At 72.7% G+C, this 57,671-nt stretch carries 55 protein-coding genes (1 of these 55 running past the window's edge); 47 read left to right on the top strand and 8 right to left on the bottom strand.

Features of this window, described 5'->3' with window-relative positions; genetic code table 11:
- The 9 genes from carA to DE149_RS06885 form a co-directional block, all read left to right on the top strand.
- Window positions 1–421, top strand: partial view of a glutamine-hydrolyzing carbamoyl-phosphate synthase small subunit gene (carA, locus tag DE149_RS06925; protein WP_113914216.1) — the 3' end only. It extends 764 nt beyond the left edge of the window; 421 of the gene's 1,185 nt are visible here — the last part of the coding sequence; its start codon lies off the left edge, out of view; the stop codon is at window positions 419–421.
- Between the two features lie 3 nt (window positions 422–424).
- Entirely contained in the window at window positions 425–3,730 is a 3,306-nt protein-coding gene (carB, locus tag DE149_RS06920) for a carbamoyl-phosphate synthase large subunit (protein WP_078025475.1), read from the top strand.
- Window positions 3,727–4,614, top strand: a complete 888-nt coding sequence (pyrF, locus tag DE149_RS06915; RefSeq protein ID WP_036336596.1) for an orotidine-5'-phosphate decarboxylase — start codon at window positions 3,727–3,729, stop codon at window positions 4,612–4,614. Before carB ends, pyrF begins: the two co-directional genes overlap by 4 nt.
- A gap of 138 nt (window positions 4,615–4,752) precedes the next feature.
- On the top strand, window positions 4,753–5,067 hold the full coding sequence (mihF, locus tag DE149_RS06910) for an integration host factor, actinobacterial type (protein ID WP_113914215.1): 315 nt from the start codon (window positions 4,753–4,755) through the stop codon (window positions 5,065–5,067).
- Between the two features lie 71 nt (window positions 5,068–5,138).
- Window positions 5,139–5,789, top strand: a complete 651-nt coding sequence (gmk, locus tag DE149_RS06905; RefSeq protein WP_010078602.1) for a guanylate kinase — start codon at window positions 5,139–5,141, stop codon at window positions 5,787–5,789.
- A 66-nt stretch (window positions 5,790–5,855) separates the two neighbouring features.
- On the top strand, window positions 5,856–6,296 hold the full coding sequence (gene rpoZ / locus DE149_RS11910; RefSeq protein WP_010078603.1) for a DNA-directed RNA polymerase subunit omega: 441 nt from the start codon (window positions 5,856–5,858) through the stop codon (window positions 6,294–6,296).
- Between the two features lie 7 nt (window positions 6,297–6,303).
- Entirely contained in the window at window positions 6,304–7,590 is a 1,287-nt protein-coding gene (coaBC, locus tag DE149_RS06895) for a bifunctional phosphopantothenoylcysteine decarboxylase/phosphopantothenate--cysteine ligase CoaBC (protein ID WP_044659810.1), read from the top strand.
- A gap of 15 nt (window positions 7,591–7,605) precedes the next feature.
- The gene (metK, locus tag DE149_RS06890; RefSeq protein WP_010078605.1) at window positions 7,606–8,868 is read left to right on the top strand and encodes a methionine adenosyltransferase; all 1,263 of its coding nucleotides are present in this window, start codon (window positions 7,606–7,608) and stop codon (window positions 8,866–8,868) included.
- Between the two features lie 13 nt (window positions 8,869–8,881).
- Window positions 8,882–11,044 carry a primosomal protein N' gene (locus DE149_RS06885; protein ID WP_370446022.1) on the top strand — a complete coding sequence of 721 codons (2,163 nt, stop codon included), beginning with the start codon at window positions 8,882–8,884 and terminating at the stop codon, window positions 11,042–11,044.
- Between the two features lie 66 nt (window positions 11,045–11,110).
- Here the strand turns inward: DE149_RS06885 and DE149_RS06880 are convergent, their stop codons facing one another.
- Window positions 11,111–12,166: an alpha/beta fold hydrolase gene (locus DE149_RS06880; protein WP_113914213.1), complete on the bottom strand. Its 1,056-nt coding sequence runs from the start codon at window positions 12,164–12,166 to the stop codon at window positions 11,111–11,113.
- Window positions 12,167–12,457: 291 nt separating this feature from the next.
- Here DE149_RS06880 and DE149_RS06875 point away from each other — a divergent pair, with 291 nt between their 5' ends.
- The 18 genes from DE149_RS06875 to DE149_RS06795 all read left to right on the top strand — a co-directional run bounded on the left by DE149_RS06875 (window position 12,458) and on the right by DE149_RS06795 (window position 28,221).
- Window positions 12,458–13,783, top strand: coding sequence for a hypothetical protein (locus DE149_RS06875; protein ID WP_113914212.1), 1,326 nt, complete (start codon window positions 12,458–12,460; stop codon window positions 13,781–13,783).
- Window positions 13,784–13,940: 157 nt separating this feature from the next.
- On the top strand, window positions 13,941–16,448 hold the full coding sequence (gene leuS / locus DE149_RS06870) for a leucine--tRNA ligase (protein ID WP_113914211.1): 2,508 nt from the start codon (window positions 13,941–13,943) through the stop codon (window positions 16,446–16,448).
- Between the two features lie 46 nt (window positions 16,449–16,494).
- Complete coding sequence (locus tag DE149_RS06865; protein ID WP_113914210.1) at window positions 16,495–17,469, top strand: DegV family protein; 975 nt, start codon at window positions 16,495–16,497, stop codon at window positions 17,467–17,469.
- A gap of 129 nt (window positions 17,470–17,598) precedes the next feature.
- Entirely contained in the window at window positions 17,599–18,456 is an 858-nt protein-coding gene (locus DE149_RS06860; RefSeq protein WP_036313756.1) for a ComEA family DNA-binding protein, read from the top strand.
- Window positions 18,453–19,346 (top strand): hypothetical protein, encoded by an 894-nt coding sequence (locus DE149_RS06855; protein WP_233490718.1) that lies wholly within the window; start codon window positions 18,453–18,455, stop codon window positions 19,344–19,346. Before DE149_RS06860 ends, DE149_RS06855 begins: the two co-directional genes overlap by 4 nt.
- Window positions 19,347–19,355: 9 nt before the next feature.
- Window positions 19,356–20,756: a recombinase family protein gene (locus DE149_RS06850; RefSeq protein ID WP_113914209.1), complete on the top strand. Its 1,401-nt coding sequence runs from the start codon at window positions 19,356–19,358 to the stop codon at window positions 20,754–20,756.
- Entirely contained in the window at window positions 20,749–21,147 is a 399-nt protein-coding gene (locus DE149_RS06845; protein ID WP_113914208.1) for a hypothetical protein, read from the top strand. Before DE149_RS06850 ends, DE149_RS06845 begins: the two co-directional genes overlap by 8 nt.
- A 103-nt stretch (window positions 21,148–21,250) precedes the next feature.
- Window positions 21,251–21,493, top strand: coding sequence for a hypothetical protein (locus DE149_RS06840; protein WP_113914207.1), 243 nt, complete (start codon window positions 21,251–21,253; stop codon window positions 21,491–21,493).
- An 83-nt stretch (window positions 21,494–21,576) separates the two neighbouring features.
- Window positions 21,577–21,798, top strand: a complete 222-nt coding sequence (locus DE149_RS06835; RefSeq protein ID WP_113914206.1) for a hypothetical protein — start codon at window positions 21,577–21,579, stop codon at window positions 21,796–21,798.
- Entirely contained in the window at window positions 21,795–22,109 is a 315-nt protein-coding gene (locus DE149_RS06830; RefSeq protein WP_113914205.1) for a hypothetical protein, read from the top strand. The genes DE149_RS06835 and DE149_RS06830 overlap by 4 nt, the downstream gene beginning before the upstream one ends.
- Window positions 22,106–24,190, top strand: coding sequence for an AAA family ATPase (locus DE149_RS06825; RefSeq protein WP_147084468.1), 2,085 nt, complete (start codon window positions 22,106–22,108; stop codon window positions 24,188–24,190). The genes DE149_RS06830 and DE149_RS06825 overlap by 4 nt, the downstream gene beginning before the upstream one ends.
- A gap of 239 nt (window positions 24,191–24,429) precedes the next feature.
- Window positions 24,430–24,624, top strand: a complete 195-nt coding sequence (locus tag DE149_RS06820) for a hypothetical protein (RefSeq protein WP_113914203.1) — start codon at window positions 24,430–24,432, stop codon at window positions 24,622–24,624.
- 213 nt (window positions 24,625–24,837) lie between these two features.
- Entirely contained in the window at window positions 24,838–25,074 is a 237-nt protein-coding gene (locus DE149_RS06815) for a hypothetical protein (protein ID WP_113914202.1), read from the top strand.
- Between the two features lie 336 nt (window positions 25,075–25,410).
- On the top strand, window positions 25,411–26,361 hold the full coding sequence (locus tag DE149_RS06810; RefSeq protein ID WP_113914201.1) for a hypothetical protein: 951 nt from the start codon (window positions 25,411–25,413) through the stop codon (window positions 26,359–26,361).
- Window positions 26,337–26,651, top strand: a complete 315-nt coding sequence (locus DE149_RS11965; protein WP_370446020.1) for an HNH endonuclease — start codon at window positions 26,337–26,339, stop codon at window positions 26,649–26,651. The genes DE149_RS06810 and DE149_RS11965 overlap by 25 nt, the downstream gene beginning before the upstream one ends.
- Window positions 26,652–26,831: 180 nt before the next feature.
- Complete coding sequence (locus DE149_RS06805; RefSeq protein WP_113914200.1) at window positions 26,832–27,182, top strand: hypothetical protein; 351 nt, start codon at window positions 26,832–26,834, stop codon at window positions 27,180–27,182.
- 172 nt (window positions 27,183–27,354) lie between these two features.
- Window positions 27,355–27,531, top strand: coding sequence for an HNH endonuclease (locus DE149_RS11960; protein WP_113914199.1), 177 nt, complete (start codon window positions 27,355–27,357; stop codon window positions 27,529–27,531).
- Between the two features lie 417 nt (window positions 27,532–27,948).
- Entirely contained in the window at window positions 27,949–28,221 is a 273-nt protein-coding gene (locus DE149_RS06795) for a hypothetical protein (protein WP_147084467.1), read from the top strand.
- 593 nt (window positions 28,222–28,814) lie between these two features.
- On the opposite strand, the gene DE149_RS06790 is transcribed toward DE149_RS06795, so the two are convergent.
- On the bottom strand, window positions 28,815–29,135 hold the full coding sequence (locus DE149_RS06790) for a hypothetical protein (RefSeq protein ID WP_147084466.1): 321 nt from the start codon (window positions 29,133–29,135) through the stop codon (window positions 28,815–28,817).
- A 217-nt stretch (window positions 29,136–29,352) separates the two neighbouring features.
- Here DE149_RS06790 and DE149_RS06785 point away from each other — a divergent pair, with 217 nt between their 5' ends.
- Window positions 29,353–31,092, top strand: coding sequence for a ComEC/Rec2 family competence protein (locus DE149_RS06785; protein WP_233490717.1), 1,740 nt, complete (start codon window positions 29,353–29,355; stop codon window positions 31,090–31,092).
- Between the two features lie 10 nt (window positions 31,093–31,102).
- Window positions 31,103–32,122: a DNA polymerase III subunit delta gene (holA, locus tag DE149_RS06780; RefSeq protein ID WP_036317182.1), complete on the top strand. Its 1,020-nt coding sequence runs from the start codon at window positions 31,103–31,105 to the stop codon at window positions 32,120–32,122.
- A gap of 101 nt (window positions 32,123–32,223) precedes the next feature.
- Here the strand turns inward: holA and rpsT are convergent, their stop codons facing one another.
- Window positions 32,224–32,490, bottom strand: coding sequence for a 30S ribosomal protein S20 (rpsT, locus tag DE149_RS06775; protein WP_002854699.1), 267 nt, complete (start codon window positions 32,488–32,490; stop codon window positions 32,224–32,226).
- A 195-nt stretch (window positions 32,491–32,685) separates the two neighbouring features.
- Window positions 32,686–33,348 carry a type II toxin-antitoxin system PemK/MazF family toxin gene (locus DE149_RS06770; RefSeq protein ID WP_036317185.1) on the bottom strand — a complete coding sequence of 221 codons (663 nt, stop codon included), beginning with the start codon at window positions 33,346–33,348 and terminating at the stop codon, window positions 32,686–32,688.
- 111 nt (window positions 33,349–33,459) lie between these two features.
- On the opposite strand from DE149_RS06770, the gene lepA reads away from it, so the two are divergent.
- On the top strand, window positions 33,460–35,319 hold the full coding sequence (gene lepA, locus DE149_RS06765; protein ID WP_036317188.1) for a translation elongation factor 4: 1,860 nt from the start codon (window positions 33,460–33,462) through the stop codon (window positions 35,317–35,319).
- The gene (hemW, locus tag DE149_RS06760) at window positions 35,320–36,600 is read left to right on the top strand and encodes a radical SAM family heme chaperone HemW (RefSeq protein ID WP_036317191.1); all 1,281 of its coding nucleotides are present in this window, start codon (window positions 35,320–35,322) and stop codon (window positions 36,598–36,600) included.
- 15 nt (window positions 36,601–36,615) lie between these two features.
- Here hemW and DE149_RS06755 read toward each other — a convergent pair whose 3' ends face one another.
- Together DE149_RS06755 and DE149_RS06750 are read right to left on the bottom strand one after the other, a co-directional pair.
- Window positions 36,616–37,035 (bottom strand): DUF4870 domain-containing protein, encoded by a 420-nt coding sequence (locus tag DE149_RS06755; protein WP_002854682.1) that lies wholly within the window; start codon window positions 37,033–37,035, stop codon window positions 36,616–36,618.
- 94 nt (window positions 37,036–37,129) lie between these two features.
- Window positions 37,130–37,990 (bottom strand): DUF3097 family protein, encoded by an 861-nt coding sequence (locus DE149_RS06750; protein ID WP_036317197.1) that lies wholly within the window; start codon window positions 37,988–37,990, stop codon window positions 37,130–37,132.
- A 170-nt stretch (window positions 37,991–38,160) separates the two neighbouring features.
- On the opposite strand from DE149_RS06750, the gene hrcA reads away from it, so the two are divergent.
- From hrcA to DE149_RS06700, 10 genes are all read left to right on the top strand, one after another.
- The gene (gene hrcA / locus DE149_RS06745; RefSeq protein WP_036317200.1) at window positions 38,161–39,174 is read left to right on the top strand and encodes a heat-inducible transcriptional repressor HrcA; all 1,014 of its coding nucleotides are present in this window, start codon (window positions 38,161–38,163) and stop codon (window positions 39,172–39,174) included.
- Between the two features lie 75 nt (window positions 39,175–39,249).
- The gene (dnaJ, locus tag DE149_RS06740) at window positions 39,250–40,383 is read left to right on the top strand and encodes a molecular chaperone DnaJ (protein ID WP_036317203.1); all 1,134 of its coding nucleotides are present in this window, start codon (window positions 39,250–39,252) and stop codon (window positions 40,381–40,383) included.
- Window positions 40,380–41,141 carry a 16S rRNA (uracil(1498)-N(3))-methyltransferase gene (locus DE149_RS06735; protein ID WP_036317210.1) on the top strand — a complete coding sequence of 254 codons (762 nt, stop codon included), beginning with the start codon at window positions 40,380–40,382 and terminating at the stop codon, window positions 41,139–41,141. The genes dnaJ and DE149_RS06735 overlap by 4 nt, the downstream gene beginning before the upstream one ends.
- Before the next feature lie 40 nt (window positions 41,142–41,181).
- The gene (locus DE149_RS06730) at window positions 41,182–42,255 is read left to right on the top strand and encodes a PhoH family protein (RefSeq protein WP_036336560.1); all 1,074 of its coding nucleotides are present in this window, start codon (window positions 41,182–41,184) and stop codon (window positions 42,253–42,255) included.
- The gene (gene ybeY / locus DE149_RS06725; RefSeq protein WP_010078622.1) at window positions 42,245–42,718 is read left to right on the top strand and encodes an rRNA maturation RNase YbeY; all 474 of its coding nucleotides are present in this window, start codon (window positions 42,245–42,247) and stop codon (window positions 42,716–42,718) included. Before DE149_RS06730 ends, ybeY begins: the two co-directional genes overlap by 11 nt.
- 11 nt (window positions 42,719–42,729) lie before the next feature.
- Window positions 42,730–44,055, top strand: a complete 1,326-nt coding sequence (locus DE149_RS06720; RefSeq protein WP_036315134.1) for a hemolysin family protein — start codon at window positions 42,730–42,732, stop codon at window positions 44,053–44,055.
- A gap of 43 nt (window positions 44,056–44,098) precedes the next feature.
- Window positions 44,099–45,064, top strand: coding sequence for a GTPase Era (era, locus tag DE149_RS06715; protein ID WP_002854662.1), 966 nt, complete (start codon window positions 44,099–44,101; stop codon window positions 45,062–45,064).
- A 337-nt stretch (window positions 45,065–45,401) separates the two neighbouring features.
- Window positions 45,402–47,135 (top strand): 2-isopropylmalate synthase, encoded by a 1,734-nt coding sequence (leuA, locus tag DE149_RS06710; protein ID WP_069941925.1) that lies wholly within the window; start codon window positions 45,402–45,404, stop codon window positions 47,133–47,135.
- Complete coding sequence (recO, locus tag DE149_RS06705; protein ID WP_069941924.1) at window positions 47,132–47,953, top strand: DNA repair protein RecO; 822 nt, start codon at window positions 47,132–47,134, stop codon at window positions 47,951–47,953. Before leuA ends, recO begins: the two co-directional genes overlap by 4 nt.
- Window positions 47,950–48,813: an isoprenyl transferase gene (locus tag DE149_RS06700; RefSeq protein WP_049161858.1), complete on the top strand. Its 864-nt coding sequence runs from the start codon at window positions 47,950–47,952 to the stop codon at window positions 48,811–48,813. Before recO ends, DE149_RS06700 begins: the two co-directional genes overlap by 4 nt.
- Here DE149_RS06700 and DE149_RS06695 read toward each other — a convergent pair.
- Entirely contained in the window at window positions 48,753–49,862 is a 1,110-nt protein-coding gene (locus DE149_RS06695) for an alpha/beta hydrolase (RefSeq protein WP_069941923.1), read from the bottom strand. The two genes, DE149_RS06700 and DE149_RS06695, sit on opposite strands and share 61 nt — an antisense overlap.
- A 55-nt stretch (window positions 49,863–49,917) precedes the next feature.
- Here DE149_RS06695 and DE149_RS06690 point away from each other — a divergent pair, with 55 nt between their 5' ends.
- Window positions 49,918–51,045, top strand: coding sequence for a quinone-dependent dihydroorotate dehydrogenase (locus DE149_RS06690; RefSeq protein WP_113914196.1), 1,128 nt, complete (start codon window positions 49,918–49,920; stop codon window positions 51,043–51,045).
- 66 nt (window positions 51,046–51,111) lie between these two features.
- Here DE149_RS06690 and DE149_RS06685 read toward each other — a convergent pair whose 3' ends face one another.
- Complete coding sequence (locus DE149_RS06685; protein ID WP_113914195.1) at window positions 51,112–51,735, bottom strand: DUF3043 domain-containing protein; 624 nt, start codon at window positions 51,733–51,735, stop codon at window positions 51,112–51,114.
- A gap of 80 nt (window positions 51,736–51,815) precedes the next feature.
- Between DE149_RS06685 and DE149_RS06680 the strand changes: the two genes are divergently transcribed.
- From DE149_RS06680 to DE149_RS06660, 5 genes are all read left to right on the top strand, one after another.
- Entirely contained in the window at window positions 51,816–53,219 is a 1,404-nt protein-coding gene (locus DE149_RS06680) for a dipeptidase (protein WP_101967659.1), read from the top strand.
- Between the two features lie 118 nt (window positions 53,220–53,337).
- Window positions 53,338–53,730: an iron-sulfur cluster insertion protein ErpA gene (gene erpA / locus DE149_RS06675; protein ID WP_002854644.1), complete on the top strand. Its 393-nt coding sequence runs from the start codon at window positions 53,338–53,340 to the stop codon at window positions 53,728–53,730.
- Between the two features lie 335 nt (window positions 53,731–54,065).
- Window positions 54,066–54,926, top strand: coding sequence for a cytochrome c oxidase subunit II (gene coxB, locus DE149_RS06670; protein WP_069941918.1), 861 nt, complete (start codon window positions 54,066–54,068; stop codon window positions 54,924–54,926).
- Window positions 54,926–56,635, top strand: coding sequence for a cytochrome c oxidase subunit I (ctaD, locus tag DE149_RS06665; protein ID WP_051050340.1), 1,710 nt, complete (start codon window positions 54,926–54,928; stop codon window positions 56,633–56,635). The genes coxB and ctaD overlap by 1 nt, the downstream gene beginning before the upstream one ends.
- Complete coding sequence (locus DE149_RS06660; RefSeq protein WP_063190179.1) at window positions 56,632–57,033, top strand: cytochrome c oxidase subunit 4; 402 nt, start codon at window positions 56,632–56,634, stop codon at window positions 57,031–57,033. The genes ctaD and DE149_RS06660 overlap by 4 nt, the downstream gene beginning before the upstream one ends.
- Window positions 57,034–57,671: the final 638 nt, after the last annotated feature.

Below are 57,671 nucleotides of genomic sequence, written 5' to 3'. Positions count from 1 at the left end.
CCTCGACGCCGGCCTGCCGTTCTTCGGCATCTGCTTCGGCAACCAGATCTTCGGCCGCGCGCTCGGCTTCGACACCTACAAGCTGAAGTTCGGCCACCGCGGCCCGAACCAGCCGGTGCTGGACAAGGCCACGGGCCGCGTGGCCATCACCTCCCAGAACCACGGCTTCGCCGTGGACGCCCCCCTCGGCGAGCCGATCGAGGCGCCGGAGTCGCGCTTCGGCCGCGTCGAGGTCTCCCACTGGTCCCTGAACGACCAGGTCGTCGAGGGCCTGCGCCTGCTCGACCGGCCCGCCTTCTCCGTGCAGTTCCACCCGGAGTCCGCGGCCGGCCCCAACGACACCCTCGACCTGTTCGACCGCTTCGTGCAGCTGCTCACCGAGCACCGCGCCGCCACCACCCCCGCCACCGAAGGAGCCTGATCCATGCCCAAGCGCACCGACCTGAAGTCCGTCCTGGTCATCGGCTCCGGCCCCATCGTGATCGGCCAGGCCGCCGAGTTCGACTACTCCGGCACCCAGGCCATCCGCGTCCTCAAGGAGGAGGGCGTCCGCGTCGTCCTCGTCAACTCCAACCCGGCCACGATCATGACCGACCCGGAGCTGGCCGACGCCACCTACGTCGAGCCCATCACCCCGGCCGTGGTCGCCAAGATCATCGAGAAGGAGCGCCCGGACGCCCTGCTGCCCACCCTGGGCGGCCAGACGGCGCTGAACACCGCCATCGCCCTCGACAAGGACGGGGTGCTCGAGCGCTTCGGCGTCGAGCTGATCGGCGCGAACATCGAGGCCATCGAGCTCGGCGAGAACCGCGAGCTGTTCAAGGGCGTCGTGGAGCGTGCCGGCGGCGAGTCCGCCCGGTCCCACATCGTGCACACGATGGAGGAGGCCCTGGCCGCCGTCGAGGACCTGAAGTACCCCGTGGTGGTGCGCCCCTCGTTCACGATGGGCGGCCTCGGCTCCGGCATGGCCTACGACGAGGCCGACCTGTACCGCATCTGCGGCGCCGGCCTGCAGTACAGCCCGACCTCCGAGGTCCTGCTCGAGGAGTCCATCCTCGGCTGGAAGGAGTACGAGCTGGAGATGATGCGGGACAAGAACGACAACGTCGTCGTCGTCTGCTCCATCGAGAACGTGGACCCCGTGGGCGTGCACACCGGCGACTCCATCACCGTGGCCCCGGCCATGACGCTGACGGACCGCGAGTACCAGAAGCTGCGGGACATCTCGATCAACGTCATCCGCGAGGTCGGCGTGGACACCGGCGGCTGCAACATCCAGTTCGCGGTGAACCCCGTGGACGGGCGCGTCGTCGTCATCGAGATGAACCCGCGCGTCTCCCGCTCCTCGGCGCTGGCCTCGAAGGCCACCGGCTTCGCGATCGCCAAGATCGCCACCAAGCTGGCCCTGGGCTACACGATGGACGAGATCCCCAACGACATCACCCAGAAGACCCCGGCGTCCTTCGAGCCGGTCCTGGACTACGTGGTCGTGAAGGTCCCGCGCTTCGCGTTCGAGAAGTTCCCGGCGGCGGATCCCACGCTGACCACCACCATGAAGTCGGTCGGCGAGGCCATGGCCATCGGCCGCAACTTCACGGAGGCCCTGCAGAAGGCCCTGCGCTCGCTCGAGCAGAAGGGCTCGGAGCTCGCGTTCCCGCAGGACGCCGACCCGCAGGCCCTGCTCGCGGCGGCGAGCACGGCCACCACCGACCGGCTCTCCCAGACCCAGCAGGCGCTCTACGCCGGCGCCACGATCGAGGAGGCCTTCGAGGCCACCGCGATCGACCCGTGGTTCCTGGACCAGTTCGTGCTCATCAACGAGGTCGCGGACGAGATCCGCGACGCCGAGGTCCTCGACGAGGCCCTGCTGCGCCGCGCCAAGCGGCACGGGTTCTCCGACGCCCAGATCGGCTCGCTGCGGCACATGGACGCCGCGGTCGTGCGCGGCGTGCGTCACGCCCTGGGCGTGCGCCCCGTCTACAAGACCGTGGACACCTGTGCCGCCGAGTTCGAGGCCTTCACCCCGTACCGGTACTCCAGCTACGACCTCGAGACCGAGGTCGCCCCGCACGAGGGCGAGTCGGTGATCATCCTCGGCTCGGGCCCGAACCGGATCGGCCAGGGCATCGAGTTCGACTACTCGTGCGTGCACGCCACCATGGCGCTGCGCGAGGCCGGCTACGAGACCGTGATGGTCAACTGCAACCCGGAGACGGTATCCACGGACTACGACATCTCCGATCGCCTCTACTTCGAGCCGCTCACGCTCGAGGACGTCCTGGAGGTCATCGCGGCAGAGGAGGCCTCCGGCGGCGTGCGCGGCGTCTTCGTGCAGCTCGGCGGCCAGACCCCGCTCAAGCTGGCCCAGCAGCTCGCCGACGCCGGCGTGCCGATCCTGGGCACCTCGCCCGCGGCCATCGACCTGGCCGAGCACCGCGGTGAGTTCGCGCTCGTGCTCGAGCGCGCGGGCCTGGTGGCGCCGAAGAACGGCACGGCCGTCTCCTTCGACGACGCCAAGCGCGTGGCGGACGAGATCGGCTACCCCGTGCTCGTGCGCCCCTCCTACGTGCTCGGCGGCCGCGGCATGGAGATCGTGTACTCCGAGGAAGCACTGGCCCACTACGTGGAGCACGCCACGGAGATCACCCCCGACCAGCCGATGCTCGTGGACCGCTTCCTCGAGGACGCGATCGAGATCGACGTCGACGCCCTCTACGACGGCACCGAGCTGTACCTCGGCGGCGTCATGGAGCACATCGAGGAGGCGGGCATCCACTCGGGTGACTCCGCGTGCGTGCTGCCTCCCGTCACCCTGGGCCCGGACGTGCTCGAGCGCGTGCACCGCGCCACCGAGCGGATAGCGGCCGGCGTCGGCGTGCGCGGCCTGATCAACATCCAGTTCGCGCTCGCCTCGGACGTGCTGTACGTGATCGAGGCGAACCCGCGCGCCTCGCGGACCGTGCCGTTCGTCTCGAAGGCCACGGGCGTCCAGCTGGCCAAGGCGGCCGCGCGGATCGGCGTCGGCGAGAGCATCGCCGACCTGCGCGCGGCGGGCATGCTGCCCACGGCGTACGACGGCGGCACCCTGCCGATCGGCGCGCCCGTGGCGGTCAAGGAGGCGGTGCTGCCGTTCACCCGCTTCCGCACCGCGGAGGGCCGCGTGGTCGACTCGCTGCTGGGCCCGGAGATGCGCTCGACGGGCGAGGTCATGGGCATCGACAAGCACTTCGACACCGCGTTCGCCAAGTCCCAGTCCGCCGCCGGCGGCCCGCTGCCCACCTCGGGGCGCGTGTTCGTGTCGGTCGCCAACCGGGACAAGCGCACCCTCGTGGGCCAGGCCAAGCGCCTCGTCGACCTCGGCTTCCAGGTGGTCTCCACCGGCGGCACCGCCGAGGTGCTGCGGCGCAACGGCATCCCCGCGGAGGTCGTGGCGAAGATCGCCGACGCCGGGCACGAGGACGGCGCGGGCACCGTGCTGGAGCAGCTGCACGCCGGCACCGTCGACCTCGTGCTGAACACGCCCTCCGGCGGCGACGCCCGCACGGACGGCTACGAGATCCGCGCGGCCGCGACGTCGCTCGGCGTGCCGGTGATCACGACCACGGCCGAATTCGGGGCGTGCCTGCAGGCCATCGAGGCCATGCGGTCCTACGAGTGGTCCGTCACCTCACTGCAGGAGCACGACGCGCGCCTGCAGCAGGCTGTCGCCGGTCCGGAGGCCGCGGCGTGACCACGACGGCGACGGGCGGCGCGGGGCCCCGCGCCCCCTTCGGGCGGCGGCTGGCCCACGCCATGGAGACGGCCGGTCCGCTGTGCCTCGGCGTGGACCCCCATCCGGGCCTGCTGCGGCAGTGGGGCCTGAGCGACACCCCGGCGGGCCTCGAGGCGTTCTCCCTGACCGCCCTCGAGGCGGCGGTGGGTCCCGAGGGGCCCCGCGTGGCGGCGATCAAGCCCCAGGTGGCGCTGTACGAGCGCCACGGATCGGCCGGCCTGGCGGCCCTGGAGCGGCTGCTCGCGGCCGCCCGGGACGCCGGGGTGCTCACGATCGCGGACGCCAAGCGCGGTGACATCGGCTCCACCATGGACGGCTACGCCGCCGCGTGGATCGCCGACGCCTCGCCCCTGGCCGCGGATGCGGTGACGCTCAGCCCGTACCTGGGTTTCGGCACCCTCGTGCCGACCATCCGCGCCGCCCACGAGGCCGGCCGCGGCGTGTTCGTCCTCGCGCTGACCTCCAATCCGGAGGGCCGCGAGGTCCAGCACGTGGGCGAGGGGTCGGCCGAGGGATCGGTCGCCCGGCGCATCGCCGCGGCGGCGGCCGCCGAGAACGCGGCCCTGCGCGGCGACGACGCGTGGGGGCCGGTGGGACTCGTCTTGGGCGCCACGGTGGCCGCCGAGGCGGACCGCCTCGGCCTGGACCTGCCGGCCCTCGGCGGGCCCCTGCTGGCGCCCGGGTTCGGTGCCCAGGGCGCCACGGCCCGGGGCATGCGGGCCGACTTCGGGACGGCCTGGCCGCAGGTCTTGGCGACCTCGTCCCGCGGCATCCTGAGCGCGGGCCCGTCGGTGGCCTCGCTGGTGGACACGATCGAGGAGAATCGCGCCGCCCTGCGGTGACGCCCGCGTCCTCCCGGCGCGCCCGTGCCGTGTGGACGGGATGGTATCTTCCCTTTCGATCGGCTGTGCTCGTCGTCCTTGACCATGGAAGGGTCACGACGGGGCCGGTGGGGAACGAGAGGCATCGAGGTCAGACCCATGGCGTTGCGGCAGCTCAGTGTGCAGGAGAGGGCGGAGGCCCGGAGGAAGGCCCTCCAGGCCCGCCAGGCGCGGGCGGAGCTCAAGGCGGCCTTCGCCGCCGGTGAGGTCGGCCTGGCCGACATTTTCGCGCGCGCGGACGCCGACGACGCCGTCGCCCGTCTGCGGACCGTGGACCTGCTGCTGGCCCTGCCGGGCGTGGGCGAGGTCCGGACCCGGGAGGCGATGGCGGGGTGCGGCATCTCGCCGCGGCGTCGGCTGGGCGGCCTGGGCCGTCGTCAGCGCGAGGCGCTGATCGCCTATATTGGCCGGTGACCCCCACATCCCGGCGGGTCGGCGCCGGCCCGGGTGACGGGTCTGCGAGGCCCGTCCCACCAGGAGGATGCGTGACCGACACGTTCGACCCCGGACCCGCCCCCGCCGTCCCGGTGGCCCGCACCGCCGTCCAGGAACGCCCCCCGGGCCCGGGCGTCACCGTCCTGGCCGGCCCCACCGCCGTCGGCAAGGGCACCGTGTCGGCCTATGTCCGCGAGCACTACCCCGAGGCCTGGCTGTCCGTCTCCGCCACCACCCGCCCGGCGCGCCCGGGCGAGGAGGACGGGGTGCACTACTACTTCACGACGCCGGAGGAGTTCGACTCCCTCGTCGAGGCGGACGAGATGCTGGAATGGGCCGTCGTGCACGGCGTCCACCGCTACGGCACGCGGCGCGACCGCGTGATGGAGGCCGTGGCGCAGGGCCGCCACGTCCTGCTGGAGATCGACCTGCAGGGAGCGCGCCAGGTCCGCCGTGCGCTGCCGGAGGCCACCTTCGTGTTCCTGGCGCCGCCGAGCTGGGAGGAACTCGTGTCCCGGCTGCTCGGCCGCGGCACCGAGAGCCCGGAGGAACAGCGCCGCCGGCTCGAAACGGCTAGACTGGAACTCGCCGCGGAACCCGAGTTCGACGCCGTCGTCGTGAACGACCGCGTGGAGCGGGCCGCCGAGGAACTGGTGAGACTCATGGGGCTGGACCCCGAGCGCCGTCCGACCGAGGCCTGAGGACCGGCCGCACCGACGCCGCACCCGGCGCCGACGTGACAGTGAGATGAAGACTTTGGAGACCCCGTGACCGAACAGTACGAAGGCATCGTCAACCCGCCCATCGACTCCCTGCTGGAGCGGGTCGACTCGAAGTACGCCCTGGTGCTCTTCGCCGCCAAGCGGGCCCGGCAGATCAACGCCTACTACTCGCAGCTGCACGAGGGGCTGTTCGAGTACGTCGGCCCGCTCGTGGACACCCAGCTGAACGAGAAGCCGCTGTCCATCGCCCTGCGCGAGATCGAGGCCGACCTGCTCGTGTCCCGCGAGGCCGTCGAGGCCACCCCGGAGGCCGACCTGGCCGCCGAGGACTTCGGCGACTTCTCCCTGCCGGGCGAGGACGACCCGTTCGCCACCCTCGAGTCGGCCGACGCCCACCAGCCGATGGGCGATCCCGCCGCCATCGAGGAGGCCGCCGAGACGGTGCGCGCCGAGGAGGGCACCTCCGAGGACGCCCCGGAGGCCTGAGCCCGTCATGGAGATCGTCCTCGGGGTCGGCGGCGGCATCGCGGCCTACAAGGCGGCGCTGCTGCTGCGCCTGATGACCGAGGCCGGCCACGGCGTGACCGTGGTGCCCACCGCCAACGCCCTCGAGTTCGTGGGCGCGGCGACGTGGGAGGCCCTCTCCGGTCGCCCGGTCCGCACGGACACGTTCGAGGCGGTCGACGAGGTGAACCACGTCCGGCTCGGCCGGCGTGCGGACCTCGTGGTGGTCGCGCCGGCCACCGCCGATCTGCTCGCGCGCACCGCCGCGGGGATGGCGCCCGACCTGCTGGGCAACGTGCTGCTCACCGCCACGTGCCCCGTCGTCCTGGCCCCCGCCATGCACACCGAGATGTGGCACCACCCCGCCACGGTCGCCAACGTCGCCCTCCTGCGCGAGCGCGGCGTCACGGTCGTGGACCCCGCCGTGGGCCGGCTCACCGGGGCCGACTCCGGCGCCGGGCGGCTGCCCGAGCCCGCCGAGATCTGGGAGCGTGCGCAGGCCGCCGCGGCCGCGGGCGCCCCGCGCCGTCCCCGGGCCTCCGGGTCCGACGCCGAGCCGACACCCGGCCCGCTGGCCGGTCGCACCGTGGTGATCACGGCCGGGGGCACCCGCGAGGCGCTGGACCCGGTCCGCTACCTGGGGAACCGCTCCTCCGGCAAGCAGGGGGCCGCCCTGGCGCGCGCCGCCCTCGAGGCCGGCGCCACCGTGCGGTTCGTCGCCGGGTCCATGTCCGTCCCGACGCCCGAGGGCGTCGAGCGCGTCGTGCCCGTGGAGTCCACGCAGGACCTGCTCGAGGCCGTGCTGGCGGAGGCCGCCGACGCCGACGTCCTCGTGATGGCGGCGGCCGTTGCGGACTTCCGACCGGCCGAGGTCTCCGACGCCAAGATGAAGAAGGGCGACGACGGCGGCGCGCCCGTCATCGTGCTCGAGCGCACCCCGGACGTGCTCGCCACGGCCGTGCGGACCCGCTCCGAGGGCGGGCCCATGGCCCCGCTCATCGTCGGCTTCGCCGCGGAGACCGGCGACGCGACGTCCTCCGTGCTCGAGTACGGCCGGGCCAAACTGGCGCGCAAGGGCTGCGAGATGCTCGTGGTCAACGAGGTCGGCACGGACAAGGTGTTCGGCCGGGACGAGACCGCCGTGACCATCCTGTTCGCCGACGGCCGCCCCGCCGTGGAGACCGTGGGCTCCAAGGACCAGGCGGCGGCCGCCGTCGTGCAGGCGATCGTGGATGACCTCGCCGGTCGCGACCCCGCCGGCGCGTCGGGCCGCTGACCTAGACTGTGCGGCATGACCGATGCCGCCTCGCTGAGCCCCGCCCGCCACGCCGACCCGTATTCGGGGGTGGGCGGCGGAGAGCTCCGCCTCTTCACCTCCGAGTCCGTCACGGCGGGCCACCCCGACAAGATCTGCGACCAGATCTCCGACGCCATCCTGGACGCGATCCTCGCCGCCGACCCGTCGGCGAAGGTGGCCGTGGAGACCCTGACCACCACCGGCCTGGTGCAGGTGGCCGGCGAGGTGAACACCTCGGCGTACGTGGAGATCCCCAAGATCGTGCGCGAGACCATCCTGGACATCGGCTACGACTCCTCGGCCAACGGCTTCGACGGCGCCCAGTGCGGCGTGAACATCTCCATCGGCCAGCAGTCCTCGGACATCTTCGCCGGCGTCTCCCGGTCCCTCGAGGCCCGCGAGTACGGCTCGGCGGACGAGGTGGACGAGCAGGGCGCGGGGGACCAGGGCATCATGTTCGGCTACGCCACGGACGAGACCCCGGCGTACATGCCCATGCCCATCTACCTCGCGCACCGGCTCTCCGAGCGGCTCACCGCGGTGCGCCGGGCGGAGAACACGCCCATGCCGTACCTGCTGCCGGACGGCAAGACGCAGGTCACCATCGGCTACGCGCCCGGCCACGTGCCCACCACGGTCGAGGCCGTGGTGGTCTCCACGCAGCATCACGAGTGGGTCACGCAGGAGCAGCTGCGGGCGGACGTGGAGGAGCACGTGATCCGGCCCGTCATCGAGCGCTCCGGCCTCGACACCTCCGGCATGCGGATCATCATCAACCCGGGCGGCAAGTTCGTCATCGGCGGCCCCGTGGGCGACGCCGGCCTCACCGGTCGCAAGATCATCGTGGACACCTACGGTGGCATGGCCCGGCACGGCGGCGGCGCCTTCTCCGGCAAGGACCCGTCCAAGGTGGACCGCTCCGCCGCCTACATGCTCCGCTGGGTCGCGAAGAACGTGGTGGCCGCCGGCCTCGCCTCGCGCGCCGAGTTCCAGGTGGCCTACGCGATCGGCTCGGCCCGGCCCGTGGGCCTGTACGTGGACACCTTCGGGACGGCCACGGTGCCGGAGGAGAAGATCATCGAGGCCGTGAACGCGGTGTTCGACCTGCGTCCGGCCGCCATCGTGAAGGAGCTGAACCTCCTGCGGCCCATCTACCGACGGACCGCCGCGAACGGCCACTTCGGCCGGGACGACGCCGACTTCACGTGGGAGCGCACGGACCGCGTCGAGCAGCTGCGCGCTGCCGCCGGCCTCTGATCCGGAGGCGGGCATCACGGACACGCTGTTCGCCCTCCCGGAGCCGGAGGACGCGCCCCGACTGCCGGAGCGGGCCGAGGGGTGGCCGGAGCGGCCGATCGCCCGCGTCCTGCTGGACTCGCCCGTGCCGCACCTGGACCGCGAGTTCGACTATCTCGTGCCCGTGGCCCTGGACGACCGGGCGGTCCCCGGCTCCCGCGTGTCCGTCCGCTTCGGCGGACGGGCCATGACGGGCTGGCTCGTCTCGCGGGAGCAGGAGCCGGCCACCGGCGCCCAGCTCACCGAGCTCACCGGCGTGCTCACCGCCATCCCGCCGCTGACGGAGGAGGTCCTGGCGACCGCTCGCGCGGTGGCCCGCCGCCAGGCCGGCGTCGTCACGGACGTGCTGCGGGCCGCGGTGCCCCCGCGCGTTGCGCAGGTCGAGAAGGCCGCCCTGGCGGAGGACGCGGAAACCGCCGCGGACCACCCCGTGACGCTGACCGGCACGGACGCCGAGCGCCCGGAGGCGCCCGCGGCGGAGGAGGGCCTCGTGCCCACGGTGTGGGAGTCCCTCGAGGGGGGCACCGCGTTCGTGTCCGCCGTGCTGGCCGGGGACGCCGCGCGGGCGGCCGCCGTCGTGCCCTCGCGCCTGTTCGAATGGGACGAGGCGGGCGCGCTGGCCGCCCTGGCGCGCACGGTGGCCGCCTCGGACGGCGGCGTCCTGCTGCTGGTGCCCGACCACCGCGACCTCGACCGGCTCTGCGCCGCCCTCGACGAGCACGTGGGGGAGGACGCCTACGCGCGGATCGGCTCCGAGGACGGCAACACGCCCCGGTACCGCGCCCACCTGGCCGCGCTGCGCGGCACCCGGCGCATCGTGGCCGGCACCCGGGCCGCCGTGTGGTCGCCCGTGCGCGACCTGCGGCTGGTGGTGCTCTGGGACGACGGCGACGACGCGTGGGCAGAACCCCGCGCGCCCTACTTCCACGCCCGAGAGGTCGTGCTGGAGCGGGCCCGCGCGACCGGCGCGGCGCTGCTCTTCGCCGGGCCCTCCCGGTCCGTCCCGGTGCAACGGCTCGTCGAGTCGGGCTGGCTGCTGCACCTGGGCCCCTCCCGCGCGACCCAGCGGGAGCTCGGGCCGCGGGTCGTCTCCACCGCCGACGCCTGGGAGACGGCGCGCGACCCGTTCGCGCAGCGGGCGCGGTTGCCGCAGGCCGCCTGGGCCGCCGCCCGCGCCGCGCTGCTCGGGCCACGGCCCGGCCCGGTGCTCGTGCAGGTGGCCCGGGCCGGCTTCATCCCCGCCCTCGTGTGCGAGCGCTGTCGCACGCCCGCCCGCTGCCGCGTCTGCGCGGGGCCGCTGGGCTTCCGTGACGCGCGGGCCGCCCGGCACGGGGAGGTGGCGTGCCGGTGGTGCGGCACCCGGGAGCGCGGCTTCCGGTGCACCGAGTGCGGCGGCACGACGCTGCGGGCCGGGGCCCGCGGCGTGGACCGCACGGCCGAGGAGCTGGGCCGGGCGTTCCCGCGCGTGCCCGTGCACGCCTCCTCGGCGCAGCACATGCTCGGCTCGGTGCCGCCCGGGCCCTCCCTGGTGGTGGCGACCGTGGGGGCCGAGCCGGCGACGCCCGACGGCTACGCGGCCGCCCTGCTGCTCGACGGGGACAGCCAGCTCCAGCGCGAGGGCCTCGACGTGCCGGGCCGCGTGCTCGCCCGCTGGCTCGCGGCCGCCTGCCTGGTCCGCCCCGCCTCCGACGGGGGCGTCGTGGTGGTCACCGCGGACGCGGGGGAGGCGGTGAACGCGCTCGTCCGACGGGACCCCGACGGCTTCGCCGCGCGCCAGGTCGCCGAGCGGCGCGAGCTGCACCTGCCTCCCGCCGGCCGCCTCGCAGAGGTCACGGGGGAGGCCGCCGCCGTCGCGGAGTACCTCGAGCTCGTGGAGGCCGCCCGCCGGGAACGGCCGGACGAGGACGTCCACGAGGATCCGCACTCGGCCCCGCTCGATGGCGGCCCGGCGCGGCTGCCCTGGATTGGGCCGGTGCCGGACCCCGCCGACGAGACCCGCTCCCGCGCCCTGCTGATCTTCCCCTACGCGGCGGCCGAGGCCACCGTCGGCGCCCTGCGCGCCGCCCGGTCCGCAGCGAGCGCTCGGCGGGAGACCGCCCCGGTGCGGGTGCGGCTCGACCCGGCCGGGGTGCTCTGAGGGGGCGGCCGGACCGACCCGCAGCCCGAGGGGCCGGAGCGCGGCGACGCCGGGGCGATGACGGCGTCAGCGGCCGGCGCGGCGGAGCCAGTCGCGGATCAACGCCGCACAGGCGGCCGGCCGCTCGTAGTGCAGCAGATGCCCGACGCCGTCGAGGACGTGCAGCTCCGCCGTGCCGCCCGCGTCGTCGATCGCCGCGGCGAGCGCCTCCTGTGCCGGCACCGAGCCCAGCGGATCCTCCCGCCCCGCGACCAGCAGCACCGGCAGGCTGAGGCGGGCGGCGACGTCGGCCACGGAGCCCGTGCTCGAGGCGCGGTACGCCTCGGAGAGCATGCGCGCGGAGGCGAAGCCCGAGAAGTGGCGCCGGTGCTGGTCATGGGTGTACGCAAGGACATCCCTGTCCCTGGTGCGGGTCATGGCGAGCGTGGTCACCCACACGACCGGCGGCGCGCCCAGCAGCAGCCGCGCCGAGCGCTCGGGCATGCGGGCGGCGACCTCGTAGTACCCCTCGGCGACGGCCGCCAGCACCCGGCTCGTCACGGACGCGGACGCCTGCAGCGCGGGTTCGGCGATGGGGTTGAGCAGGACCAGCCGTCCCCACCGGGACGGCTCCCGGGCGACCAGCTCGGCCGCCACCGTCGTCCCGTAGGAATGTGCGACCAGCACGGGGGCGGCCGGCAGCCGCAGGGCGGCGACGACGGCGGCCACCGCGTCCGCGTGATGGGCCACGGTGTGCTCGGCGTGGGGGAAGGGCTCCGAGGCCCCGAAGCCGGGCAGCTCGATCGAGTGGATCGGATGCTCCGGGAGCGCGTCGGCCAGCAGGGCGAGGCCGTGGTGGTCCCCGCGGAAGCCGTGCACGAACACGAGCGGGGCAGCGGCCGTGTCCCCCTTCAGCCCGGAGGGCGATCCCGGCGCGGCCTCCGGAACGGGGGCGTACTCCCACACGGCCACGGACGACGGGGTCCCGCTGACGGGGTCCGGCACGGCCAGGGTGCGCCGACGGGGCGTCCGGGCCGGGTGGTCCGTGAGCACGCGGGGATCGGCGGGCGCCGCGGGCGGGCGCAGCAGATCGCGCAGGCGGACGGGCGGGCCCGGGGCGGCGGGCGGCGTCGGGGCAGGCACGTCCCCACCCTAGCCAGGCCGGTCTGGAACCTCAGCGACGTCACCCACGCCTCCCGCACGCTGCTGTTGGACCTGGGCGCGGGGACGGGGTCCGCCGAGATGCTCGGCCTGATCGCGACCGCGGCGTGCCCGCGGGAGGGCGGCCCTGGGGTGGGCCTGAGGCCACGCTGCCCGGATCCCGGCGACTCCTGGTCCTGGCCACGATGGCGCGCGCGTGCCTACCGTACTCCGGCCCGTCCCCGGTCCCGGGGCCCGCACGGGCGCACCCCGTCCCCCACGAAAGGCCCATGCGTGCAGCACCCCGTCGCCCTCAGATCCCTGAAGATCGCCCTCGCCTTCGTCGGCCTGCTCGTCGGCGCCGGCTTCGCCACCGGCGCCGAGGTCATCCAGTACTTCGTGGGCTTCGGCTGGATCGGCATCGTGGGCGCGGGACTGGCCGGCCTGCTCGTCACCGCCGGCGGCGCCGTCATCCTCCAGCTGGGCAGCGTGTTCCTCGCGGCCGACCACAAGGTCGTCTTCCGCAGCGTCTCACACCCCGTGATGGCCCGCATCCTGGACGTCGTGGTCACGGTGACGCTCTTCGCGATCGGCGTCGTCATGCTCGCCGGGGCGGGCTCCACGCTCGCCCAGCAGTTCGGCTGGCCGACGTGGGCGGGCTCCACCCTGATGACCCTGCTCGTGGTCGTGACGGGCATGCTGGACGTGGAGAAGGTCTCCGCGATCATCTCCCTGATCACGCCCCTGGTGATCGTCGCGGTCGTGGCCGGGTTCGTCCACGTCCTGGTCACCCGCGACGGCGGCTTCACCGCCCACGAGTCCCTCGCCGTCCAGGCCACCACGCCGGTGGACCCGTGGTGGCTGTCCTCGGTCAACTACTTCGGCCTCGTCGTCGTGATGGCCGTGTCCATGTGCCTCGTGATCGGCGGGTCCATTACCCACCCCCGGGAGGCGTTCCTCGGCGGCCTCACCGGTGGCCTGATGTACACCGCCCTGCTCCTGATGGCCTCCACGCTGCTCTACCTCGGCTACGCCGACATCGGCCGCGCCGACGTCCCCATGCTGCGGCTGTTCGCCTCGATCGCGCCCTGGCTGGGCTGGGCGATGGTCGTGGTGATCTACCTGATGATCTTCAACACCGCGATCGGCATGTTCTACGCGCTGGGACGCCGCCTCACGGCCGACCGCCCGGGCCTCTACCGGCCCGTGTTCGCCGGCGTCACGCTGCTGGCCTTCGCGGTGAGCTTCGTCGGCTTCGGCGACCTGATGAACGTCGTCTACCCGGCGCTGGGCCACCTGGGGATCGTGCTCGCGCTCGTGCTCCTCGTCTGGTGGCTCACCCACCGCCGGCAGATCTCCGCCGAGTCGGGGCTGCGTCTGCGCCTGCTCGCGCTGCTCCGCCTGCGTGAGCATCCGGAGAAGACCTTCACGGCCCAGCACGCCGTGCAGCTGCAGGAGGCGGTCGGGGACTCCGTGGCGGCCCCAGGCGCGGTGACGGAGGCCCTCGAGGACGAGGTCGCCCAGGTGCTCGAGGAGGACGACGCGCTCACCTCCGGAGGGGCGCGCCCCGGTCCCGACGCCGGGCCCGAGCGTCCGGCAGGCGGCAGTCACTCCGCCTGAAACCGCGTGCCCGGCCGGTCACGGCGTCTCGGAGCGGCCCTGCGGCCGGGCCGGGGCGCCGTCGCCGTAGGATGGGGTGGCCGGCCGTGCCGCCGGCCCCGTCCGCGCCGCCCGAGGGCCGGCGCCCCATCCCGACTGCGTGAGGACTCGAACCGCCGTGAGCCAGACCCCCGACAGCGCCGTGCCGGCCACCCCCAGCATCCCCGCCGACGCGGAGTACTCGTTCCGTGACGTGGAGGCCCGTTGGGCCGGGTACTGGGAGAAGGCCGGGACGTTCGCCCCGCGCGAGGACGGCTCCGAGACCCGCACCGTGGTCGACATGTTCCCCTACCCCTCGGGCGACCTGCACATGGGGCACGCCGAGGCGTTCGCTATGGGCGACGTCGTCGCGCGTCACTGGATGCAGCGCGGCTTCGACGTGCTGCACCCCATCGGCTGGGACTCCTTCGGCCTGCCGGCCGAGAACGCCGCCATCAAGCGCGACGTCCACCCGGCCGAGTGGACCTACGCGAACATCGAGACGCAGAAGCGTTCCTTCCAGCGGTACGGCATCGCCGTGGACTGGTCCCGTGAGCTGCACACCTCGGACCCCGAGTACTACCGGTGGACCCAGTGGCTGTTCCAGCAGCTGTACCGCAAGGGCCTGGCGTACCGGAAGGACTCCCCGGTCAACTGGTGCCCCCAGGACCAGACGGTGCTCGCCAACGAGCAGGTCGTGGACGGCCACTGCGAGCGCTGCGGCACCGAGGTCACCAAGCGGACCCTGAACCAGTGGTACTTCCGCATCACCGACTACGCGGACGCGCTGCTGGACGACATGGACCAGCTCACCGGTCACTGGCCCGAGCGCGTGCTCGCCATGCAGCGCAACTGGATCGGCCGCTCCGAGGGCGCCCACGTCGACTTCCAGGTCGAGGACGGCCCCGTCGTCACGGTCTTCACCACCCGGCCGGACACGCTGTACGGCGCGACCTTCATGGTGGTCGCCGCCGACGCCCCGCTGGCCGCCGAGCTCGCCGGCGACGACGTGCGGGCCGAACTCGAGGCGTACCGCGAGGACCTGAAGAAGGTCTCGGACATCGACCGCCAGGCCACGGACCGCCCGAAGAGCGGCGTGTTCCTGGGCCGCTACGCCGTGCACCCGCTGACCGGTGAACGCCTGCCGATCTGGGCCTCGGACTACGTGCTGGCCGACTACGGCACGGGCGCCATCATGGCCGTGCCGGCCCACGACCAGCGCGACCTCGACTTCGCCCGCGCCATGGGCCTGCCCGTGCGCACCGTGCTGGACACCGGCGAGGAGGACCCGGCGGTCTCCGGCGTCGCGACGACCGGCGAGGGCATCCTGGTGAACTCCGGCGAGCTCGACGGCCTGGACAAGGCCGCGGCCATCGCGCGGGCCATCGAGATCATGGAGGAGCGCGGCACCGGCCGGGGCACCACCACGTACCGCCTGCGCGACTGGCTGCTCTCCCGTCAGCGCTTCTGGGGCACCCCGATCCCCGTGGTGCACTGCCCGGACTGCGGCGAGGTCCTCGTGCCGGAGGACCAGCTGCCGGTCACCCTGCCGACCGACCTGAAGGGCGAGCAGCTCGCCCCGAAGGGCCAGTCGCCCCTGGCCGCGGCGACGTCGTGGGTCGAGGTGGACTGCCCGCAGTGCGGCGGCCCCGCGCGACGGGACACCGACACCATGGACACGTTCGTGGACTCGTCCTGGTACGTGCTCCGCTACGCGTCCCCGAACGACGACGCCCGCGTCTTCGACCCCGAGGCCCTGCGCCGCTGGCTGCCCGTGGACCAGTACGTGGGCGGCGTGGAGCACGCGATCCTGCACCTGCTGTACGCCCGCTTCTTCACCAAGGCCCTGCACGACCTCGGCCTGGTGCCCTTCACCGAGCCGTTCCGCGCCCTGCTCAACCAGGGCCAGGTGCTCAACGACGGCAAGGCCATGTCCAAGTCGCTGGGCAACGGCGTGGACCTGGGCGATCAGCTGGACGAGTTCGGCGTCGACGCCGTGCGTCTGACCATGGTGTTCGCCTCGCCGCCCGAGGACGACGTGGACTGGGCCGACGTCGCCCCGGGGGCGGCCGGCAAGTTCCTGGCCCGCGCGTGGCGCCTGGCCCGCGACGTCCGCGCGACGGGCGCCCCGGCCGGCGCGGACCCGGCGGACGGGGCCGTGGCCCTGCGCCGGGTGACGCACCGGACCGTGCACGAGGCCCAGCAGCTGCTGGACGACGGCAAGTTCAACGTGGTCGTCGCCAAGACGATGGAGCTGGTCAACGCGGCCCGCAAGGAGATCGACGCGGGTGCCGGCGCGGCCGATCCCGCCGTCCGCGAGGCCGTCGAGGCCGTGGCCGTGCTGCTCTCCCTCGTGGCGCCGTACACGGCCGAGGACATGTGGGTCCTCCTGGGCCACGAGCCGTCCGTGGTCCGCGCCGGCTGGCCCGCGGTGGACGAGTCGCTGCTGGTCGAGGACACCGTCACGGCCGTCGTCCAGGTCAAGGGCAAGGTCCGCGACACCCTCGAGGTGCCTGCGGACATCACGGCCGAGGACCTCGAGGCGCGCGCCCGCGCGTCGCAGAAGGTGCGGAACTTCATCGGGGACGCCCAGATCGTCAAGGTGATCGTGCGTGAGCCCAAGCTCGTGAACCTGGTGATCCGCTGACCGCGTGAGACCGGCCCCGACCGGGCCGGGGGAGAGGAGGCAGGCCGTGGCGAGCATCGAGCAGTGGCGCGACGACGCGCTCGTCCGCCTGCGCTCCCGCCGCTCCCAGCTGGCCGGGCGGGCGCGCTACGGGCTGCGCCCGCCCCGCCGGGACCGCACGGCCGTCGTCACGGACTCGGCCGCCGCCCTGCCCGGCGCCGTCCTCGGACACGGTCTGGCCGCCGGGATCCGCCAGGTGGCGCTGCCCGTCATGGTGGGCGAGCAGATCCACACGGAGGGCACGGACGAGCTCGCGCTGGAGCTGCCGCTGGCCCTGGCCGCCGGCACCCCGGTCCGCACCTCGCGGCCCTCGCCGGGCGCGTTCCGGACGGCCTACGCCGAGCTGGCCCGCGCCGGCTACGCACGCATCCTCTCCGTCCACCTGTCCGGCGAGCTCTCCGGCACCGTGGAGGCCGCGCGCCTGGCCGCCGCGGACGCCGAGCGCCCGGTGACCGTGGTGGACTCGCGCACCGTGGGCTTCGCGCTGGGCATGGCCGTGGTGGACGCCGCCGTGGACGCGGGGGTGGGCATGCCCGTGGCCCGCATCCGCGAGCGGCTCGAGGCCACCGTGGACTCCAGCCATGTGCTGTTCACGGTGCCCAGCCTCGAGCAGCTGCGCCGGGGCGGGCGGATCGGCGGGCTGGCCTCGCTGCTGGGCACGCTGCTGCAGGTGCGCCCCGTCATGTCCGTCGACGACGGCGCGATCGGCCTGGTCGACCGCCCGCGGTCCGCGGCCCGGGCCGTCGACCGGCTCGTGGAGCTCGCGACCGAGCGGGCCGGCGAGGACCCGGTGCGGATCGCCGTGCACGAGTACGGCGACCCCGAGACGGCCGTGCAGCTCGCGGAGCGGCTCCAGCCGGTCTCCACCACCCCCGTGCCCGTCGTCGAGCTGCCCGCCGTGCTCGCCGCGCACCTGGGCCTGGGCGCCCTGGGTGTGGTGATCTGCCCGCTGGAATCGCCCACGGGGGGCTCGGGGGACTGAGGCCGCCCGTGCGGGAGCGCCGAGGAGACGGGCGCGTCCGTTCCTGCACACCACCCTGGACCGCGGAGGTCATCCCCAGGTCGGGTGCGGGACGCGCCCGACTCGGCGACGGGGCCGCAGACTGCCCGCATGAGCCCCAGCCACCGCCTCTGCGACGATCCGCCCGCCTTCGCCCCGGACCCCGCGCCCGCGGCCGCCCCCGACGTCGACACAGCCGGCCCGCACGCCGCGTCCCGGTGGGAGCGCACCCCACCTCGGGGCCCGGTGCTGCGGTGGCGGCCGGCCCTGCTGGCCGTCACCGTGCTGCTCGTCGCCGCCACGGCCTGGTGGGCGGTGGCCTGGCTGACCACCCCGGCGCCGCCCGCGGCCATCCCGGCGGCCGCGGCCGGTGCAGGCATCCCGCAGACCGACGCGCCCTCCACCGCCCCGTCGGCGGCGGGCACCGACGCGCGGACGTCCGAGGCGGGGCCGTCGGGGGAGGCGTCCGGCCCCGCCGGGTCCGGCCCGCTGCGGGTGCACGTGGTGGGCGAGGTCGCCCGGCCGGGAGTGGTCAGCCTCGCGCCGGGCTCCCGGGTGGCCGACGCCGTGGGCGCCGCCGGCGGCCCGACCCGGCACGCCCGGGCGGAGCGCATCAACCTCGCGGCCCCGTTGGACGACGGCCAACAGGTCCTCGTCCCCTCCGCCCGCACACCGCAGGACGCCCTGGACCGGGTGGCCGGGGCCGCGCAGGCGCAGCCCACGCCGACCACGGGCAGGGCCGGTGGCGGAGGCGAGCCGGGCGGCGCCGAGTCCGGCGACACCGTGGACCTGAACACCGCCGACGCCACGGAGCTGCAGACCCTGCCCGGCGTCGGCCCCGCCACGGCGGAGAAGATCATCGCCCACCGCGAGACGGTCGGCCCGTTCACCGGCCTGCAGGACCTGGACGCGGTGCCCGGCATCGGCCCGGCCACGCTCGACCGGCTGCGTGACCACGTCTCGTGGTGAGCCCGGCCCCGGGCCCGCCCAGCGATCCCGTGGACCGCCGCGCCCGCCACCGCGAGGTGCCCGGCCCGCTCGAGGCCCGGTGGGTGCCCGCCCTGCTCGTCTGCCTGACCCTCGGGATCCTCGGCGTCGCCTGGGACGCCCCGGCCCGCTCGGCGGCGGCCCTCACCGGGCTGGCCGTCGCCGCGACCACTGTCCTGGGCGCCGCCCGCTCGACCGGTCGGATACGGGGCGTGGCCACCGCGACGACGCTGGCCGGCGTGGCCGCGGCCCTGATGCTGCAGCACTCGGCCGGGCCCGCCGCCGCGGCCAGCGCCAGCGGCTGGACCGGCGCGGTGCACGCCGGCTCACCGCTGCGGCTCGAGCTGACCCTGGACGGGCCCGCCACCCGGAGCGAGGCGACCTTCGGCCCACGCTGGAGCGTGCCCGTGCGGGTCGAGACGTTCGGTCATCCGCCGCGGGCCCCCGAGGCGGCCGTGACGGCCCGACTCACGGGCGGGGGCGCACCGCCCGCGACGATCGCCGCGCCGTTGGACGGGACGGCGGCCCCCGGCGGCGGGCCGGGATCGCGGGTGTGCGTGGTGGCCCGGCCGTCGAGGTCCGGCTCCACCGTGTTCCTGGCCGCCGCGGCCGCCCCGCAGCCGGGACCCTGCCCCGGCGGGGCGGAGCCGGCAGGCGGGGCCACCGACGGCGGCCCGGGCCCGCCGCGGCGGGAGGCGCTGCGCGCCGCGTTCCGTCAGTCCGCGGAGGGCACGGTCGGCACGGCGCCGGAGCTCATCCCGGGGCTGGTGCTGGGCGACCGCTCCGCCCAGGGGGCCGCCCTCGACGACGCCATGAAGGCCTCGGGCCTGTCGCACCTGTCTGCCGTGTCCGGGGCCGAGGTTGTCAAGTAAGGTGTAAGCATGAAGGCCGTCATCTACGCCCGGGTCTCAAAGGATCGCCGACAACTGGAGCGGTCCGTTGATGAGCAGGTAGCTGAGTGCCGCGAGTTCTGCACCGCCCAGGGATGGGAAGTTGCCAGCGTCCATGTGGACAACGACCGCAGCGCGTCCCGTTACTCAACGAAGGACCGGCCCGCATGGGATGTGCTCATGGGCGAGTTGTCGCGCTATGACGTGCTCGTCACCTGGGAGGCGTCCCGTGCAACTCGCAACCTAGAGGTGTATGCCGAGTTGCGCCGCCGTTGCCGGGATGAGGGCGTGCTGTGGGCGTACTCTGGCCGCGTCTATGACCTGTCACGCTCTGACGATGCATTCATGACCGGCTTGGAGATGCTGACCGCCGAACGTTCGTCAGACGACACCGCGAAGCGCATTCAGCGCACCGTCCGGTCCCAGGCTAAAGCGGGGAAGCCGCACGGGCGCATTCCGTTCGGATACGCGCGAGAGTACGATCCGACGACCGGCGCGCTAGTTCGTCAGGTGCCCCACGAAACGGAAGCGCCACTAATCCGCGAAATGGCGCGGCGTGTGCTCGACGGCGAGAGTCTCTACTCAATCGCGAAAGACTTTTCGCAACGCGACGTTCCACGCATGCGGTTGAACCCGTGGGACACGGTGCGTATCAAGCGCGTGCTCACCAATCCCACCATCGCCGGTAAACGCGTCTACCGGGGGGAAGTCATCGGGGATGCTGATTGGGAAGGCATCATCACGCCCGAGGAGTTCGAAGCGCTGAAGGGTGTATTCTCCGCACCCCGCTATCAGGCACTCTCACATCATGGGTCGGAGCCGAGGCACCTACTTTCCGGCCTGGCCCGGTGTGGCGTATGTGGATCGAAGATGAAGCGCGTACCGGCCAGTGGCCGTAACGCGGCACGCTATGAATGCAGCGCGCACCACACGGCCATTCGGCAAACCTGGGCCGATGACCTTGTGAATGCCGTCATGGTGGCCCGTCTGCGCCAGCCGGACGCGCTGGAGGTGTCCAACCGTCCCGCCGGGGAAGGCGTCGTGGACCTCGCACGCGAGCTGCGGACGCTGGAGCAGCGGCTAGAAGGCATCTATGCCGAGGCCGCAGCCGGCGAGCTGTCCCCGCGTGGTCTCGCGACCGTCGAAGCGAGGATCATGGCGGACATTGACGAGAAGCGCGGTCAGATCGCCCGAGCCGCGACACCGGCTGTACCGACCATCGCGGACCCCGCCGCACTGGCTGACGGGTGGGCCGAGGCAGACATGCTGCTGAAACGGTCCATTGTCGCGGCCCTCGTGAACATCGAGATTGACCCTGCCCCGAAGCCTGGGAGCAAGGTGTTCGACCCGGAGCGCATACGAATCACTTGGAAGGGTGGAGACGATGAGTGAGCCGACCCCGCTGGAAGTGTATGACGCACTGAAGCAGTCAGGCCGACTGAAGGCCGCCGTTATTGCGGAATGGAGGTGCAAGAAGAAGGGATGCCTACTGGGGCAGGTGTTCCCTCATGAGGGCGAGTTGTATTTCTACGCACCCCCTTACCGCCTCTCCCCGGCCCGCCATGAAGCCGAGACGAACCCGCGCGCGCGGGAACGCAATACCTTTGACGGCGTGATCTGGAAGCCCCGCATTCAATGGCTGGAATTTTTTGAAGGTGCCGAGTCGGTGACGGGTATGGACGCCACCTGCCAGCACATGCAGAACGTACGCATCTCGGCCTGGGACATCCTGCGTGCCGCCGAAGAGGGCAGGCCTGGAAAGCCGGTGCGGACCATGTTGTGACTACAGGATTCTGTGGTACACTGTAAAAACAAGTGAAGCGCCCCACCAGCACGGGAAACGCCGGACCATTGGGCAGGTTCGGGACACGCTGAAAGGCTCTCCCGTGCCATCTTCCCGGCCCTCACTCTCCCCGGACGCCCGCGCCGCAATCGCCCGCGCAAACGTCCTCAATCGGCACCGTCCCGCCGGTCATCCCCAGCTCGTCGAAGCTCGCCGTGACGCCGCTGCGGCCACTCTCGCCGACTACGTCTCAGCCGTCGTGGCCGAGGCCCCGCCCCTGACGGACGCCCAGCGCGACCGCATCGCCGCCCTGCTGCGCCCGACCAAGGCGCGGGATGCCGCTTGAGCGCCGCCGCCACCCTCACCCGGCCCACGGTCGGAGACACTGGCCGACTCGACGTGCGGGCCGTACAGCGCATGATTCGCGCCATGTCCAAGCGGGACGCCGTGACGTTCCTCCACCGGCACATCGGTGTGACGACCTCATGGGCCGAGCGGCACCTGAAAGCGCTGGGCCAGATGCATCCCCACGAGTTCGCCCAGGCCCTCGCACTGGGCGGCGCGCCCGCTCACGTCCTCCACGGATTCGACCCCACGGGCAACACCGCCGCGCGCAACGTGGACATGGAGCGGGCGGGGGTGACCGCATGATGCTCCCGAACATGGAAGAACGCCGCCCCCACACCCTGGGAACGGCGTCCATGAATCCAACCGACCCGGCCACCACCAGAGAGCCTGAGTCTGCCGCCATTCTACCTGACGCCGCCGACCTTTTGGAAGGCGTGCATGTCCTCATCGTCGCAGTCCAAGAGCCCGAGCGCGTCCGTTACCGGCGCCGATTCATGCTCTCCCTGGACGCTGCCGAGAAGGCCGCCGCCAGGGCGACGATGCGCGGGCATCGGGCGTCCATCATCCTGGCCCGCGTGGCACCCGTGGAGACGATCGCGGGGTGGTCCGCATGAGCGCCGCGCTGATCGACACGGCCCGACAGATGCACGCTGCCGGGGTGAACGTGATCCCCGTTCGCCACGACGGCACCAAGGCGCCTGCGCTGAAGGCGTGGCAGTCACACCGGACGACCGCCGCCGACCTCGAAGCATGGTTCGGCGGGGACGATCCCCGCTACCGGGCTATCGGGGCCGCGTGCGGTGCCCTCTCCGGCGGTCTGGAGATGCTGGAAATCGAAGGCGCTCATGTCGGGCTGCTGGAGGACGTGGGACGCGCCGCCGGGGCTGCTGGGCTGCTGGAGCTCTGGGAGCGCGTGAACGGGGGATGGTGCGAACTATCCCCGTCTGGCGGAGTCCACTGGTTCTACCGCGTGGAGGGCATGGACGTGCCTGGCAACACCAAGCTTGCCGCCACCGAAGCCCGGCAGACCATCGCGGAGACGCGGGGCCAGGGTGGGCAGGTGGTCCTCGCCCCCTCCGGTGGGACCACGCACAAGACGGGCCGGGCGTGGGAGCGCCTGGACGGTGGGCCGGAGACGGTGCCGACGCTGACCGCTGCTGAGCGCGAGGCGCTGCACGGGCTGTTCAGGGCACTGGATCGCGCGCCCGAACGTGTGCCGGCCCCTGCGCCGACCTCCACGCCCCAGCGGGCCGAGGGTCCGCGCCCTGGCGACCTGTGGGCCGCCCGCACGACGTGGGCCGACCTGCTGACCCGCCACGGCTGGCAGGTCCACCACACGAGCGGGGTAGAGACGCACTGGACCCGTCCCGGCAAGTCCACGACGGAGGGGCCCAGCGCCACGACGCGCGAGGACGGCGGGCTGTACGTGTTCAGCACCTCGACCATGTTTGACGCCGAGACGCCCTACTCCAAGTTCGGGGCGTATGCGGTGCTGGAACATGGCGGGGACCATGCCGCCGCCGCCCGTGCGCTGGCCGCTGACGGGTTCACGGACCGTCCGGTGGTCCCGAGGACCGCCCCGGCCCCCGAGGCCGTCACGGAGGCGCCTGGGGCCGTGGAGCGGTACAGCCGGGATCGTGCGATCGCGGAGGCGGCCGAGCGTCTGCGAGTCACGGAGGCGGCCCGGCGCATGGTGTCCGCTGAGCGTGCAGCTCAGGCCCCGCCGCCGGTACCTGTGGACATGGGAGAGTTCATCGCCGCCCACGCAGACGATGAAGCCTCATGGCTGCTGGAGGACCTGTGGCCCCTGGGCGGCCGGGTCATGCTGACCGCCCCGGCCAAGGGGGGCAAGACGACCATGATGGGGAATCTTGTCCGCACCCTGGCCGATGGTGCCCCGTTCCTGGATCGGTTCGCCCCGGTGAACCTGTCCGAGACGGGCGGGCGCGTGGTGCTGCTGGACACGGAGATGACGGAGGGCCATCTGGCCCGATGGCTGCGGGCCGTGAAGGTGCGCCACCCGGAGCGGGTCCGCGTGGTGTCACTGCGCGGGCGGGTTCAGACGCTGGACCCCACGGAGCCGGCCAATCGTGCCCAGTGGGCGCGCATCCTCGCTGGAGCGCAGACGGTCATCCTCGATCCGGTGGGGCCGGTTCTGGCCGCGCTGGGGCTGGAGGAGAACTCATCGACGGACGTTGGCGGGTTCTTCACGGGCTGGGATGCGCTCATGGCCGAGGCGGGCGTACAGAACAGCCTGATCGTCCACCACCACGGGCACAGCGGGGAGCGGGCGCGCGGCTCGTCCAAGTTCGCGGACTCGTGCGACGCGCTGTGGACTCTCGTACGAGATGGGGACGCCACGGACGCGCCCCGATATTTCAAGGCTATGGGCCGAGACGTGGACGTATCCGAGGGCCGGCTGGAGTTCGACGCGGGTACCCGTCACCTCTCGTACACGGAGGGCAACCGCACGCAGGACCGGCAGACCGAACGGCTGGATGACCTTGTCCCCAAGGTCGTGGACTACGTCACCGCTCACCCCGGCGTCTCCGGCGCGGGGATCGAAGCGGCGTTCCCGGCTCGCGCCGCCGAGGTCCGGGCGGCACGGCAACACGCCCTCGAAACGGGGCAGATCGTGGAGCGCAGACGGGAGGGGAGGGGAGGCGGAAAGGCGTACCACCCGCCCCTGTCCTGACCTCCGAACCTCGTCCCGAACCTCGTCCCACAGACCCCTCTCGGGACGAGGTTTGGGACGAGGTTCGCCGGACGGACCTGGGACGAGGTTTGACCGCATGATGACGCGGAAAATCACAACCTCGTCCAACCTCGTCCAACCTCGTCCCGGACGAGCTAACTAACCTCGTCCCCCCCCTTTATGGGGGGGACGGGGTTAGAGCGAAGTACCACCACCCCAGAATCGACAGGAAAAAGGCCATGAGCACCACCACCCGCCACACCTGGCTCGACATCGATTTCAAGCCCGCCCCACCCGTGAGCACTCTCTCCCGGCCCACACCGAAACACGCCGCCACCACCGCACTAGAGCGCTTAGTCGCTGACCTCGCGTACCTGCGCAACGAGTGCGACAGCATCCGCTACGCCCTCGACCGATCCCGGGAGGCCGCATGACCCGCCCTAGGCACACCGATGCCGACGTGCGCCGGTTCATCGCCCTCGCACGAGGCGGGAGAGACCGACGCGCCGAGCTGCTGGACGCCATGAGGCGGCATCCGGCCGGGAAGGGGCCACGCGCACCCCGCCCGAACCATCCCCCCATGACCAACGCGGACGGCACACCCGCCGCCCCGCTGCCCACCACCGACCCCGAGAAGGAGTGACGGGATGACCCGCCGCACGTTCATCGCCAACCGCGACCGGTGGACCCGCGACCTCACCACCGCCAGCAAATCCCGGGCCAACGCAATCCTGCGCGGGCACCCGGACGGGGGCACCGTGCCGGGCGTGATGATTTTCCGCGACCGCCTCCCCGTGCTCACCCTGACCCCAGACCAGGCGCGGACGCTGGCCGACCAACTGCACGACGCCGCGGACACCTGCCAAGGGGCTGCCGATGGATGAGCACACCCGCGCCGCCCTCCTGGCTTGGCTGGCCCGTCTACGACGCGAACACATCGAGCGTATTCATGCGGCCTCCACTGAACACGAGGCCCCCCACGACTTGGCGTAAAGATCGCCGGCGGACCTGCAACACCGCGGGGCCGGAATCAAGGCGGCGAGCGAGCTAGAGGCCGTGAAAACCCGCCTGCGCCCGAGTGACCGGCAAATACCGCACGTACACATGAAAGGCAGATCACCCATCCGCCGATGCGGGCGGTCACTCAAACGGCCCGGCGTCACCACGACGCCGGGCCACCCCCTTACCTAAACCCTCTCCGTCCCGAAAGGACACCCCCCATGACTGACACCATGAACACCCCCACCGTCCACGACCTCACCGCCCAGCTCACCCGTGAGCGCGCCCGTGCCGTCGCCCTCGTGAACAAGCTGGAGAACATCGGCGTGAAGCCCTCCAAGCGGCTGACCGCCGCACGCGAGGCCCAGGCCGCACACAGCCGCCTCCTGGCCGAGAAGCGCCGCGACGCTGCCACTGTCGAACACGAGATCACCGAGGCTGCCGCCACGGCGAACGGGGACGCCCTCACGGACGCCCTGGCCCGCCGCCAGAGCCTGGCCGGTGCCGTAGACGCCCTCAATGACCCCGCCGTCATGGCGCGTCTCGTCCAGGCCGAGGTGAGCGCCGCCTACGGGGCCGCTCACGACGCCCGCGAGAGCGTCGCCGCGTACTTCAACCGGGCCTCCGAAGAGTTCGTGGACGTGCACCGCAAGCACTTCAACGCCGGGCCACTGCTGGCCCACCACGTGCTCGGCACCACCGCCGCCGACCACTGGGGCGAACTCGTGGACACCGCCGAACGCATGAGCCTGGCCGCCGCCGTCCTCGACGTTGTGGACGGCGTGGACGATGAGGCCCCCGCCCATCGGTACGGGCGGAACCTCCTGCACCCTGCCGCCGCAGACCGCAGCCCCATCGTGGGTGGCCCCTCCATGCTCCGCGCAGACGGAGACGTCGTGCGCGTCGGCGAGAACATCACCGCTTTCGCCGGTGGCTGGGAATGGTTGGGTAGCCCGGAGGTGGCCCCGCTGCGCCCCTGGATCGACCTTGCCACCGCTGACGCCCGACCCGGGGAGCGCGTGGGGATCGCCTACGACGCCGCCGCCGAGCGCGCCGACGCCGCCGCTTTCGCCGCTATGGCCGCCGACCACGGCAGCGTCCAGTCCACTCGCTACGACGTGAGCACCCGGGCCGGGTACGCCGCCGCATGGTGGGAGAAGCGCCAGGGCTGACCAGCGCGAACCGAGGCCAGGGCGGGTGGTTGTCAATGCGACGCCGCCCGCCCTGCCCCGACCGCCGCAAGGCAGTAATCCAACGGGACCGAGGGCTGTGCGTGCTATGTGGCAGCAAGGGCACCGACGTGGGCCACATAGTGCGTGGCATGGACCACTCACTAGCCAACCTAAGGCTGCTCTGTCGTTCGTGCCACATGAAGCGAACAGGTTCAGATGGTGGAAGAACAAAACGTTCACCAAAACGCAAATGGAAGCGCGAAGAACCACATCCCGGACGCCGAACCTAAAGCAATAGGGGAGGGGGATATCCTGAGCCCCAGGTTTTCCGGCCGGTACCGTTTAGCGCCTGACATTGTGAGCGACCTAAAACAATCCCTCGCGCGCGAGGGAACCCCCTTTGACCCCCAGAACCCCGCGTGTACGGCCCTGAGTGCCGTTCTCACGCACTTTGAAAGGACAGACCTGTAATGACCCGTGAACGAATCCCCGAGGGCCTTAGAGAGCGTGGAGCGCGCCTGTGGAAGGAGACAACCGATGTGCTCGATCTAGAGGCGCATGAAGAACTGACGCTGCTGGAGGCGTGCCGGACCGCTGACCGGCTCGACGCACTGGCGGACGCCCTGGAGGACGCACCGCTGACCGTTACGAATGCCCGTGGCGATGAGGTGGCGCAACCGCTGATGGTGGAGGCCCGGCAACAGTCCATCGTCCTGGCCCGTCTGATCGCGGCGTTGCGTATCCCGGACGCCGAGGACAACCGCCCCCAGCGTCGCGGGGTGCGTGGCGCGTACGGGGTGCAGATGCGGAGCGTCTCGTGAGGCGGCGGCGTCGTCCCGTGCAGATGGTCCCCGAGCATGCGGCGATTGTGGCCGAGTGGTGTGCGCTGTGGCGCTCGGGGACGCCGGAGGATTTTGACGCCTGGCACTCACGGCATAGCGCCCTCATGGATCGGATGTATGAGTCGCGCCTATCTCCAGAGACCGTTGCGGAGTGGGCTGGGCCGGACCCGAGGGCGTAAGCCTCACCGCCGACCACATCACGCCGCGCGCACTAGGAGGGAAGCTGATGGGAGAGCTGCGACCAGCGCACAGATCATGCAACTCACGACGCGGAAAGCGTATGAGCATAGAAATGATTCCGAAGCCAAAGACCACGCGCCAATGGTGAAGCACCGGCCGAACGTGAGGCAAGCACCCCGCCCCCCACCCCTGCCCGCCCCCCTTCTCAATCCTGCCGGTTTACTGATCTCTCCCTCTCGACCGTTCCTAAGGGAATCCCAGGCCCAGGGCGCCCAGCATGGCCCCTGTAGTGGCCCCTCGTGGCGCGTCTGCGCGCCGTTTCTGACCCCTCACCAGGAGGTGAACCCCTATGCCCCGATCCCTTGCACCTTGTGGCACTCACGCGGCCTATAAGCGGCATCTGCGCGCCGGAGAGAAGGCTTGTGATGCGTGCCGGGTTGCTGCCCGGGACTACACCCGCCGCCAGCGGGAGAAAGCGGCCTACGTGCCCGCTGCGAGCCGTGAGCCTGGCCCTGCTGAGGTGGCCCGGGCTGCCCGTGAGAGCACGGATGACCGGACCGCCCTCGTGTCTGTGCTCGTGGGCTACGGCAGGGAGGCCGAGGTTGAGATCCCGCTGACCGAAGATCCTGCTGCGTCGATCCGGTGGGCGCTCAGGCGGGTGCGTGCGGCGCTCATGGTTGCCACGCCCCGGGACGTGGCCGCGCTGGCGAAGGCTGACCGTGATCTCGTGGCCGATCTTGCGGAGCTGACGGCTGCCCGTGCCCCGGTGAAGGTGTCCGCGCTGGACCAGCTGGCCGAGCGTCGCGCCGCGAGGCTGGCCGGCCACGGGTCCGCGTAGCCCGGCGTATGACGGTGCCCCCGGCGTTGAAACGGGATCGCCGGGGGCACCTGACGCCGCCGGGCCAGCGGAGGGGGGTGCGGCGGGCGGCGCTGTGGACAACCTAGCGCAGCCTGACGGCGTGGGCGTGAGTTGTCCACAACGCGAATAGAAACAATGGCCCCGGCCGTCCCGTTGCGGGATGGTCGGGGCCATTCGTGTTTCCGGGGGTACGGGTGGTGTTCTACTGCGAGGGTTGGACCAGGTAGGTGGTTGCCAGGCCCCTACGGGGCTAGCGGAGCCCTGCGGGCCCAGGTCTCCCGGTCCCTCATCCCAGAAAACCCGCCGCCCTCCGCCCCCACTCTGCGACATGCGCCCAGCGGTACGGGACCCCTCGGAATCCGAGGCGTCTCGCGTGCTGGCCCTAGGACTCGCCGTCGACTGGCGTTCCCTCGTCCGGCGGTTCGGACGATTCGGGAGGGGTGTCACCGCGCCTGAGTTGATTAGCAGCTCGGCAGGCTTTCCACGCTGGAGGATCACGCTGTGACCTCGTGCCGTCCACCGGCGCTGTGACGGTGGACAGGACGCGGCCCCGCGTGCGGGGGCTGGAGGCTCTAGGGCACGCCCTGGCCGGTGAAGACGCGCCACAGGGGCACATGGGCCGTGGGGCCGTGGTGGCGCAGGTGGCGGGCCGCGTAGATGTCCCACGCGAACGCCTGGTTCAACGGCTTGTGCACGCGGTACGTGCCCCGGGCGTCCCGGATCGTGTGGGCGAGGATCGCCCCGTCCATGCCGAGGATCACCCCGGCGTGCATGTCGCCGTGGTGGGCGCGTCCAGCGTCCGCGAGGGGGCCGGGGTCCGCGTCGTGGTGCGCGCCGAGGTCTGCGAGGACACGGGCCGCGTTGTCCTGGTAGTAGTCGCCCATCGTCAGCACGCCCCCACAAGGACGGAGGGGAGCGAAAGCATGAAGAATCCCGCCACGGTGAGCGCCACAGAGACAGCGGCGCGGGCGACGGGCTGGAGAAGCTGGGGGAGGGTGCGGGTAGGCTGATTCACGGCGTCACGTCCTTGATCACGTGGTGTCCATGCCCCGGGGTGTTCCAGCACCGCCGGGGCGTTTTCGTCGGACCGATCTGGTCCAACACCTCTTAGTGAAATTGACCGGGGCCAACGTGGCCATGATCCTCGGCGCGGTCGCGATCACCCTGCGCAGCGCGCGGGTGCACCGGGCGGTGGTCCTCAGCGCCGGGCTGGCGGTCCTCGGGGTGTTCGTGGTCGTCGTGGGGCCGGAGCCGTCGGTCCTCCGGGCGGCCGTGATGGGCGCTCTCGGCGCCCTCGCGGTGTTCTTCGGCCGCGCGCGGCAGGCGTTCGGACTCCTGACGGTGGGCGGCACGGCCCTGCTCGTCGCGGTGCCGGCCCTCGCCGTGGAACCGGCCTTCCACCTCTCCCTGGCGGCGACCGCGGGCATCGTCCTGGGCGGCGCGCCCCTCGACCGTGCGCTGCACGCCGGGCTCGGCCGGGTGCTGCCCGACGTCGTGGCGCGGTGGCTCTCGGCGTCGCTCGCGGTGACCGTGGCCGCCCACCTGGCCTGCCAGCCGATCATCCTGGCCATGACCGGTGAGGTGTCGGCCTACGCGGTGCCGGCCAATCTGCTGGCCGCCCCGGCCGTGCCGCCCGTGACCGTCCTGGGCACCCTCGCCGCGGCCCTCGCCCTGCCCGCGCCGGGGATCGCCGCCGCCCTCGTCGCCGTGATCCAGTGGCCCGCGGCCTGGATCGGGTGGGTCGCCCACACCAGCGCCTCCCTGCCCGGGGCGCTGCGTCCGTGGCCGGCCGGAGCCCTCGGCGCCGGGCTGGGCGTCCTGCTGGTGGCCGCGACGCTCCTCGGATTCGCCGCCGTGCTCCTGCTCGAACGACGCCGGGCCGCCCCGGTGCGGCGTGTCGGCCGCAGCGCGCCGCGGACCCGCGAGCGCCTCCCCGCCCTGGTCGTGCTCGCCGCCGCGCTGGCCGCGGCCACCACGGGTGCGGTCGGGGCGGTCCTCGTGCCGCGGGCCTCGGGCGCGGCCCCGCCGGACTGGGCGGTGGCGTTCTGCGACGTCGGCCAGGGAGACATGGCCGTGTTCCGGTCCGGCCCGCGCGCGGGGGTCGTCGTCGATGTCGGGCCCGAGCCTGGGCTCGCTCGTCGCTGCCTCGACGACCTCGACGTCGACCGGGTGGACGCCGTGCTGCTCACCCACCTGCACGCCGACCACACCGGGGGACTGCCCGGCGTGGTCGACCGCGCCTCCCGCGGGGCGGTGCACTACGCGACCCGGGACGCGCCGGCGCAGGGCAGGGGAGGGCGCGGCGGCGAGGCGGACGGCGTCGACCGGCCCGCCGACGCGGCACGGCTCCGCACCGGCGCGACGGGCACGGCCGGGCCGGTGCGGTGGCACGTGCTGCTCGCCGACGCGCGGGCCCCCGAGGAGAACGACGCCTCCGCCCAGGTGCTGGTCACCGTCGAGAGCGAGGCCGGTCCGGTCACGACGCTGATCACCGGCGACATGGAGGAGGACGCCTCCGCGGCATGGGTCGCGGGGCACCGGTCCGATGCCGCCGCTCCGCCGCGCGTGGACGTGCTCAAGGTCGCCCACCACGGGGCCCGCAACGGTGGGACGGCCGTGCCGCGCGCGGTCGGCGCCCGCCTGCACATGGTCTCCGTGGGCGCCGACAACCCGTACGGACACCCCCACCGGGCCACGGTGGACGCGCTCGGCCGCCTCGGGCCGGTGGCCCGCACCGACCTGCACGGCACGCTGGCCCTCACGGCCGCGGACGGCCCCGACCCCGACGGCGCGCCCGAGATCACGGCTCACACCGTCCGCCCGCCCTCGAGCGTCCGCACCGGACCCTAGGATGGGACGCATGTCCGCCGCCCGCAGCCCCCGTTCCGGCCGAGCCGGCCGCACCGACCCGCTGGCCTGGCGGCGAGCCGAGCCCGCCCCGCTCATGCTCCTCAAGGGACCCGAGGACCATGCCGCCCGCTGGGTGACGGACCGCGTGACCCAGGCTCTGCGCGAGCGCCACGGCCAGCTGGAGATCCACCGGCTCCGCGCGGGGGAGTACCAGCCCGGCCAGCTGGCCACCGCGGCCAGCCCGTCCCTCTTCGCCGAGCCCACCCTCATCACGGTCGAGGGCCTCGAGGCCATGAACGACGCGTTCCTCGAGGACGCCCTGCGCCTCGTCCAGCAGGGCCCCGGCGCGGACGACGTCACGCTCGTGCTGCGCCACACCGGCGGCAACCGCGGCAAGAAGCTGCTGGACGCCGTCGCCCAGGCCGGCACGGTGGTCGAGTGCGTGCCGCTGAAGAAGGACGAGGAGCGGCTGGCCTTCGTGCAGGCCGAGTTCCGCGACCGGCGTCGGCGCATCGACGAGGAGGCGGCCCGCGCGCTCATCCGCGCCACCGGCGCCTCGCTCACGGAGCTCGCGGCCGCGTGCGCCCAGCTCGTCGACGACACCGAGGGCGTCGTCACCGTCGAGACCGTGGACACCTACTACAGCGGCCGCGTGGAGGCCACGAGCTTCGCGGTGGCCGATGCGGCGCTCGAGGGGCAGGCGGCGAGGGCCGTGTCCCTCGTGCGGCACGCGATGGCCACCGGCGTCCACCCGGTGATGATCACCGCGGCGCTCGCGCTCAAGGCGCGGCAGGTGGCGCGGATGATCGACGCCCGCCGGCCCGCCGCCGAGCTGCCGTCCCTGCTCGGGGTGGCCCCGTTCCAGGTGCGCTACATCCAGCAGGCGGCGCGGCACTGGACGGCGGCCGGCATCGCGCAGGCCGTGGAGTGGATCGCCCAGGCCGACGCCGAGGCCAAGGGCGCCTCCCGCAACCCGGAGTTCGCCGTCGAGCGCGCGGTCATCCGCGTGGCCACCGCCGTCAGCCGCTGACGGCGCCGCCGGACGGCACCCCACGGGGGCAGCCCGGACACGAAACGGCCCCCGCACCGATCGCTCGGGGCGGGGGCCGCGGTCACAGCCGGGGGCGTGGATTAGCCGAGGAGGGCCTTCACGCGGGCGGCGATGCCGGACTTGCGGTTCGCGGCCTGGTTCTTGTGGATGACGCCCTTCGAGGCGGCCTTGTCCAGCTTGCGGGAGGCGGTGCGCAGGGCGGCGGCGGCGGCCTCGGCCTCGCCGGCGGCGACGGCCTTGTCCACGGCGCGGATGGCGGTCTTCAGCTCGGACTTCACCGCGACGTTGCGCTGGCGCGCCTTCTCGTTGGTGAGGATGCGCTTCTTCTGGGACTTGATGTTAGCCAAATCGGGTCCTTCGTCGTCGGCGGCGCGGACGAGGGTCCGGGCGCCGCATGAACAGGGGGTCGTGGAGGGTGCCCGGATCCGTGGACTGAGCGGCGTGGGGAACACCGATGATGACCCGTTCCGGGGGTGCCCGTCGACCGGCGGACACAATGCGGACGATCCTACCACCCAGACCCCGCGATCCGCGCGGCCGACTCAGCGCACCCGCCTCCGGGCGCGGGCCAGCGCGGCCGTGACCCGGTCGAAGGCCGCCCGGTCCAGGACGCCGCCCTCCCGGCGCACCGCGGCCGGATCCACGCGGACCACCCGGTCCAGCTTCACCTCCGAGGCGCGGCCGGACCGGTCCCAGGCGCCTGCGCCCACGTCCACGTAGTCCTCGTCGCGGGTCAGCGCGTTGTTCCGGTCCCGGCTGGTCAGCATGAGCCCGAGCAGGAGCGCCCCGTCCCGGCCGATCAGGAGCACGGGGCGGTCCTTGCCCCGGCCGTCCATCTCCTCGTACGGCACCCAGGTCCACACGACCTCGCCCGGCCCGGCCGTCGGCCCGGGCGCGGGCGCGTATTCGACGCGGACGGTCCCGGTGAAGTCCGGCAGGGACACGTGGCGGTCGGTGTCCTGTCGCCGGGGCCGGCGCTCCTGCCCGGGCCCGGGCATCGGCCACGAGTCGGTGGGCTCCGTGGGGTCCCACGCGGGCCCGGGAGGCCCGGGCGGGCCCGGGAAGGGCGACGGGCCGCTCCGTTCGCCGGCCCGTCGACCGGCCTCAGAGGCGGCTCGACGCGGCCGGGCGTCGTCGCGGAGGGCGCCGATCAGGCGTGCCGTCCGGCGGCCGAGGGACAGGGCGCGATGCAGGTCGAAGGCCATGGGCGTGAATCTAGTGGACGCGCGGGCCCGGCGTCCGGGTCGGGTCGGCGGCGGGACATGAGAGACTAGGCGGTCAGAGTCCCGTCCCCGTCACCCGTAGAGGAAGTGCCCGTGTCGCCCCTGGCGTCGAACCCCCCGGTGCCCGCTGCCACCGACCCCTCGGTGATCCGCAACTTCTGCATCATCGCCCACATCGACCACGGCAAGTCCACGCTGGCGGACCGCATGCTGCAGGCCACCGGCGTCGTGCAGCCTCGCGACATGAAGGCCCAGTACCTGGACCGCATGGACATCGAGCGTGAGCGCGGCATCACCATCAAGTCCCAGGCCGTGCGCATGCCCTGGTCCGTGGACGGGGTGGACTACGCCCTGAACATGATCGACACCCCCGGGCACGTGGACTTCACCTATGAGGTCTCCCGCTCGCTGGCCGCATGCGAGGGCGCGATCCTGCTGGTGGACGCCGCCCAGGGCATCGAGGCCCAGACCCTGGCGAACCTCTACCTCGCCATGGAGCACGAGCTGGAGATCATCCCCGTGCTCAACAAGATCGACCTGCCCGCCGCGGATCCGGACCGCTACGCGGCCGAGCTGGCCTCCCTGATCGGCTGCGAGCCCGAGGACGTGCTGCGCGTCTCCGGCAAGACGGGCGTCGGCGTCGAGGACCTGCTGGACCGCGTGGTCCGCGCCATCCCCGGCCCGGAGGGGGACGCGGACGCCCCGGCCCGCGCGATGATCTTCGACTCCGTGTACGACACCTACCGGGGCGTCGTCACGTACGTGCGCGTCGTGGACGGCCGGCTCTCCCCGCGGGAGAAGGTCCGCATGATGTCCACGGGCACCACCTACGAGCTCCTCGAGATCGGCGTCTCCTCCCCGGAGCCCGTGCCCACGAACGGTCTGGCCGCGGGCGAGGTGGGCTACCTCATCACCGGCGTGAAGGACGTGCGTCAGTCCAAGGTGGGCGACACGGTCACCAACCACGCCCACCCGGCGGAGCAGTCCCTGGGTGGCTACGAGGACCCCAAGCCCATGGTGTTCTCGGGCCTGTATCCCATCGACGGCTCGGACTATCCCGTGCTGCGTGACGCCCTGGACAAGCTCAAGCTCAACGACGCCGCGCTCGTCTACGAGCCGGAGACCTCGGTCGCGCTGGGCTTCGGCTTCCGCGTCGGCTTCCTCGGTCTGCTGCATCTGGAGATCGTGCGCGAGCGCCTCGAGCGCGAGTTCGACCTCGATCTCATCTCCACCGCGCCCAACGTGGTCTACGAGGTCACCCGGGAGGACCGTGAGGTCGTCACCGTGACCAACCCCTCCGAGTTCCCCGAGGGCAAGATCCTCGAGGTGCGCGAGCCCATGGCCTCGGCCACGATCATCGTGCCGGCGGAGTTCATCGGCGCCGTCATGGAGCTGTGCCAGGCCAAGCGCGGCAACCTCAAGGGCATGGACTACCTCTCCGAGGAACGCGTGGAGATCCGCTACTGGATCCCCCTGGCCGAGATCGTGTTCGACTTCTTCGACCAGCTCAAGTCCCGCACCAAGGGGTACGCCTCGCTGGACTGGAAGGCCGACGGCGACCAGGTCGCCGACCTCGTCAAGGTGGACATCCTGCTCCAGGGCGAACAGGTGGACGCGTTCTCCTCCATCACCCACAGGGACAACGCCTACGCGTACGGCGTGATGATGACGGGCAAGCTCAAGGAGCTGATCCCGCGCCAGCAGTACGAGGTGCCGATCCAGGCCGCCATCGGCTCGCGCATCATCGCCCGCGAGAACATCCGCGCGATCCGCAAGGACGTGCTCTCCAAGTGCTACGGCGGAGACATCTCCCGCAAGCGCAAGCTGCTCGAGAAGCAGAAGGAGGGCAAGAAGCGCATGAAGATGGTCGGCCGGGTCGAGGTCCCGCAGGAGGCCTTCATCGCCGCCCTATCCTCGGACGGCGCCGGCGCCGACCAGGCCGCGAAGAAGTAAGTGCCCGCCCTGCCCCTCGGCGAGCCCGTCCCCGACGACGGCCGGCTGCCGGCCGACGTCGGGCAGCGGGTGCGCGCGGCCGCCCGCGACGGCGCGGCGCGCACCTTCAGCCTGTACGTCCACGTGCCGTTCTGCACGGTGCGCTGCGGCTACTGCGACTTCAACACGTACACGGCCGTCGACTTTGGCCCCGGCGCGGGTCGCGGCGACTACTGGGAGTCGGCGGTCGCGGAGCTGGACTTCGCCGCGGACGTGCTCGCGTCCTCGGACGTGCCCGCCCGCCCGCTGCACACGGTGTTCTTCGGCGGCGGCACGCCCACGCTCCTGCCGGCCGCGGACCTCGTGCGCATCCTCCAGGCGGCGGTGGACCGGTTCGGGATCGCGCCCGGCGCGGAGGTGACCACCGAGGCCAACCCGGACACGATCACCCCGGAGTACGCCCGCCAGCTCGCGGCCGGCGGCTTCACCCGCCTCTCCCTGGGCATGCAGTCCGCGATGCCGCACGTGCTCGCCACGCTCGAGCGCACCCATCGGCCCGAGTCCGTCCCCGCCGCCGTCGCCGCGGCCCGCGAGGCCGGCCTGGAGGTGTCCCTGGACCTGATCTACGGGACCGCGGGGGAGTCCCTCGCCGACTGGCGGGCCACGCTCGAGGCCGCAGTCGTCCTGGCCCCGGACCACGTGAGCGCGTACTCGCTGATCGTGGAGGAGGGCACCAAGCTCGGGGCCCAGGTGGCCCGCGGCGAGGTGGCGGACGTGGACCCCGACGACCAGGCGGACAAGTACCTGCTCGCCGAGGAGCTGCTCAGCGCCGCCGGCTACCGCTGGTACGAGGTGTCCAACTGGGCGCGGGATCCGCGGGGGTCCGGGGTCCACCGCGCGCGGCACAACGTGGCGTACTGGGAGGACCAGGACTGGTGGGGGATCGGCCCGGGCGCGCACTCGCACCTCGCCGGCGTCCGGTTCTGGAACGCCAAGCACCCCGCCGCCTACGCGCAGCGGCTGGCCACGGGGGTCACCCCCGCCGTCGGCCGCGAGCGGCCCGACGCCGACGCGCGGCGCCTCGAGCGCATCATGCTCGCGGTGCGCACGGTGGGCGGGCTCCCGACCGCGGAGCTCGTCTCGGAGACGCCGGGGGAGGCCGCGCGGATCCGCGGGGCGATCGCCGAACTCATCGCCGCGGGCCTGCTGGACGGGCGCGCCGCCGTCGACGGGCGCATCATCCCGACGCTCGAGGGGCGGCTGCGCAACGACGCGATCGTCCGGGCGCTGGCCGGCTTCTGACCGGCCGACCCCGGGTCAGCGCAGGATGCGCAGGTTGAACGGGTACCGGAACGGACGGCCCTTGGACACGTGCGAGGCGCCCATCACGCCGTAGACCGCCATGGCGGCCCACGTGAGCGCGCCGAGGATCGCGAAGATCGGGCCGACCACCGGCAACAGGGACAGGAAGAAGAACAGGAGCGTGATGAGCGTGGGCGGCCCGGAGAAGTTCAGGGCCTCCCGCGACTCCTGCGAGGTGAACGGGCCGCGGTCGCGATAGAGCAGCCACACGACCAGCGGGCCGAGCACGCCGAACGCCAGACTGAGATGGGCCAGCGCCGCGCGGTCACGGTCCTGCTTCGCCGTGAGCGGGGCGCCGCGGCCGCCGGCCGAGACGAGCCAGGCGGGCGGGCCGTGGCCGGTGCGGCCGGCGTCGGGCTGCGCGCGGGTGTTCACGAGGGGCTCCTCCTGGATCGCGGGACCCGCGCGCCGGGGACCGGGCGCAGGGCATGGGCCAGCATAGCGCGGGCGGGCGGGGGCCGCGCCGAGATCAGTGCTCGGGTGCGGCGGTGAGGAAGTCGATGAGCTCCTCCACGCGGCCCAGCAGGGACGGCTCGAGGTCCGCGTACGTGGTGACGTGGGAGAGCAGCCGCTTCCACCCCAGCCCCGTGGCCTCCTTGCTCCCGTGCGGCCAGCCCAGTCCCCGCAGGATCCCCGTCTTCCAGTCCTGCCCCTTCGGCACGACGGGCCACGCGGGGATGCCGAAGACGGAGGGCTTGATGACCTGCCAGACGTCCACGTAGGGGTGACCGAGGATGAGCACGTTGCCCGCGGCCCCCGGCACGCGCATGGCCTCGGCCGCGAGGCGCTCCTCCTTGGACCCGGTGACGAGATGGTCCACGAGGATCCCGAGCCGGCGCCGCGGACCGGGGGCGAACGCACGGATCGCCCCGGCGAGGTCGTCCACGCCGTGCAGGGGCTCCACGACGATGCCCTCGAGGCGCAGGTCCTCGCCCCACACCTTCTCCACCAGCTCGGCGTCGTGCACGCCCTCCACCCAGATGCGAGAGGCGCGGGCAGTGCGGGCCCGCGCCCCCTCGACCCGTCGCGAGCCGGAGGCGGTGCGGGCCGGCGCCGCCGGGGCCGCGGCGGTCGGGGGGACCAGGGTCACGGGCTCGCCGTCGATCCAGAAGCCGCCGCCGAGGGGGAAGCCGCGGCGCACGCCGCGGCGGTCCTCCAGGACCACCACGTGCACGCCGCCGGAGCGCTCGATGCCGCTCACGGCCCCGGTGAACCCGGAGGCCACGTCCTCGACCACCGTGCCGGGGGTGGCGGGCACATCGGGGACGGTCCGGGCGGGGCGGCGCGTCAGGTCGTCGTGGCCCGCGGGGCCCCAGCTGCTCCAGTCCATGGGAGAGCACGGTAGCAACGGGGGCGGGCGATCACCGTGAGCGAAGCCGTGCGGGCCGGTCGGGTCGTCCCCCGGGTCGGACGGTAGCATTGGCACTTGACCCGCCGGAGTGCCAGCCAGGGGCACCTCCGGGGTCGCCCCGGATCCCGACGGACCAGAGGAGGACCGAGATGTCGGAGCAGCCCCGCCGCCTGCAGGTGCTCCAGGCGATCGTGGAGGACTACGTGGCGCTGCGCGAGCCCGTGGGCTCCAAGGCGCTCGTGGAACGGCACGCCCTGGGCGTGTCCTCCGCGACCGTGCGCAACGACATGGCTGCGCTCGAGGAGGAGGGCCTCATCGTGGCCCCGCACACCTCCGCCGGGCGCGTCCCCACGGACAAGGGCTACCGCGTGTTCGTCGACCGCCTCTCCGAGGTGAAGCCGCTGTCCCCCGCCGAGCGCCGGGCCGTGCGGACCCTGCTGGACCCGGAGACGGACACCGAGCACATGATGGAGTCCACGGTGCGCCTCCTGGCCCAGCTGACCCAGCAGGTCGCCGTCGCGCAGTTCCCCCACGAGGACGGCTCCACGATCCGCCACCTCGAACTGGTCTCCCTCGCGCCCACGCGCGTGCTCGTGGTCCTCATCCTGTCCACGGGGCGGGTGGACCAGCGGCACGCCGTGCTGGACCGTCCGGTCGACGAGGCGGAGCTGTCCGTGCTCCGCGGCCTCCTGCTGGACGCCCTGCTGGGGCTCGGTCCGGTGCAGGCGGCCACCGTGGTGGACGACGTCGTCACCCGGGTCCGCCCGGAGCACCGGCAGTCCGCCGCCCTCGTGGCCGCGGCCGTCCACGACCTGCTCGAGGCCGGCCGGCAGGACCGCATCGTCCTGGCCGGCACCGCCAACCTGGCCCGCTCCCCGGGGGACTTCGGCGCGTCCATCGGGCCGATCCTGGAGGCGCTTGAGGAGCAGGTGGTGCTGCTGCGCCTGCTCACGGAGATGGAGCAGGACGCCCACGGGGTGTCCGTGCGGATCGGCTCCGAGAACGCCGGATCGCTCGCGGACACCTCGGTGGTCGCGGCCGCCTACGGCCCCGGCGCCGTGGCGAAGGTCGGCGTCATCGGTCCGACCCGGATGGACTACCCGGGCACCATGGCCGCCGTCCGGGCGATCGCCCGCTATCTCTCCCGCATCCTGACCACCTGACGCGCCTCCACGCGTCCTGGCGGGCCCCGTCCCGCATCGCCCCACGTCCCGCTCTCCCCGAGAGGAATCCCCACCGTGACCGACCACTACGAGACGCTCGGCGTCAGCCGTGACGCCAGCACCGAGGAGATCCGCCGCGCCTACCGCAAGCTCGCGCGCACCCACCACCCGGACGTCAACCCCGACCCGGAGGCGGCCGAGCAGTTCAAGCGCATCTCCCACGCCTACGAGGTGCTCTCGGACGAGGGCCGGCGCCGGGCCTACGACACGACGGGCAACGAGAACGGCCAGGCCGGCTTCCCGGGCGGCTTCGGCGGGGCGGGCGGCTTCGGGGGCTTCGCCGACATCTTCGAGACCTTCATGAACGCCGCCGGCCAGGGCGGCCGCGGCGGCCCCGCCAGCCGCGCCCGCCGCGGCCAGGACGCCCTGGTGACCGCGCGGATCGACCTGCGCGACGCCGTCTTCGGCGGCGAGCAGACGATCGAGCTGGACACGGCCGTGCGCTGCGATCGGTGCGAGGGCTCGTGCTGCGAGCCCGGCACCCAGCCGGAGACCTGCCAGACCTGCCATGGCCACGGCATGATCCAGCGCCCCGTGCGGTCGCTGCTGGGCACCGTCATGGCCACCGAGGCCTGCCCCGCCTGCCAGGGGTTCGGCACCGTCATCCCGACGCCCTGCCACGAGTGCGACGGGCAGGGCCGCGTCCGCACCCGGACGCCGCTGACCCTGCGCATCCCCGCGGGCGTGGACGACGGCACCCGCATCCACCTCGCCGGCCGCGGCGAGGCCGGCCCGGGCGGCGGCCCGAACGGCGACCTCTACGTGGAGATCGCGGTCCGCCCGGACGAGACCTTCCGCCGCGAGGGCGACCACCTGGCCACCACCGTGACCGTCCCCATGGCCGCCGCGGCCCTGGGCACCACCGTCACGCTGGACACCCTGGACGGCAAGCAGTCCCTCAGCCTGGACCCGGGCGTGCAGTCCGGCCACGTCGAGGTCCTCCACGGCCTGGGCGTCGGTCGCCTGCGCGGGCAGGGCCGTGGCGACCTCAAGGTGGACGTGGTGGTCACCACGCCCACCGACCTGGACGACGAGCAGCGCCAGCTCCTGGAGCGCCTGGCCGAGGTGCGCGGCGAGGAGGTCGTGCACGGCGCACCCCAGGCCAAGGGCATGTTCGCCCGGCTGCGGGAGAACCTGAGGAACCTGTGACCGCCCCCCTGTTCCACCTCGAGCCGGGCGCCCTGGCCGGCGCGAGCGCGGGCGCGGAGGTCGTCTTCGACGGCGCCGAGGCCCGGCACGCCGCCGCGGCCATGCGCCTGGCCCCCGGGGAGGCCGTGCTCCTGGCCGACGGGTCGGGCACGCTCGGCCACGGCACCGTGCTCGCGGCCGCCCCGGACGCGGTGTCCGTGCGGCTGGACGCGGTGGCGGAGGAGCCGGCGCCCACCCCGGCGCTCGTGCTCGTCCAGGCCCTCGCCAAGGGCGACCGGGACCTCATGGCGGTCCAGGCCGCCGTCGAGCTCGGCGTGGACGCCGTGGTGCCCTGGGAGGCGGAGCGCTCGATCGTCCGCTGGAAGGGCCCCAAGGCCGCCAAGGCCCGCCGGAAGTGGGCGGACACGGCCCGCGCGGCCGCCAAGCAGGCGCGTCGCGCCCGGGTGCCCGCGGTCCGGGACCACGTCTCCGGGACGGCGGTCGCCGGGCTGGCCTGGGACGACGACGGCGGCCGGCTCGTCCTCGTACTGCACGAGGACGCGGAGCACGGGGTGTCCGCGGTGCCGGCGGAGCGACTCTCCGCGGCCGTCGAGATCGCCGTCGTCGTGGGCCCCGAGGGCGGGATCGGCCCGGCCGAGCTCGAGGCCTGCGTGGCCGCGGGGGCCGTGCCGGTGCGGCTCGGCCCGCACGTGCTGCGCGCCTCCACGGCCGGCCCCGCCGCCCTCGCCGTGCTCCAGCACCGGCTCGGCCGCTGGTGAGCCCCGGCAGGACGGCGCGCCGACGCCTAGACTGGTCGGGATGTCCCGCCCCCGCGACCCCGAGGTGATCCGCCCCATCGTGACCGTGCCCCCCACGACCCCGACCCCGCCCGCCACCGCGCACGAGGGGGTGGCGTTCGAGTCCGCCGACCTCATGGTCCGCACGCTCGGACCGCAGGACGCCCTGCTGCGGATCCTCGGCGGCGTGTTCCCCACCGTGGACGTCACGGTCCGCGACCAGCGGCTGGACCTGGCCGGGCCGGTGGCCGAGGTGGCCACGGTGCGGCGCGTCGTCGAGGACCTGCGCTCGATCGCCCGCCGCGACCAGGCCGTCACCCCCGAGGTGATGGGCCAGGTGGTCCACCACGTCCGCGACGCCGCCACCGGGCGCGGCGCGGGTCAGCTGCACCTGGACTCGATCCTCTCGGGCCGGGGCCGCCGCATCCGCGCGAAGACCCTGCACCAGCAGGACTACGTGGAGGCGATCGACCGCTCCACCGTCGTCTTCGGCATCGGCCCGGCCGGCACCGGCAAGACCTACCTGGCGATGGCCAAGGCGGTGCAGGCGCTGCAGGCCAAGGAGGTCAACCGGATCATCCTCACCCGCCCGGCCGTCGAGGCCGGCGAACGGCTCGGCTTCCTGCCCGGCGGGCTCTCCGAGAAGATCGACCCGTACCTGCGCCCCCTGTACGACGCGCTGCACGACATGATCGAGCCCGAGTCGATCCCGCGGCTGATGGAGGCCGGGACCATCGAGGTCGCCCCGCTGGCGTACATGCGCGGCCGCACCCTGAACGACGCGTTCGTGATCCTCGACGAGGCCCAGAACACCACCGGCGAGCAGATGAAGATGTTCCTGACCCGCCTCGGCTTCGGTGCGCGCATGGTCGTCACGGGCGACACCTCGCAGGTGGACCTGCCGCGCGGCACCCAGTCCGGCCTGGCCCAAGCCGTCGAGGTGCTCGAGGGGATCGAGGGACTGGAGATGGTCCGCTTCGACTCCTCCGACGTGGTCCGGCACTCGCTGGTGAGCGCCATCGTGGACGCCTACGACGCCGCCCGCGGGCCCGCGGAGCGGTCCCAGAAGCGAGGAGGGGCCCGCCGTGGCCGTTGAGATCCTGAACGAGTCGGGGATCGAGGTCCCCGAGGACGCGCTGCTGCGCATGGCCCGGCACGTGTACGCGCGCCTGCACGTCCACGAGCGCGCCGAGACGGCCGTGACCGTCGTGGACGCCGCGCGCATGGCCGAGCTGCACGAGGAGTGGATGGACCTGCCCGGGCCCACCGACGTGATGAGCCTGCCCATGGACGAGCTGACCCCCGGCTCGCCCGAGGCGCCGGCCGAGGGCGTGCTGGGCGACGTCGTGCTCTGCCCCGAGGTCGCCGCCGAGCAGGCGGCGCGCGGCGGGCACTCCCGTGACGACGAGCTGCTCCTGCTGCTCACCCACGGCATGCTCCACCTGCTCGGGTACGACCACGTCGAGGACGCCGAGCGCGAGGAGATGTTCACGCTCCAGGATCGGCTCGTCTCCGAGGTCCTCGGCCGGCCCGCCCCGGCCCCCACCGTCGAGGATTGAGGGCACCGCCCATGCTGACACCCGCCGTCCTTTTCGCCCTCTTCCTGGTCTTCCTCGGCCTGACCTGGACGCTGTCCCTGGCCGAGTCCGCGTTCTCCTACCTCTCCCGGCGGGATGCGGAGGACATCGTCCGCGAGCAGCCCGGCTCCAAGGTCCTGGAGATCGCCCGCGAGCGGGAGAGCCACCTCGGGGCCCTGCGGGTCTGGCGCTTCGTGGCCGAGGCCCTGTCCGCCGTCTGCCTGACCGCGGCCGCCGACGCGGTGGTGGACGACACGTGGCTCGCCGTGGCGATCGCCGCGGTCGTGCTCGTGGGCGTGGCCGCCCTGCTGGGCGTCTGGAGCCCGCGGCCGATCGGCTCCCGCAACGAGGCCGCCGTCGCCCGCCGCCTGGGCGGGCTCGTGTGGGTGCTCCGCCGGGCCCTGGGCCCGCTCGCCGCCCGACTGGACCGGGACCGGCGCCGTCGCGAGGTCGAGCCGGAGGACGAGGACGACTTCCAGGAGCGCCACCTGCGTGAGTTCGTCGCCCGCGCCCACGACGCGGACGTGCTCGCGGACTCCGAGGCGGAGCTGATCCAGTCGGTGTTCTCCATGAACGACACCATCGTCCGCTCCGTCATGGTGCCGCGCACCGACGTCGTCACCATCGACGCCGACCACACGCTCGGCCAGGCGATGGCCCTGTTCCTGCGCTCCGGCAACTCCCGCATCCCGGTGATCGGCGACGACGCCGACGACATCCGGGGCATGCTGCACCTCAAGGACGTCACCCGCGCCCTGCACCACGACGGCGCTGCGACCGACACCCCCGTCACCGAGGTCATGCGCGACGTCCGCTTCGTCCCCGAGTCGAAGTCCGTGGCGACCCTCCTGCAGGAGCTGCAGCGCGAGTCCACCCACGTGGCCGTGGTGGTGGACGAGTACGGCGGCACGGCGGGGCTCGTGACCCTCGAGGACCTCATCGAGGAGATCGTCGGCGAGATCTACGACGAGGACGACCGCCCGGACCGCCCCGAGGTGGAGTTCGTCGCGCCCGGCGTCTACTCCGTCGACGCGCGCATGGGCATCCACGACTTCCGGGAGGAGTTCGAGCTGCCGGAGGAGGACGAGGACGACGACGTCGACACGGTCGGCGGCCTGCTCGCCAAGGAGCTCGGCCGCGTCCCGATCCAGGGCTCGCGCGTCGTGGTCCAGGGGATCGAGCTCGTCGCGGACACCCTCGAGCCCCGCCGCAACCGGGTCGCGCGCCTGCGCGTCTCCGAGACCCCCGACCGTCCGGTGCGGCTGCGCCGGCGCGAGGAGCAGGCCCACGGCGCCGAGCCCGCCGACCCCGTGGCCTGAGCCGGCCGCCCCACCCCACTCCCTGCCTGACAAGGATGACCCCATGACCGATCTCGTCGATCCGGCCCGCGCCGCGGACGGCTTCCGTTCCGGCTTCGTCTCGCTCGTGGGCCGGCCGAACGCTGGCAAGTCCACGCTGACCAACGCGCTGGTGGGGGAGAAGGTGGCGATCACCTCCTCCAAGCCGCAGACCACGCGCCACACCATCCGCGGAATCGTCCACCGCGAGGACTTCCAGCTCGTGCTCGTGGACACCCCGGGTCTGCACCGGCCCCGCACCCTGCTCGGCGAGCGCCTCAACGACCTCGTGGCGGAGACGCTCAACGAGGTCGACGCCGTGGGCATGTGCCTGCCGGCCGACGAGGCGATCGGCCCGGGCGACCGGTTCATCGCCCAGCAGCTCTCCTACCTGCACCGCACCCCGGTGGTCGCCGTGGTGACGAAGACGGACAAGGTGGGCCCGGAGCAGCTCATGGCGCAGCTCGTGGCCGTGACCGCGCTGGGCGACGAGGTCCTCGGGCCGGAGAACGGCGGGGAGGGCTTCGCGGCCGTCGTGCCGGTCTCGGCGGTGGCCGGCCGCCAGGTCGACGACGTCCTGGGCGTCTTCGCGGGCCTGCTGCCGGCCGGGCCGCCCCTCTATCCCGACGGCGAGCTCACGGACGAGCCGGAGGCGGTCATGGTGGCCGAGCTCATCCGGGAGGCGGCCCTGGAGGGCGTGCGCGACGAGCTGCCGCACTCGGTGGCCGTGGTGGTCGAGGAGATGTCCCTGCGCGAGGACCGCCCCGCGGATCGGCCCCTCATGGACGTGTGGGCGAACGTCTTCGTCGAGCGGGACAGCCAGAAGGGCATCATCATCGGCAAGGGCGGCTCCCGGCTGCGTGAGATCGGCGCGCAGGCGCGGGCGGGCATCGAGCGCATGCTCGGCACCAAGGTGCACCTGGACCTGCGGGTCAAGGTCGCCAAGGAGTGGCAGCGCGACCCCAAGCAGCTCGGCCGACTCGGCTTCTGAGCCGGAGGCCCCGGCCCGGTCGCGCACGCGCCGGAGCGGGCCGCCGTCGTCGTGCGTCACACGGGGGCGGCCTCCTGTGGCCCGGCCCACCTCGGTGCTAGGGTCGGGGGCATGTCCCTCCGCCTCGCGACGACAGCGCCGGCCACGGCCCGCCTGCTACTTCCCGGCCGCACGGGGTCCCCGTGCCAGGCCGTGATCCACGCCGCCTGAGCGCATGCGGAGGCAGGACGCCTCCCACCGGACCGGACACCCCGTGCGGAGCCCCTGACCTCCCGGTCCGGTCACCGACCATCCACCTTTCGCGCGGCCGCCGCGCGCACGTCGAGGGAGAACACGCATGAGCGCCCACCTGCAGAAGTCGTCGGGGATGAAGTTCCACAAGTACGTCCCGTTCCAGGACCAGATCGAGGTCGCCCTGCCGGACCGCACCTGGCCGGACAAGGTCATCACCGAGGCACCACGCTGGTGCGCCGTGGACCTGCGCGACGGCAACCAGGCCCTGATCGACCCCATGGGCCCCGAGCGCAAGCTGCGCATGTTCCAGCTGCTCGTCGGCATGGGCTTCAAGGAGATCGAGGTCGGCTTCCCGTCCGCCTCGCAGACCGACTACGACTTCGTCCGTCAGCTCATCGAGGGCGACCACATCCCGGACGACGTCACCATCCAGGTCCTCACGCAGTCCCGTGAGCACCTGATCGAGCGCACCTTCGAGGCGCTCGAGGGCGCCGACCGGGCCATCGTGCACCTGTACAACTCGACGTCGGTGCTGCAGCGCCGCGTGGTGTTCCGGCAGGACGAGGACGGGATCGTGGACATCGCGACCTCCGGCGCGCGCCTGGTGAAGAAGTTCGAAGAGCAGCTCAAGGGCACGCAGATCACCTACGAGTATTCGCCCGAGTCCTACACGGGCACCGAGCTCGAGTTCGCCCGGCGCATCTCGGACGAGGTGGCCACGGTCCTGGAGGCCTCGACCGACCGCAAGATGATCCTGAACCTGCCGGCGACGGTGGAGATGTCCACCCCGAACGTGTACGCCGACTCGATCGAGTGGATGCACCGCAACCTGGAGCACCGCGACTCGCTCATCCTCTCCCTGCACCCGCACAACGACCGCGGCACGGGCGTGGCCGCCGCCGAGCTGGGCTACCTCGCCGGGGCGGACCGCATCGAGGGATGCCTGTTCGGCAACGGCGAGCGCACCGGCAACGTCGACCTGGTGACGCTGGGCATGAACCTGTACTCGCAGGGCATCGACCCCATGATCGACTTCTCCGACATGGACCACATCAAGCGCACGGTCGAGTACTGCAACCAGCTGGCCGTGCCCGAGCGCTCGCCCTGGGGCGGCGACCTCGTCTTCACGGCCTTCTCCGGCTCACACCAGGACGCCATCAAGAAGGGCTTCGAGGCCATGGAGGTCGACGCGAAGGCGGCCGGCACGGACGTGGACGGCATCCCGTGGGCCGTGCCGTACCTGCCCATCGACCCGAAGGACATCGGCCGCTCCTATGAGGCCGTCATCCGGGTGAACTCGCAGTCCGGCAAGGGCGGCGTCGCCTACCTGCTCAAGTCCGAGCACAATCTGGACCTGCCGCGCCGCGCGCAGATCGAGTTCTCCCACGTCATCCAGGATCTGGCCGACTCCCAGGGCGGCGAGGTCTCCGGCGCCGACCTGTGGCGCGTGTTCCAGGACGAGTACCTGCCCGCCGACGCGGCGGAGGCGCAGTGGGGCCGCTACCGGCTCCGCTCGGTCTCCTCGGCCTCCGGTGAGGACGGCGCGTTCCGGATGGAGGCCGAGCTCGAGGTCGACGGCGTCACGCAGACCCGCACGGCGCAGGGCAACGGCCCGATCGACGCGTTCCTGCGCATCCTCGGCGAGGAGGGCGTGGACGTCCGCGTGCTCGACTACTCCGAGCACGCACTGTCCGAGGGCGGCGCGGCCATGGCCGCCGCCTACGTGGAGGCGGCCGTGGGCGACCGTGTCCTCTGGGGCGTCGGCCTGGACCACAACACCACCACCGCCTCGCTGAAGGCCGTGGTGTCCGCGGTGAACCGCGCCCTGCGCGCGTGAGCGGCTCCGGCTCCTCCCGGCGGGGTGCGCGGCACGGCGGCTACGCGGCGAACTCGTTCCGCACCGAGGCCATCGTGCTGCGCACCCACCGTCTGGGGGAGGCCGATCGCATCATCGAGGCGCTCACCCCCGAGCACGGCCTGGTCCGGGCCGTGGCCAAGGGGGTGCGCAAGACCTCCTCCCGGCTGGGCTCGGTGGTGGAGCCGTTCATGCACTCCACGCTCCAGCTCGCACGCGGCCGGGGGGAGCTGCACACCGTGAGCCAGGCGCAGCTGCTGCACCCGTACGCAACGATGCTGGCCGCTGACTACGACGCCTACACCGTCGCCGGCGCCCTCGCCGAGGCCGTCGAGCGGGTCCCCGCGGTCGACGACGACGGCCGGCGCGCCCAGTACCGCCTGTTCCACGGCGCGCTGGCCGCGCTGGCCCGCGGCGCGCACGACCCGCGCCTGATCCTGCACTCGTTCCTGCTGCGCGCGCTCGCCCAGGCCGGCTGGGCCCCGACCTTCGACCGGTGCGCCCGCTGCGGCGCCCCCGGCCCGCACACGGCACTGCACGTGGGCCTCGGCGGGGCCGTCTGCCCCGAGTGCAGGCCGCCCGGTGCCGCTCACCCGGCCCCGGAGACCCTCGACCTGCTCTCGGCCCTCGCGGCGGGGGACTGGGCCACCGCGGACGCCTCCGGGGCCCCCGCCCGCCGCGAGGCGGCCGGTATCGTGGCGGCGTACCTGCAGTTCCACGCCGAGCGGCGCCTGGTGTCCCTGTCCGTCCTGGACCAGGACCTCGGCCTCCCCGCCCCGCGCGTCGAGAGGAGACCATGAGCGCCGACCGAGCCCCGCAGCCCCCACCGCCGCACCCCTCGGGTGCGGTCGCCCCGCGGATCGACCCGCGTTTCGTGCCCCGGCACGTGGCGATCGTGATGGACGGCAACGGACGGTGGGCCAACCAGCGCGGCCTGCCCCGCACCGAGGGCCATCGGGCCGGCGAGGCGGCGCTGCTGGACGTCGTCGCCGGGGCGGTGGAGCTGGGGATCGGCCACGTGTCCGCGTATGCGTTCTCCACGGAGAACTGGCGGCGCTCGGCGGAGGAGGTCCGCTTCCTCATGGGCTTCTCCCGGGACGTGCTGCGCCGGCAGCGGGACACCCTGCACTCGTGGAACGTGCGGATCCGGTGGAACGGGCGGGCCCCGCGCCTCTGGACCCCCGTGATCCGGGAGCTGCAGGAGGCCGAGGAGCTCACGCGCCACAACACCGGCACCACCCTGCACATGTGCGTGAACTACGGCAGCCGCGCCGAGATCCTGGACGGCGTCCAGGCCATCGCCGAGGAGGTCCGGGCCGGCCGGATGCGGCCGGGGGAGATCAGCGAGGACGTCATCACCCGCTACCTCGACCGCGGCTTCCGCACGGGTCAGGACGTCGACGTCGTCCCGGACGTGGACCTGTTCCTGCGGACCTCGGGGGAGCAGCGCCTGTCCAACTACCTGCTGTGGCAGTCCGCCTACGCGGAGCTGCTGTTCCTGGACGTGCTGTGGCCGGACGTCGACCGGCGGACCCTGTGGGCCGCCGTCGAGACCTACGCCCGACGGGACCGCCGCTACGGCGGCGCCGTGGACACCCCTCAGCCGGCGCCGTCGTCCGGCGCGCCGGACTCGGCCTCGGACGCCGACGGCGGCGCGTAGGCCCCCAGCCACGTGAGCGTCGCGGCACCGGCCGCCTCGCGCACCGACGCGGGGGAGGCGAACACGTCGTGCAGCGCGTCGGGGAGCCGGTGGACGGTCACCCGGTCGCCGAGCCGCAGGGAGCGGCGGGCCATGGCGTCGGGGTCCAGGACGATGTCCGAGGTCAGCATCGCCTCGGCGTAGGACGTGCCCCGATGCCCGCGCGCGGAGACGAGCACGAGGATCGGCACGGTGACGTCGAGCCGCCCGGCCACGGCCCGGTGCCCCGAGAGGACCGCGCTCAGCCAGGCGGCCGGCACCTCGAACGCGTGCGGGGGACGCCAGAGCGGGTGCAGGTCCCATTCGCCCTCGGCCTGGTCCGAGAGGGTGCGCCAGTAGTGGTCGATGCGCGGCAGCGTGAGCATGGCGTAGGGCTTCATGGCGGAGACGGGCCCCACGATGGACTTCGCCAGCAGGCGCACCCCCGCGCTGCCCTGCATCTCCAGCCACGGGCTGTTGAGCACGAGCGCGGCGAGGCGGCCGGGATTCCGGTCCGCCCACAGCGCGGCGATCAGCCCGCCGGTGGAGTGTCCCATGAGGATGGGCGGCAGCGGGTGGTCCTGGGCGATGGTCTCGAACGCGGCCTCGAGGTCCGCGTCGTAGCGGGCCAGGTCGTCCGTCCAGCCGGGCGTCTGTCCCGTGCGCAGCGAGCGGCCGTAGTGGCGGAGGTCGACGGCGTGGAAGGCGTAGCCGGCGGCCTCGAACGCGCGGGCGAGCGGGGCGTTGTAGAAGTAGTCACTCCAGCCGTGCACCGAGAGGATGGGTCGCCGGGCCGGGTCACGGGCGGCGTCGGTGCGCGGACGCACCACTGTGACAAGGTTCTGTCCTTGTTCATCGGTGTCGAGGCCGAGCGTGCATCGTTCGAAGCCCGGCAGCCCGTCCGGGACCCAGCCCAGGCCCGGCGGATCGTCGAGGAACGGGCGGGTGTCCTCCTCCGTCGGTCCGCCGGCGGGTGCGCCGTGCGGGGCGGAGGGGTCCGGGGGCGGCGGCTGGAGCGGGTCACGGGCCATCCGACCACTCTAGGAGGACCCCGGGCGGGCGGGAGGCCCGTGCGAGGATGGGGGCATGCAGCTGCCTGATCCCAAGTCCGCCGTCGACGGCCTCCTGACCTCCCGCGCGCCTCGCCTGTACCCGCCCTTCTTCCGTGCCGTGTTCGGCGGCATGGACGCGGAGCGGGCGCATCATCGGGGCTTCGACGCGATCCGGCTGGCCGAGCGCACCGGGGCGTCCGCCGCCCTGCGCGCCGCCTTCCGCCCGGACCCGATGCTCGCGCGCACGGTCATGGGCCTGCGGTTCCCAACGCCCTTCGGCCTGGCCGCAGGGTTCGACAAGGACGGCCGGGGGACCGCCGCCGTGGCCGACCTCGGGTTCGGCCACATCGAGGTCGGCACGATCACGGCGCAGCCGCAGCCCGGCAACCCGCAGCCCCGACTGTTCCGTCTCGTGGACGACCGGGCGCTGGTCAACCGCATGGGCTTCAACAACGACGGCGCGGCGGCCGTCGCCCCCCGCCTGGCGCGGACCCGGCAGACGCTGGAGCGCCGCTTCGGCCCGGCCCGGCCGGTCCTGGGCGTGAACATCGGCAAGACCAAGGTGGTCCCGCTCGAGGACGCGGCGGACGACTACCGGGCCTCGACCCGCCTGCTCGCGCCCCACGCCGACTACCTGACGGTCAACGTGTCCTCCCCGAACACGCCGGGGCTGCGCCAGCTGCAGGAGATCGACGCGCTGGAGCCGATCCTCACGGCGGTGCGCGAGGAGGCCGACCGTGCGGTCCCGGGCCGTCGCGTGCCGCTGACCGTGAAGATCGCCCCGGACCTGGCGGACGACGACGTGCGCGCCGTCGGGGCGCTCGCCGAGCGCCTCGGGCTGGACGGCGTCATCGCGACCAACACGACCGTCTCCCGGGAGGGTCTGCGCACCCCGCGTGCCGACGTGGACGCCCTGGGCGCGGGCGGCCTGTCCGGCGCCCCGCTGCAGGAGCGGTCGATGCGGGTGCTGGAGGTCCTGCGGGCGGCGCTGCCGACGGGCACCGCCGTCGTCAGCGTGGGCGGCGTGACGGACGCCGACGACGTCCAGGCCCGGCTCGACGCGGGCGCGGACCTCGCCCAGGGCTACACCGCGTTCCTCTACGAGGGGCCGTTCTGGGCCGGCCGGATCACCGCCGGGCTGGCCCGGTCCCTGCGGGGCTGACGGTCTGCTCGCCGGTGCCGCGACGGCCCGTGCCCACCGGGGTCCGGGCCGTCGCGCGGTGTCGTGTCAGGCGGGGTACTCGCCCCGCTTGACCTGGGGCTTGGGCAGACGCAGGCGGCGGAACTGCAGGGCCCGCATGATGCCGTAGAAGCCGGTCCCGGGCTCCGGCGTGCCGAAGCGCTCCGTGAGGCCCTTCTTGATGTGCCGGCTGACCAGGAAGCTCTCGATGAGCACGAGGGCCACGAGGGCGTACAGGCTGATCATCAGGATCAGCTGCGCCTCGCGGCCGGGGATGAACATGAGCAGGACGTAGGCGAAGACGACGGGCATGAGCCACTCGCCGATGCCGGTCCGTGCGTCCACGTAGTCACGGACCCAGCGCTTCTGCGGTCCCTTGTCGCGTGCCGGGAGACCGCGCTCGTCTCCGGTCTCCAGCGCGGCGCGCTGGCGCATCCGCTCCTGGGCCATCGCCTGACGCTCGGCCTTACGAGCCGCCTTGCGATCCTCGGGGACCAGGGTGCGACGGCGCGCGGCCTCCTGGTCACGGCGCCGCGGAGTCGGGCCCTTCTTGCCCTGCGAGCGGTCGCGCGGCCCGGCCTCGGCCACGGCGGCGCCCTCGGCGGGAGCGGCCGAGGAGCCGTGAGTCGAGGGGGCGGGCGCGGTCTCGGGGGTCTTGTCTCGCTTGAACACCCGTCCAGTCTAGTGGTGGGGCGCGTCCGGCCCGGCCGGAGGCGCGGCCCTCGGCCCGGCCGCCGTCTACGCTGGCCGTCATGACTGACATCACCTCCCGTGCGCCGCAGGACGCGGCCCTCGTCTCCGCCGTCCGTGAGGCCGTCGAGGCCCGTTTCCCGACGACCCTCCAGACCCTCACCGACCTCGTGGCGATCCCGGGCATCGCCTGGGACTCTGCGGACCGCACCCAGCTCGAGCGGTCCGCCGAGGCCGTCGCGGGCCTGCTGCGCGAGGCGGGCCTGCAGGAGGTGGAGATCGTGACCGAGACCCGCGACGACGACCGGCCCGGCGGGCCGGCGGTGATCGGCGAGAAGCCCGGCGCCTCTGACAAGCCCACCGTCTTGTTGTATGCCCACCATGATGTGCAGCCGATCGGGGACGAGGACCTCTGGGACACCCCGCCGCTCGAGGCCACCGAGCGCGGTGGACGGCTGTACGGCCGCGGCGCCGCCGACGACAAGGCCGGCATCATGGTCCACCTCGCCGCCCTCGCCGCCCTGCGGGACGTCCTGCCCGACGCTGGCGTCGGCGTCCGCGTCTTCATCGAGGGCGAGGAGGAGGCCGGCTCGCCCACCTTCCGCACCTTCCTGGAGAAGCACCGGGCGCGCCTCGACGCCGACGCGATCGTGGTCGCGGACTCGTCCAACTGGGCCGTGGGGGAGCCCGCGCTGACCACCTCCCTGCGTGGGCTGGTGGACGGCACGGTGACCGTCCGGGTGCTCGACCACGCCGTGCACTCCGGCATGTTCGGCGGGCCGGTCCTGGACGCCGTCGTCCTGCTCTCGCGGCTGATCGCCACGCTCCACGACGCGGACGGCGCGGTCGCCGTGCCCGGCCTCGAGCCGCGGCAGACCGCGGGCCTGGACTACCCCGAGGACGTCTTCCGTGCGGACGCGGGCGTGCTGGACGGGGTGACCCTGGCCGGCCGCGGCCCGGTCGCGGACCGGCTGTGGAACGCTCCCGCGCTGAGCATCATCGGGATCGACGCGCCCTCGGTCGCGGAGTCCTCGAACACGATCCAGCCCGCGGCGCGCGCGAAGTTCTCGCTGCGCCTGGGCCCCGGCATGGAGCCCGCGGAGGCCTTCGAGGCGCTGCGCACCCACCTGGAGGCGCAGTCCGCGGCGGTGCTCGGCGCGGAGATCACGGTCACCGCGGGGGAGTTCGGTCAGCCGTTCACGACGGACACCTCGGCCCCCGCCGCGGCCGGGATGATGGCCGCCCTGGAGGACGCCTGGGGCGTCGAGCCCCGGGCGATCGGCATGGGCGGCTCCATCCCGTTCACCGCGGACCTCGCCGAGGTCTTCCCGGAGGCCACCCTCCTCATCACGGGCGTGGAGGACCCGGACACGCGGGCGCACTCGGCCAACGAGTCGCTGCACATCGACGACTTCCAGCGGGCCGTCGTGGCCGAGGCGCTCTGGCTCGCGCGGCTCTCGGCGTGAGCGCCGCCCGGCCCGTCGGTGCGGCGGGCCGGGAATGCCCCGTGGGCGGCTAGTGTTGCCCGGGAGACCACACGCGCGTGACGGCCCCGTCCGCGCCCCATGATCTGAGGAGGTCACGATGGCTCTGTCCGCAGAGGAGACCGGCGTCGAGATCGGCGCGACCCAGGACGCCGAGGGCCTGCCCCCGCACGAGGTCGAGCTGACCGACGTGGCGGCCGGCAAGGTGCGCTCGCTGCTCGAGCAGGAGGGTCGCACGGACCTGCGGCTGCGCGTGGCCGTGCAGCCGGGCGGCTGCTCGGGCCTGATCTACCAGCTCTACTTCGACGAGCGCGTCCTCGACGGCGACACCGTCCGGGACTACGACGGGGTCGAGGTGATCGTCGACAAGATGAGCGTGCCCTATCTCATGGGCGCGACCATCGACTTCGAGGACACCATCTCGAAGCAGGGCTTCACGATCGACAACCCCAACGCGGGCGGCTCGTGCGCCTGCGGCGACTCCTTCCACTGATCTGCGGGCGCCCGGAGCGCCTCGGACCGCGAACCGGCGGGTCGGCCTCGGCCGGCCCGCCGTCGTCGTGCCCGGGCACCGTGCCCAGGATGCTCGGACCCGACTCCCAGACACGATCGGCACGTGTCACGGTGCGGTGAATCCGCGTGTTTCGGCGTAGACTGGCTCTGAATCATCAGGGCATACCCGTGCTCCCTGCGAGGACGCTGCGAGAAGTCGCCGAATCGTCGGGGGAGCGGGGACGCCCCTCGCACACGAGATGAAGAGGAAGGCCGTCTGTGAGAGCACAGAATGACGCCGGACGTCGGACTCGCCGCCGCTGGAGCGCCGGTGCCGTGGGCACCACGGCGCTCCTGGTGCTGACCGGCTGCTCGGCAGAGGTCCAGCGCGGCTGGTACCCCGGCACCCGGGAGACCACCAACCACAACGCCCAGCTCACCGACCTGTGGGTGAACTCCTGGATCGCGGCCATGGCCGTCGGCCTGCTGGCCTGGGGCGCCATGATCTGGTGCATGGTGGCGTACCGCCGCCGCAAGAACGACCAGGGCTTCCCGAAGCAGACGGCCTACAACGTGCCGCTCGAGACCATGTTCACGGCCATCCCGATCCTGATGGTCTTCACCCTCTGGGGCTTCACCAACCGCGTCCAGACCGAGGTCGACCGCCCCGTGGACGACTCGCCGCTGACCGTCACCGTGTACGGCAAGCAGTGGTCCTGGGACTTCAACTACTCCTACGAGCAGGAGAACGGCGAGGTCATCGAGGCCCACTACTCCGGAATCCAGGCCCAGCTGGACGGCACCGAGGGCGTGCGTGACACCCTTCCGGTCCTGTACCTGCCGAATGACGTGCCGGTGCACTTCGAGCTGAAGTCCCGTGACGTGGCCCACTCCTTCTGGATCCCGCAGTTCCTCCAGAAGCGTGACATGGTGCCCGGCAAGACCAACCACCTGTACCTGACCCCCCAGGAGCTGGGCAGCTACGACGGCAAGTGCGCCGAGCTGTGCGGCGAGTCCCACTCCGAGATGCTCTTCAACGTGGAGGTCGTCGACGAGGCGGAGTTCGTCCAGCGCCTCGAGGAGATGGAGCCGGGTCAGGTGGGCGACGAGTACAGCCGCAATCCCAACAACAACCCTGACGGCGCCGGGACGATGGAGCGCGATCTCCAGACCCCCCGCGGTGGAGGTAGCCACTGATGACCACTTACGAGTACGCAACGGATGAGGTGCGCTCACAGGCGCAGCCTCGTGTGGTGCCCCGTTCGCTGGGCAAGATCGTCGTCAGCTGGCTGACGACGACCGACCACAAGGTGCTCGGGTACATGTACCTGATCACGTCCTTCATCTTCTTCTGCATCGGCGGCGTCATGGCCCTCATGATCCGTGCGGAGCTCTTCGAGCCCGGCATGCAGATCCTGCAGACGAAGGAGCAGTACAACCAGCTGTTCACCATGCACGGCACGCTCATGCTGCTCATGTTCGCGACCCCGCTCTTCGTGGGCTTCGCCAACGTGCTGGTGCCGCTGCAGATCGGCGCTCCGGACGTGTCCTTCCCGCGTCTGAACGCCCTGGCGTTCTGGTTCTTCCTGTTCGGCTCGCTCATCGCGACCGCCGGCTTCCTCACCCCGCAGGGTGCGGCCTCGTTCGGCTGGTTCGCCTACGCCCCGCTCTCCAACACCACGTACTCGCCGGGCGTCGGCGGTGACCTCTGGGTGTTCGGTCTGGTCCTCCAGGGCTTCGGCACGATCATGGGCGGCGTCAACTTCATCACCACGATCCTGACGATGCGTGCTCCGGGCATGACGATGTGGCGCATGCCGATCTTCACCTGGAACACGCTCATCACCGGCATCCTGATCATGATGGCGTTCCCGCCGCTGGCCTCCGCGCTCTTCGCGCTGGGCCTGGACCGTCGCTTCGGCGGCCACATCTTCAACCCGGAGAACGGCGGCGCCATCCTGTGGCAGCACCTCTTCTGGTTCTTCGGCCACCCCGAGGTGTACATCATCGCCCTGCCGTTCTTCGGCGTCGTGTCGGAGATCATCCCGGTGTTCTCCCGCAAGCCGATCTTCGGCTACAAGTCCATCGTGTTCGCGACGACGGCGATCGCCGCGCTCTCCGTGACGGTGTGGGCGCACCACATGTACGTGACCGGCGCCGTGCTCCTGCCGTTCTTCTCCGTGATGACCATGCTCATCGCGGTCCCGACCGGCGTGAAGTTCGTGAACTGGATCGGCACCATGTGGCGCGGTTCGATCACCTTCGAGACCCCGATGCTGTGGACGCTCGGCTTCATGGTCACCTTCCTGTTCGGTGGCCTGACCGGCGTCATCCTGGCGTCGCCGCCCCTGGACTTCCAGGTGTCCGACACCTACTTCGTCGTGGCGCACTTCCACTACGTCATCTTCGGCACCGTGGTGTTCGCGATGTTCGCCGGCTTCTTCTTCTGGTGGCCCAAGTTCACCGGCAAGATGCTGAACGAGCGTCTCGGCAAGATCCAGTTCTGGCTGCTGTTCGTGGGCTTCCACGGCACGTTCCTGATCCAGCACTGGCTCGGCGTCATCGGCATGCCCCGCCGCTATGCGGACTACATGGTGGAGGACACCTTCACCGCCATGAACGCGTTCTCCTCGGTCTTCTCCTTCGTTCTCGGCGCGTCGCTGATCCCGTTCTTCTGGAACGTCTACATCACCTCGCGCTATGGCAAGAAGGTCACCGTGGACGACCCGTGGGGCTTCGGCGCCTCGCTCGAGTGGACCACTTCGTGCCCGCCGCCGCGGCACAACTTCCACTCCCTGCCGCGCATCCGCTCCGAGCGTCCGGCGCTGGATCTGCACCACCCGGAGCTCTTCCCGCACTCGCCTCAGAACACGTCTGAGGCCTTCGGAGAGAAGGTCGCACAGTGAAGGTCGCAGCCAACATCTTCTGGATCATCGGCCTGTTCTTCATCGCAGCCGCCACCCTCTACGGGTTCTGGGTCGAGTGGACCGAGTGGGCAGGCATCCCGGCCATCTACGCCGTGGGCGGGATGTCCTGGATGATCGCCTGGTACCTGAACGCCGCCGAGCGCAAGTACGGCGTCGGGCCCGCCGATGACGAGGACGGCCAGATCGTCGACTACGCCGGCACCTACGGCACCTTCGCTCCCTGGAGCTGGTGGCCGCTGGGCCTCGGCCTGGCCTGCGCGATCATCGTGACCGGTCTGGCCGTCGGCTGGTGGGTCTTCATCATCGGCGTCATCGCGGGCGCCTACTTCACCTTCGGGTGGGTCTACGAGTTCTCTCGGGGCAAGTTCGCCCACTGACCTCGGGTCGATCACGCAGCGCCACCGGCGCTGACGACGACGGCGGGCCGGTCCTCTTCGGAGGGCCGGCCCGCCGTCGTCGTGCCCCCGGACGCTGAGCCCCGGCGCTTTCGTGCGGGAAACGGGAGCCTTCCCGAACGCTTTCGTCCGGGAAACGGGAGCCTCGCCAGGCCCCTCTGGATGGGAAGCGAGTATCGAGCGGCCCGAATCCGCCGAGGCCGGGGGAGAGCTCCCAGGAGGCCGACGACGACGGCACGGGGGTCTGGACGGTGGCGGGGGCGTGGACCGGGCGCAGATCTCGATCACACCGTCCTCCCGGTGTGGATCGGCCGACGACGTCGCGTGGGCACGAGCGGGTGGCCGGCCCGCGCGGACGCCGCCTCGGCCTGGAACGGGGGATGATCCTCAGCCCGCGAGCCACAGGGCTCGCGTCCTGGCTCCGACATGATCGTGACCCGGGTCGCGGGGCACGTCCCGCAGCCTCTTCACCGTCACCAGTGGGCGGCCCGGCGCCGAGTCTCGTCCAGCGGTCTCCGTTGGTCAGTGTCAAGGGCCATTGAGTTCTGCCCATAGGCGGCCAGTGTTTCTTCCCGCTGGTGGCCATCAGAACTGCCCACTGGTGGCCAGCTGGTTTGCCC

Origin of the sequence: Micrococcus sp. KT16, assembly GCF_003315015.1 — a bacterium.
In the GTDB taxonomy this organism is placed as follows: Bacteria; Actinomycetota; Actinomycetes; order Actinomycetales; family Micrococcaceae; genus Micrococcus; species Micrococcus luteus.
This window is presented reverse-complemented; position numbering and strand designations above follow the sequence as displayed.

What these genes read in the sequence shown, in the direction of transcription:
- carB (WP_078025475.1), top strand. Translation starts at nt 425, where the DNA reads ATGCCCAAGCGCACCGACCTGAAGTCCGTCCTGGTCATCGGCTCCGGC.
- mihF (WP_113914215.1), top strand. Translation starts at nt 4,753, where the DNA reads ATGGCGTTGCGGCAGCTCAGTGTGCAGGAGAGGGCGGAGGCCCGGAGG.
- coaBC (WP_044659810.1), top strand. Translation starts at nt 6,304, where the DNA reads ATGGAGATCGTCCTCGGGGTCGGCGGCGGCATCGCGGCCTACAAGGCG.
- metK (WP_010078605.1), top strand. Translation starts at nt 7,606, where the DNA reads ATGACCGATGCCGCCTCGCTGAGCCCCGCCCGCCACGCCGACCCGTAT.
- DE149_RS06860 (WP_036313756.1), top strand. Translation starts at nt 17,599, where the DNA reads ATGAGCCCCAGCCACCGCCTCTGCGACGATCCGCCCGCCTTCGCCCCG.
- DE149_RS06850 (WP_113914209.1), top strand. Translation starts at nt 19,356, where the DNA reads ATGAAGGCCGTCATCTACGCCCGGGTCTCAAAGGATCGCCGACAACTG.
- DE149_RS06845 (WP_113914208.1), top strand. Translation starts at nt 20,749, where the DNA reads ATGAGTGAGCCGACCCCGCTGGAAGTGTATGACGCACTGAAGCAGTCA.
- DE149_RS06835 (WP_113914206.1), top strand. Translation starts at nt 21,577, where the DNA reads ATGTCCAAGCGGGACGCCGTGACGTTCCTCCACCGGCACATCGGTGTG.
- DE149_RS06830 (WP_113914205.1), top strand. Translation starts at nt 21,795, where the DNA reads ATGATGCTCCCGAACATGGAAGAACGCCGCCCCCACACCCTGGGAACG.
- DE149_RS06825 (WP_147084468.1), top strand. Translation starts at nt 22,106, where the DNA reads ATGAGCGCCGCGCTGATCGACACGGCCCGACAGATGCACGCTGCCGGG.
- DE149_RS06820 (WP_113914203.1), top strand. Translation starts at nt 24,430, where the DNA reads ATGAGCACCACCACCCGCCACACCTGGCTCGACATCGATTTCAAGCCC.
- DE149_RS06815 (WP_113914202.1), top strand. Translation starts at nt 24,838, where the DNA reads ATGACCCGCCGCACGTTCATCGCCAACCGCGACCGGTGGACCCGCGAC.
- DE149_RS06810 (WP_113914201.1), top strand. Translation starts at nt 25,411, where the DNA reads ATGACTGACACCATGAACACCCCCACCGTCCACGACCTCACCGCCCAG.
- DE149_RS11965 (WP_370446020.1), top strand. Translation starts at nt 26,337, where the DNA reads ATGGTGGGAGAAGCGCCAGGGCTGACCAGCGCGAACCGAGGCCAGGGC.
- DE149_RS06805 (WP_113914200.1), top strand. Translation starts at nt 26,832, where the DNA reads ATGACCCGTGAACGAATCCCCGAGGGCCTTAGAGAGCGTGGAGCGCGC.
- holA (WP_036317182.1), top strand. Translation starts at nt 31,103, where the DNA reads ATGTCCGCCGCCCGCAGCCCCCGTTCCGGCCGAGCCGGCCGCACCGAC.
- DE149_RS06770 (WP_036317185.1), bottom strand. Translation starts at nt 33,348, where the DNA reads ATGGCCTTCGACCTGCATCGCGCCCTGTCCCTCGGCCGCCGGACGGCA.
- DE149_RS06750 (WP_036317197.1), bottom strand. Translation starts at nt 37,990, where the DNA reads ATGGACTGGAGCAGCTGGGGCCCCGCGGGCCACGACGACCTGACGCGC.
- hrcA (WP_036317200.1), top strand. Translation starts at nt 38,161, where the DNA reads ATGTCGGAGCAGCCCCGCCGCCTGCAGGTGCTCCAGGCGATCGTGGAG.
- DE149_RS06730 (WP_036336560.1), top strand. Translation starts at nt 41,182, where the DNA reads ATGTCCCGCCCCCGCGACCCCGAGGTGATCCGCCCCATCGTGACCGTG.
- DE149_RS06720 (WP_036315134.1), top strand. Translation starts at nt 42,730, where the DNA reads ATGCTGACACCCGCCGTCCTTTTCGCCCTCTTCCTGGTCTTCCTCGGC.
- era (WP_002854662.1), top strand. Translation starts at nt 44,099, where the DNA reads ATGACCGATCTCGTCGATCCGGCCCGCGCCGCGGACGGCTTCCGTTCC.
- leuA (WP_069941925.1), top strand. Translation starts at nt 45,402, where the DNA reads ATGAGCGCCCACCTGCAGAAGTCGTCGGGGATGAAGTTCCACAAGTAC.
- DE149_RS06700 (WP_049161858.1), top strand. Translation starts at nt 47,950, where the DNA reads ATGAGCGCCGACCGAGCCCCGCAGCCCCCACCGCCGCACCCCTCGGGT.
- DE149_RS06695 (WP_069941923.1), bottom strand. Translation starts at nt 49,862, where the DNA reads ATGGCCCGTGACCCGCTCCAGCCGCCGCCCCCGGACCCCTCCGCCCCG.
- DE149_RS06690 (WP_113914196.1), top strand. Translation starts at nt 49,918, where the DNA reads ATGCAGCTGCCTGATCCCAAGTCCGCCGTCGACGGCCTCCTGACCTCC.
- DE149_RS06680 (WP_101967659.1), top strand. Translation starts at nt 51,816, where the DNA reads ATGACTGACATCACCTCCCGTGCGCCGCAGGACGCGGCCCTCGTCTCC.
- erpA (WP_002854644.1), top strand. Translation starts at nt 53,338, where the DNA reads ATGGCTCTGTCCGCAGAGGAGACCGGCGTCGAGATCGGCGCGACCCAG.
- ctaD (WP_051050340.1), top strand. Translation starts at nt 54,926, where the DNA reads ATGACCACTTACGAGTACGCAACGGATGAGGTGCGCTCACAGGCGCAG.